General features: G+C 35.4%; 53 protein-coding genes and 1 tRNA gene (1 of these 54 running past the window's edge). 38 read left to right on the top strand and 16 right to left on the bottom strand.

What is annotated here, in order from left to right; translation table 11 throughout:
- On the top strand, nucleotides 1-1,921 hold the 3' portion of the coding sequence (locus tag FC88_RS03905) for a MucBP domain-containing protein (RefSeq protein ID WP_057812997.1). It extends 641 nt beyond the left edge of the window; 1,921 of the gene's 2,562 nt are visible here — the last part of the coding sequence; the start codon falls outside the window, past its left edge; its stop codon occupies nucleotides 1,919-1,921.
- Between the two features lie 48 nt (nucleotides 1,922-1,969).
- Here FC88_RS03905 and FC88_RS03900 read toward each other — a convergent pair whose 3' ends face one another.
- Complete coding sequence (locus FC88_RS03900; protein WP_057812995.1) at nucleotides 1,970-3,370, bottom strand: cation-translocating P-type ATPase; 1,401 nt, start codon at nucleotides 3,368-3,370, stop codon at nucleotides 1,970-1,972.
- A 168-nt stretch (nucleotides 3,371-3,538) separates the two neighbouring features.
- Between FC88_RS03900 and rbsD the strand changes: the two genes are divergently transcribed.
- The 8 genes from rbsD (at nucleotide 3,539) to purB (ending at nucleotide 10,407) form a co-directional block, all read left to right on the top strand.
- On the top strand, nucleotides 3,539-3,934 hold the full coding sequence (gene rbsD, locus FC88_RS03895; protein ID WP_057813071.1) for a D-ribose pyranase: 396 nt from the start codon (nucleotides 3,539-3,541) through the stop codon (nucleotides 3,932-3,934).
- A 12-nt stretch (nucleotides 3,935-3,946) separates the two neighbouring features.
- Nucleotides 3,947-4,855, top strand: coding sequence for a ribokinase (rbsK, locus tag FC88_RS03890; protein ID WP_057812993.1), 909 nt, complete (start codon nucleotides 3,947-3,949; stop codon nucleotides 4,853-4,855).
- A 186-nt stretch (nucleotides 4,856-5,041) separates the two neighbouring features.
- Nucleotides 5,042-5,242: a cold-shock protein gene (locus FC88_RS03885; protein WP_057812991.1), complete on the top strand. Its 201-nt coding sequence runs from the start codon at nucleotides 5,042-5,044 to the stop codon at nucleotides 5,240-5,242.
- Nucleotides 5,243-5,389: 147 nt separating this feature from the next.
- Nucleotides 5,390-6,601, top strand: coding sequence for an MFS transporter (locus tag FC88_RS03880; protein ID WP_057812989.1), 1,212 nt, complete (start codon nucleotides 5,390-5,392; stop codon nucleotides 6,599-6,601).
- A gap of 77 nt (nucleotides 6,602-6,678) precedes the next feature.
- The gene (locus FC88_RS03875) at nucleotides 6,679-7,326 is read left to right on the top strand and encodes a glycoside hydrolase family 73 protein (RefSeq protein ID WP_057812987.1); all 648 of its coding nucleotides are present in this window, start codon (nucleotides 6,679-6,681) and stop codon (nucleotides 7,324-7,326) included.
- 51 nt (nucleotides 7,327-7,377) lie between these two features.
- A complete protein-coding gene (locus tag FC88_RS03870) occupies nucleotides 7,378-7,959 on the top strand; it encodes a xanthine phosphoribosyltransferase (RefSeq protein ID WP_057812985.1) in 582 nt (193 codons plus the stop codon).
- A gap of 18 nt (nucleotides 7,960-7,977) precedes the next feature.
- Nucleotides 7,978-9,108, top strand: a complete 1,131-nt coding sequence (locus tag FC88_RS03865; protein ID WP_057812982.1) for an ATP-grasp domain-containing protein — start codon at nucleotides 7,978-7,980, stop codon at nucleotides 9,106-9,108.
- Nucleotides 9,109-9,111: 3 nt separating this feature from the next.
- Complete coding sequence (gene purB, locus FC88_RS03860) at nucleotides 9,112-10,407, top strand: adenylosuccinate lyase (RefSeq protein ID WP_057812980.1); 1,296 nt, start codon at nucleotides 9,112-9,114, stop codon at nucleotides 10,405-10,407.
- 54 nt (nucleotides 10,408-10,461) lie between these two features.
- On the opposite strand, the gene FC88_RS03855 is transcribed toward purB, so the two are convergent.
- Nucleotides 10,462-11,310, bottom strand: coding sequence for an arginase family protein (locus FC88_RS03855; RefSeq protein ID WP_057812978.1), 849 nt, complete (start codon nucleotides 11,308-11,310; stop codon nucleotides 10,462-10,464).
- A 72-nt stretch (nucleotides 11,311-11,382) separates the two neighbouring features.
- Between FC88_RS03855 and FC88_RS03850 the strand changes: the two genes are divergently transcribed.
- The 10 genes from FC88_RS03850 to FC88_RS03805 all read left to right on the top strand — a co-directional run bounded on the left by FC88_RS03850 (nucleotide 11,383) and on the right by FC88_RS03805 (nucleotide 24,093).
- Complete coding sequence (locus FC88_RS03850) at nucleotides 11,383-12,222, top strand: MerR family transcriptional regulator (RefSeq protein ID WP_057812976.1); 840 nt, start codon at nucleotides 11,383-11,385, stop codon at nucleotides 12,220-12,222.
- A 118-nt stretch (nucleotides 12,223-12,340) separates the two neighbouring features.
- Nucleotides 12,341-14,569 (top strand): DNA helicase PcrA, encoded by a 2,229-nt coding sequence (gene pcrA, locus FC88_RS03845; protein WP_057813069.1) that lies wholly within the window; start codon nucleotides 12,341-12,343, stop codon nucleotides 14,567-14,569.
- A gap of 11 nt (nucleotides 14,570-14,580) precedes the next feature.
- A complete protein-coding gene (gene ligA, locus FC88_RS03840; RefSeq protein ID WP_057812974.1) occupies nucleotides 14,581-16,596 on the top strand; it encodes an NAD-dependent DNA ligase LigA in 2,016 nt (671 codons plus the stop codon).
- Nucleotides 16,597-16,606: 10 nt separating this feature from the next.
- On the top strand, nucleotides 16,607-17,740 hold the full coding sequence (locus FC88_RS03835) for a CamS family sex pheromone protein (protein ID WP_057812972.1): 1,134 nt from the start codon (nucleotides 16,607-16,609) through the stop codon (nucleotides 17,738-17,740).
- Nucleotides 17,741-17,754: 14 nt separating this feature from the next.
- Nucleotides 17,755-18,054 (top strand): Asp-tRNA(Asn)/Glu-tRNA(Gln) amidotransferase subunit GatC, encoded by a 300-nt coding sequence (gatC, locus tag FC88_RS03830; RefSeq protein WP_057812970.1) that lies wholly within the window; start codon nucleotides 17,755-17,757, stop codon nucleotides 18,052-18,054.
- Nucleotides 18,054-19,511, top strand: a complete 1,458-nt coding sequence (gatA, locus tag FC88_RS03825) for an Asp-tRNA(Asn)/Glu-tRNA(Gln) amidotransferase subunit GatA (RefSeq protein ID WP_057812968.1) — start codon at nucleotides 18,054-18,056, stop codon at nucleotides 19,509-19,511. Before gatC ends, gatA begins: the two co-directional genes overlap by 1 nt.
- Nucleotides 19,511-20,941 carry an Asp-tRNA(Asn)/Glu-tRNA(Gln) amidotransferase subunit GatB gene (gatB, locus tag FC88_RS03820; RefSeq protein ID WP_057812966.1) on the top strand — a complete coding sequence of 477 codons (1,431 nt, stop codon included), beginning with the start codon at nucleotides 19,511-19,513 and terminating at the stop codon, nucleotides 20,939-20,941. The genes gatA and gatB overlap by 1 nt, the downstream gene beginning before the upstream one ends.
- Nucleotides 20,942-20,953: 12 nt before the next feature.
- The gene (locus tag FC88_RS03815) at nucleotides 20,954-21,961 is read left to right on the top strand and encodes a diacylglycerol kinase (RefSeq protein WP_057812959.1); all 1,008 of its coding nucleotides are present in this window, start codon (nucleotides 20,954-20,956) and stop codon (nucleotides 21,959-21,961) included.
- 373 nt (nucleotides 21,962-22,334) lie between these two features.
- Nucleotides 22,335-23,693, top strand: coding sequence for a 23S rRNA (uracil(1939)-C(5))-methyltransferase RlmD (gene rlmD, locus FC88_RS03810; RefSeq protein WP_057812957.1), 1,359 nt, complete (start codon nucleotides 22,335-22,337; stop codon nucleotides 23,691-23,693).
- 211 nt (nucleotides 23,694-23,904) lie between these two features.
- The gene (locus FC88_RS03805; RefSeq protein ID WP_057812955.1) at nucleotides 23,905-24,093 is read left to right on the top strand and encodes a hypothetical protein; all 189 of its coding nucleotides are present in this window, start codon (nucleotides 23,905-23,907) and stop codon (nucleotides 24,091-24,093) included.
- On the opposite strand, the gene FC88_RS03800 is transcribed toward FC88_RS03805, so the two are convergent.
- The 3 genes from FC88_RS03800 to FC88_RS03790 form a co-directional block, all read right to left on the bottom strand.
- The gene (locus FC88_RS03800) at nucleotides 24,094-24,963 is read right to left on the bottom strand and encodes an alpha/beta hydrolase (protein WP_057812953.1); all 870 of its coding nucleotides are present in this window, start codon (nucleotides 24,961-24,963) and stop codon (nucleotides 24,094-24,096) included.
- Complete coding sequence (locus tag FC88_RS03795) at nucleotides 24,963-26,282, bottom strand: PTS transporter subunit EIIC (RefSeq protein WP_057812951.1); 1,320 nt, start codon at nucleotides 26,280-26,282, stop codon at nucleotides 24,963-24,965. The genes FC88_RS03800 and FC88_RS03795 overlap by 1 nt, the downstream gene beginning before the upstream one ends.
- A gap of 67 nt (nucleotides 26,283-26,349) precedes the next feature.
- The gene (locus FC88_RS03790) at nucleotides 26,350-27,690 is read right to left on the bottom strand and encodes an APC family permease (RefSeq protein WP_057812949.1); all 1,341 of its coding nucleotides are present in this window, start codon (nucleotides 27,688-27,690) and stop codon (nucleotides 26,350-26,352) included.
- Nucleotides 27,691-27,814: 124 nt separating this feature from the next.
- Here FC88_RS03790 and FC88_RS03785 point away from each other — a divergent pair, with 124 nt between their 5' ends.
- From FC88_RS03785 to FC88_RS03770, 4 genes are all read left to right on the top strand, one after another.
- On the top strand, nucleotides 27,815-28,810 hold the full coding sequence (locus FC88_RS03785; RefSeq protein WP_057812947.1) for a Gfo/Idh/MocA family protein: 996 nt from the start codon (nucleotides 27,815-27,817) through the stop codon (nucleotides 28,808-28,810).
- A gap of 1 nt (nucleotide 28,811) precedes the next feature.
- Nucleotides 28,812-30,044, top strand: coding sequence for a DEAD/DEAH box helicase (locus tag FC88_RS03780; protein WP_057812946.1), 1,233 nt, complete (start codon nucleotides 28,812-28,814; stop codon nucleotides 30,042-30,044).
- Nucleotides 30,045-30,090: 46 nt separating this feature from the next.
- Nucleotides 30,091-30,164: transfer RNA gene (locus FC88_RS03775), tRNA-Arg, on the top strand.
- Between the two features lie 79 nt (nucleotides 30,165-30,243).
- A complete protein-coding gene (locus tag FC88_RS03770; protein WP_057812944.1) occupies nucleotides 30,244-30,747 on the top strand; it encodes an acyl-CoA thioesterase in 504 nt (167 codons plus the stop codon).
- A 48-nt stretch (nucleotides 30,748-30,795) separates the two neighbouring features.
- On the opposite strand, the gene FC88_RS13085 is transcribed toward FC88_RS03770, so the two are convergent.
- Nucleotides 30,796-32,358, bottom strand: a complete 1,563-nt coding sequence (locus tag FC88_RS13085; RefSeq protein ID WP_057812942.1) for an SLAP domain-containing protein — start codon at nucleotides 32,356-32,358, stop codon at nucleotides 30,796-30,798.
- 117 nt (nucleotides 32,359-32,475) lie between these two features.
- Nucleotides 32,476-32,913 carry a helix-turn-helix domain-containing protein gene (locus tag FC88_RS03760; RefSeq protein WP_149029809.1) on the bottom strand — a complete coding sequence of 146 codons (438 nt, stop codon included), beginning with the start codon at nucleotides 32,911-32,913 and terminating at the stop codon, nucleotides 32,476-32,478.
- A 120-nt stretch (nucleotides 32,914-33,033) separates the two neighbouring features.
- Here FC88_RS03760 and FC88_RS03755 point away from each other — a divergent pair, with 120 nt between their 5' ends.
- From FC88_RS03755 to FC88_RS03740, 4 genes are all read left to right on the top strand, one after another.
- The gene (locus FC88_RS03755) at nucleotides 33,034-33,483 is read left to right on the top strand and encodes a DUF3290 family protein (RefSeq protein WP_057812938.1); all 450 of its coding nucleotides are present in this window, start codon (nucleotides 33,034-33,036) and stop codon (nucleotides 33,481-33,483) included.
- A gap of 8 nt (nucleotides 33,484-33,491) precedes the next feature.
- The gene (locus FC88_RS03750) at nucleotides 33,492-34,121 is read left to right on the top strand and encodes a DUF421 domain-containing protein (protein WP_057812936.1); all 630 of its coding nucleotides are present in this window, start codon (nucleotides 33,492-33,494) and stop codon (nucleotides 34,119-34,121) included.
- Nucleotides 34,122-34,382: 261 nt separating this feature from the next.
- The gene (locus FC88_RS03745) at nucleotides 34,383-35,846 is read left to right on the top strand and encodes a multicopper oxidase family protein (protein WP_057812934.1); all 1,464 of its coding nucleotides are present in this window, start codon (nucleotides 34,383-34,385) and stop codon (nucleotides 35,844-35,846) included.
- Between the two features lie 92 nt (nucleotides 35,847-35,938).
- Nucleotides 35,939-36,604 (top strand): DUF6198 family protein, encoded by a 666-nt coding sequence (locus FC88_RS03740; protein WP_057813067.1) that lies wholly within the window; start codon nucleotides 35,939-35,941, stop codon nucleotides 36,602-36,604.
- A 214-nt stretch (nucleotides 36,605-36,818) separates the two neighbouring features.
- Here the strand turns inward: FC88_RS03740 and FC88_RS03735 are convergent, their stop codons facing one another.
- Complete coding sequence (locus FC88_RS03735) at nucleotides 36,819-37,988, bottom strand: GGDEF domain-containing protein (protein WP_157060414.1); 1,170 nt, start codon at nucleotides 37,986-37,988, stop codon at nucleotides 36,819-36,821.
- Nucleotides 37,989-38,284: 296 nt separating this feature from the next.
- Between FC88_RS03735 and FC88_RS03730 the strand changes: the two genes are divergently transcribed.
- Nucleotides 38,285-39,640, top strand: a complete 1,356-nt coding sequence (locus tag FC88_RS03730) for an FAD-dependent oxidoreductase (RefSeq protein ID WP_057812930.1) — start codon at nucleotides 38,285-38,287, stop codon at nucleotides 39,638-39,640.
- Between the two features lie 77 nt (nucleotides 39,641-39,717).
- On the opposite strand, the gene FC88_RS03725 is transcribed toward FC88_RS03730, so the two are convergent.
- Together FC88_RS03725 and FC88_RS03720 are read right to left on the bottom strand one after the other, a co-directional pair.
- Nucleotides 39,718-40,401, bottom strand: a complete 684-nt coding sequence (locus FC88_RS03725; protein ID WP_057812928.1) for an EAL domain-containing protein — start codon at nucleotides 40,399-40,401, stop codon at nucleotides 39,718-39,720.
- Between the two features lie 61 nt (nucleotides 40,402-40,462).
- Nucleotides 40,463-40,897, bottom strand: a complete 435-nt coding sequence (locus tag FC88_RS03720; protein WP_057812926.1) for a GNAT family N-acetyltransferase — start codon at nucleotides 40,895-40,897, stop codon at nucleotides 40,463-40,465.
- A gap of 205 nt (nucleotides 40,898-41,102) precedes the next feature.
- Here FC88_RS03720 and FC88_RS03715 point away from each other — a divergent pair, with 205 nt between their 5' ends.
- Nucleotides 41,103-42,455, top strand: coding sequence for an FAD-dependent oxidoreductase (locus FC88_RS03715; protein ID WP_057812924.1), 1,353 nt, complete (start codon nucleotides 41,103-41,105; stop codon nucleotides 42,453-42,455).
- A gap of 175 nt (nucleotides 42,456-42,630) precedes the next feature.
- Nucleotides 42,631-43,836: a GGDEF domain-containing protein gene (locus FC88_RS03710; protein ID WP_057812922.1), complete on the top strand. Its 1,206-nt coding sequence runs from the start codon at nucleotides 42,631-42,633 to the stop codon at nucleotides 43,834-43,836.
- Nucleotides 43,837-44,369: 533 nt separating this feature from the next.
- Here the strand turns inward: FC88_RS03710 and fba are convergent.
- Nucleotides 44,370-45,236, bottom strand: a complete 867-nt coding sequence (gene fba / locus FC88_RS03705; RefSeq protein WP_057812920.1) for a class II fructose-1,6-bisphosphate aldolase — start codon at nucleotides 45,234-45,236, stop codon at nucleotides 44,370-44,372.
- 391 nt (nucleotides 45,237-45,627) lie between these two features.
- On the opposite strand from fba, the gene wecB reads away from it, so the two are divergent.
- Nucleotides 45,628-46,770 (top strand): non-hydrolyzing UDP-N-acetylglucosamine 2-epimerase, encoded by a 1,143-nt coding sequence (gene wecB / locus FC88_RS03700; RefSeq protein ID WP_057812918.1) that lies wholly within the window; start codon nucleotides 45,628-45,630, stop codon nucleotides 46,768-46,770.
- 457 nt (nucleotides 46,771-47,227) lie between these two features.
- Here wecB and FC88_RS03695 read toward each other — a convergent pair whose 3' ends face one another.
- Complete coding sequence (locus tag FC88_RS03695; protein WP_057812916.1) at nucleotides 47,228-47,689, bottom strand: GtrA family protein; 462 nt, start codon at nucleotides 47,687-47,689, stop codon at nucleotides 47,228-47,230.
- A gap of 2 nt (nucleotides 47,690-47,691) precedes the next feature.
- Nucleotides 47,692-48,147: a flavodoxin gene (locus tag FC88_RS03690; RefSeq protein ID WP_057812914.1), complete on the bottom strand. Its 456-nt coding sequence runs from the start codon at nucleotides 48,145-48,147 to the stop codon at nucleotides 47,692-47,694.
- Nucleotides 48,148-48,277: 130 nt separating this feature from the next.
- On the opposite strand from FC88_RS03690, the gene map reads away from it, so the two are divergent.
- Genes map through galU form a run of 3 tightly spaced genes read left to right on the top strand, consistent with a single transcriptional unit; the run spans nucleotide 48,278 to nucleotide 50,959 of the window.
- Nucleotides 48,278-49,072, top strand: coding sequence for a type I methionyl aminopeptidase (gene map / locus FC88_RS03685; RefSeq protein ID WP_057812912.1), 795 nt, complete (start codon nucleotides 48,278-48,280; stop codon nucleotides 49,070-49,072).
- Between the two features lie 13 nt (nucleotides 49,073-49,085).
- Entirely contained in the window at nucleotides 49,086-50,045 is a 960-nt protein-coding gene (locus tag FC88_RS03680) for a YihY/virulence factor BrkB family protein (RefSeq protein ID WP_229239911.1), read from the top strand.
- The gene (gene galU, locus FC88_RS03675) at nucleotides 50,045-50,959 is read left to right on the top strand and encodes a UTP--glucose-1-phosphate uridylyltransferase GalU (protein ID WP_057812907.1); all 915 of its coding nucleotides are present in this window, start codon (nucleotides 50,045-50,047) and stop codon (nucleotides 50,957-50,959) included. Before FC88_RS03680 ends, galU begins: the two co-directional genes overlap by 1 nt.
- Here the strand turns inward: galU and FC88_RS03670 are convergent, their stop codons facing one another.
- Complete coding sequence (locus FC88_RS03670; RefSeq protein ID WP_057812904.1) at nucleotides 50,960-51,244, bottom strand: hypothetical protein; 285 nt, start codon at nucleotides 51,242-51,244, stop codon at nucleotides 50,960-50,962.
- A 94-nt stretch (nucleotides 51,245-51,338) separates the two neighbouring features.
- On the opposite strand from FC88_RS03670, the gene FC88_RS03665 reads away from it, so the two are divergent.
- From FC88_RS03665 to FC88_RS03650, 4 genes are all read left to right on the top strand, one after another.
- On the top strand, nucleotides 51,339-52,502 hold the full coding sequence (locus FC88_RS03665) for a thiolase family protein (RefSeq protein WP_057812903.1): 1,164 nt from the start codon (nucleotides 51,339-51,341) through the stop codon (nucleotides 52,500-52,502).
- Nucleotides 52,489-53,730 (top strand): hydroxymethylglutaryl-CoA reductase, degradative, encoded by a 1,242-nt coding sequence (locus FC88_RS03660; RefSeq protein ID WP_057812901.1) that lies wholly within the window; start codon nucleotides 52,489-52,491, stop codon nucleotides 53,728-53,730. Before FC88_RS03665 ends, FC88_RS03660 begins: the two co-directional genes overlap by 14 nt.
- Nucleotides 53,730-54,884, top strand: coding sequence for a hydroxymethylglutaryl-CoA synthase (locus FC88_RS03655; protein ID WP_057812899.1), 1,155 nt, complete (start codon nucleotides 53,730-53,732; stop codon nucleotides 54,882-54,884). Before FC88_RS03660 ends, FC88_RS03655 begins: the two co-directional genes overlap by 1 nt.
- Before the next feature lie 872 nt (nucleotides 54,885-55,756).
- Nucleotides 55,757-56,017 carry a hypothetical protein gene (locus FC88_RS03650; protein ID WP_057812896.1) on the top strand — a complete coding sequence of 87 codons (261 nt, stop codon included), beginning with the start codon at nucleotides 55,757-55,759 and terminating at the stop codon, nucleotides 56,015-56,017.
- A 41-nt stretch (nucleotides 56,018-56,058) separates the two neighbouring features.
- Here the strand turns inward: FC88_RS03650 and FC88_RS03645 are convergent, their stop codons facing one another.
- Both FC88_RS03645 and FC88_RS03640 read right to left on the bottom strand, forming a co-directional pair.
- On the bottom strand, nucleotides 56,059-56,847 hold the full coding sequence (locus FC88_RS03645) for an SLAP domain-containing protein (protein ID WP_057812894.1): 789 nt from the start codon (nucleotides 56,845-56,847) through the stop codon (nucleotides 56,059-56,061).
- 182 nt (nucleotides 56,848-57,029) lie between these two features.
- Nucleotides 57,030-57,509, bottom strand: a complete 480-nt coding sequence (locus FC88_RS03640; protein WP_083484549.1) for a nucleoside 2-deoxyribosyltransferase — start codon at nucleotides 57,507-57,509, stop codon at nucleotides 57,030-57,032.
- Nucleotides 57,510-57,671: the final 162 nt, after the last annotated feature.

The following is a 57,671-nucleotide window of genomic DNA, read 5'->3' as shown; positions in this document are numbered from 1 at the left end:
TCAAACCAATATTACTAATGATACTAATTCATATGCTTTACCTGATAACTTAACTGATACAACAGTAGTTAATTTTGCTGATCCATATTTAGCTGGTTTAGTAAAACAAGGCTTGGGTTTAAAATCCACTGATAATATTACCGTTGGTGATATCAAGAATTTTAAAGGAGCAATTTTGAATATCAATGGTTCAGAAATTGCTGACGGATATGGAAACGGTGAAGAATCTTCAAAAGATGTTACACCAATTGAAAGTTTGGATGGAATGCAATATTTACAGCTATTGCCTAATGATATTGTTAGCTTTACAGGAACTTTAGCTTCAGATGCCAAGGCTAATCCAAGTTTGACTCCACTTTATGGTTTGAAATTATCTAAATTGAATTTACTTGGTAATTATAGTGATGGAACTATGAAAGAAATAAATGTAAGTCAAATTCCAAAACTAACAATGGCAATATCTCACGATATGCTTAATGAAGTTCTAACTCCTACTAATGATATTGATAATCAACTATCACTTAGTGGGGATGAACCATTTAATGGATTGACTAACGATGAGCTAAAGACAATTGCACCATGGATTGAACAAAACTCAAAGAGAGAAACATCTCAAGGTATAAGAGGCTTCTTGGGTGATATTTATTTTCTAAATTCCACGATTGATGATTTTTCTCCCCTCAAAAATGTTTTTGCTGATAATTATACAGTAGCAATATTTCAATCACATGGTATGAAGTATGACCCAACTCCAGTATATGGTGTCAAGGGGCAACCACTTATTTTCAAAGCTGATCCAATCTATGATAATTATGGATTTGAATTTAAGAACCCTAATGACTTCGAAGCTTACAATGATCCTGATTCAGTTGTTCGTCCAGTTAAGAGCTTGGGCAATGACACATACGAAATTGATAATCCTGATATGAGTGTCAAAATGTTGATATACGGATATCCATTTCTTTCTGCCGATGAAAATAAAGTACAAGGCTTTTATAATCCACTTCTCACCGCAACCATGCATTCTCAACCCTTAATTTGGCAAGATCATCCTAACGTTACTATCGAATATGTTGATCAAAATGGTAATCCAATCATGTCAAATGGTGTTCCTCTAACTAAAACAGTCAATGGCAACTTGATTGGCGATAGTTTTGATTTAACTAAAGAAGCTAGTCTAAACGGCTATACTTTGTTGAGTCCAACGACTAGTCTACAAGGTAAATATGAACAAGCACCACAAGTTATCAAATTAAGCTTTAAGGAGAATCCAGTACCCGTTAGCGCAAATGATGATGAAGTAAATCCTACAACCGTAAATACATTAGCTACACCAATTACCATTATTCCAAAAGTTGTTGGAACAGTTTCACTACATGACTTAACTGGTGCTGAAACCGGTAAAAATCTTGTAGTAAATGGCAGTGAAATCACAATTTCAGCCACTGCAATGATCAATGGTCAAGAATATTACCAAATCGGTAATAAATGGGTTTGTGCTGATGATTTTGATATTGTAGAAACTGATAAATTAGGTTATGTCAGAATATACAATGAAGTTGCTAATTTGATTAATAGCGATGGCCAATTGTTAACTAGAGAATTGGGACCAAATACTGGGTGGAAATTCAACAGAATCGTTTCAATCGACGATAACGATTTTTATCAAGTAGCAACCAATGAATTCGTTTCAGTCGACAATGGTGTTCCATATATTCCAATTAATACTAAAACGGACGTTAGACTTATAAAGTCCGCTGAACTTTATGATTCACAAGGTCCAGACCTAGATAAAAGTTTACCAACTAAAACTAGTTGGAGAACTGATAGTTATGCCAAAATCGATAACGTCAAGATGTATCGTGTCGCCACCGATGAATGGATCCCAGCCGATACTTTAAATGTGGTACAAGTTAAATAAAGGCAACAAAATAACCTCTACAAATTGATGTAGAGGCTTTTTTTGTTATTACTTTTGTTGTTTTTGTTGAATTAATTTAACTTTCTCCAAAATACCTTTGTTGAAAGCTTTCATATAATCGTCACGATTGGCAAAATGCTTATTCTGAAGTTGATCTTGAACATCGACCCAATCGTAATAATTGATAGGGATTTTATTTCTGTTGTTATTTTTGACATATAATTCGGCAAAATTTGGATCATCTTGAATTAAAGTGGTTAGCCAAATGTAGTGAGTATCTTGGTACTGTAGGTAATACTGGTTTTTACTATCTATAGTATTTTGAAATTCTGAATATTCAATTTGCATATCAAAAGTTTGGCCGTAATTTCTAGCAATCAAGTCCATTCTGACACCTAAAACTAAGGCAATTAAAGCAAAGACTGGGAAAATGTATTTCTCATACGTATCGGTCAATAAATCAATATTGATAACTATTATAGTAGAAAAGAGTGCATAAGTTGCAAACATACATCTGGAACCAAAGGGTGAAACGACTAAAAATGGTGCGATAACAACGAAACCAGATAATAGTAGAAAGAGATTAGCAATTCTTAACCTGACGTCTTTTATCTTGTAAGAATATAAAATTACGATGATACTGAATAATAGTAGTAGAACTCCAACAGTGATCAACGTCTTTGGAGTAAATTGTGTTTTCAAATAATTAAACATCGTGTCAGCTTTGGCCGAACCGGAGACTGAACGATAGGAATCTTTTCCGAATAAGATTTTTAAATAGGCACCGTTGATGAACATGAAAAAAGCACCAATAAAGTTTCCTAGAAGGATCCAATTGAGAATCTTTTTGAATTCAGTTCCGAAGTGCTTTCTCAAGAAAAGCCAAATTAACACACTGTTGAAGCAATTCAAAAGCGTTACGTGTTCGGCAAAAAATTGAGCCATGATTGAAGCTAAGAAAATTAAAATGACGACAGTTCGATAATAATGAATTTCTTTGTCGTAATTTTTTAAAACTAAATAAAGCATGAACAAAGGGAAAACAACTGATGGAACGTAGTTAGCAAATCCTGCATGCCAGCCGAGAATTTGTTTAAAAATAACTTTTGGAGTTATTAGGATGGCGATAGTCATTAATGATGAGGAAACTAATCCTAAAGATTTAGGCGCTTTGATTTGATCTCTGATTTTTTGAACTAAAAAGACGATCAGAGTCATGAAAGTTCCATAAGCAATAAATGATAGTGGTTTGATTTTAGTGATAGAAATAACTAGTAAATCTCCTAAATAACGTCCATCGTATTTTAGGAAGATGCCTTGAGGGAAATAGTTACTACCGAAGTAGGTACCCCAATGCAAGTCATCACCAAGTAGTGGCATCCATAGACCAATCAGTCCGAAGATAATGAAAATGATGAAATAAAAACTTAGTTTAGCTGTTCTTGTCATATTGTGTCCTCTCGAAGTATCTTTTATTAGGATATATTCATTTCGATTTTCTAGCAACAAAAATCTATACTTGCTACCAGATATGTCATATTGATAAAATATTTACGTGGATAATTGTGCATGTTAAGATTGATTTTGCAAACGATTACAGAAAAAGGTGAAAATTTCATGAAAAAAACAAGAGTCATCAACTCTAATATTTCACGTGTCATTGCTCAAATGGGTCATTTTGATACGCTTGGAGTCGGCGATGCTGGGATGCCAGTTCCAGCAAATACTGAAAAAATTGATTTGGCAGTTGAAGCCGGTTTGCCAAGTTTTATGCAAGTTTTAGAAAATGTCTTGAGTGAATTGGAAGTACAAAAAATTTATTTGGCTGAAGAGATCAAGGTTCAAAATCCAGAACAATTGGCTGCTGTGAAAAAAGTTATCGGTGATACACCAATTGAGTTTATTCCTCATGAAGAAATGAAGAAGGATTTGAATAGTACTAAAGCATTTATTCGAACGGGAGAGGAAACACCATATTCAAATATCTTACTTGAAAGTGGCGTTGTCTTTTAGAGAGGTTTTAATATGAAGAAAATTGTTGTATTAGGTTCAATCAATATCGATACTATTTTAAATATTGCTCGTTTACCTTTACCTGGTGAAACAATGGCGATGCATGGTCGTTCAATTGCTGGTGGTGGAAAAGGTGCTAATCAAGCGATTGCGGCTGTTCGTGCAGGAGCAGAGACATCATTTATTGCTAAAATTGGAAAAGATCATGCGGCTGATTTCATGATTGATACTTTTAAATCAGATGGTTTAAATATCCAAAATGTTACTGAAGATACCGAGGCTGGTACTGGTAAAGCTTATATTCTGCTAGATGATAATGGTCAAAATAGTATTTTAATTTACGGTGGAGCTAACCAGACAATCACAGTCGAAGATATTAGAAATGCTTCTGAAACTATCAAATCAGCTGATTGTTTGATCACTGAATTCGAAACGCCACTAGAAGCATCAACGGAAGCTTTTAAAATTGCAAAGGAAAATAATGTGTTAACTATTTTAAATCCTGCTCCAGCTAAGCAAAATATTCCTGAAGAGTTGTTGAAACTCACTGATATCATCGTTCCTAACGAAACAGAGGCACAAGCAATTACGGGAATTGAAGTCGTTGATGAGCCATCAATGGAACAAGCTGCAAAAAAAATGCACGCAATGGGTGTAAAGAATGTTATAATAACCGTCGGTGCTAATGGATCATTTTATTCACAAAGTGAAAAGAGTGGTTTCGTTAATGCCTATAAAGTTAACACTGTTGATACAACAGCTGCCGGTGATACATTTATCGGATATCTAGCTTCTAAGTTAGATTCAGATTTAAGTAATATCGAGGAAGCGATGAAATTTGCTAGTAAAGCATCTTCTATTACAGTTCAAACTCAAGGTGCTCAGAATTCAATTCCTTATGTCAAAGATGTTGAAATTTAAGTATTTGTAAACGAAACTTTACTCTAAGTTCATTGTAATAATTGGTCAAACATGTTAATATAATAGTTGTATTTTTGAATGGTGAATGGTTCGAATGGTTTGAATGTTTCGTATTTTAGACTTTCTTCCATGATGTACCACGAAATAATGCACAAAAAATATTTAGTTATCAGGAGGAATAGTCTGATGGAACACGGAACAGTTAAATGGTTTAACGCAGAAAAAGGCTATGGTTTTATTACACGCGAAGATGGTAGTGACGTATTTGTTCACTTCTCAGCAATCCAAGGTGACGGTTACAAGACACTTGAAGAAGGTCAATCTGTAACATTCGATATCGAAGATTCAGATCGTGGCCCACAAGCTTCAAACGTTGTTAAGGACTAATTAATAAACTTTGAGCAAAAAGTCAACTCGTATGAGTTGGCTTTTTTTAATGCACTTTTTTTACTACCACAATCATAATTTACATAAATTTTACAGTAAATAAACATTAATAGTTTATGCTTAAGACTCAACATTGTGGGGGTCGATATGCAAACAGCTTGGCAGAAGAATTTTAAAATTTTATGGTTTGGTAGCTTTATTACCGATATGGGCAATGCGATGACATTGCCTTTTGTTGTCTTATTTATTGACACGTTGGGTAATTTTACACAAACACAATTGAATTTCTTGGGAGCAGCGGCATTTTCTTTAACATATTTAATGAAGGCTTTTGTTTCACCGCTTTGGGGCCGATTGGCTGATTTAAAAGGACGAAAATTGATGTGTCTGAGGGCTTCAGGCGTAATGACGATAACGATTTTTATGATTGGTCTGTCTCCAAACGTTTGGTTTTTATTATTCTTTCGTGCTTTGCAAGGAGCGTTTTCGGGATATATCAACAATGCTAATGCTTTGATGTCAGTTTCCGCACCACGAGGCATTCAGGGGCGAGTAATGAGTAAGTTAGTAACTGGTAGTATTGCTGGGACATTGATTGGTCCGTTGATTGGAAGTTTTTTAGCAACAACAGTTGGTTATCGTGGAGCATTCTTTTTGACAAGTTTTTTGATGGGATTAGTTTTTTTTACGACACTATTCGGAGTCAAAGAAGACTTTACACCAATTACTAAAGAGAAATTACGGCCAGCTTTACCTTTAATGAGAAAGATTGGTTGGTCTTTCTTTTTGGCCTTGTTTTATTCGCTATTAGCCATCCAAGCAACCACCAATGCAATTACACCAATGATCAGTTTGTTAGTTCGAGAGCTTGATTATCACAGTTCTAACTTGGTTATTATCACTGGCATCGTCTCTGCAGCCCCAGGATTAGCGACTATTTTAATGGCTGGAGTGGTTGGACATCTGATCGATAAGATTGGAGGTTTGAAGAGTATGTGGTTATTTTTGATTCTAGCCGTTGTCAGTCTGACTTTGACCAGCTTAGTCCAAAATATTTGGGAATTAGTTATCTTGAGATTTATTTTGGGGATTTCTGATGCAGCCTTGATTCCGTCGATTCAAGTTTTAACTGTACAAAATGTACCGAAACAAATCTTTGGACGAATTTTCAGTTATAATCAATCCGCACAGTCGTTTGGAAATGTCTTTGGTCCAATGCTTGCGGCTGTGATTGCTACAGGATTAGGTTATAAAAGTATCTTCTTGTTCTGTGCTATTTTAGAAGCTTTAGCCTTGATATTGTGGGTTTTGTATACAAAACGATCAGCAATAAAATTTGATAGTCTAAGACATTTTTAAAATTCTTTTTCAAATCATAAAAAATTCAAGGTTATCGGCTATAATTAGAGTTAATAAACTTAAAAGGGATAGATCAATTGCCACAAAAGAGAAGATATACAGCGCACAAGAGTTATCGGCGCAAACGAAGTAGAAAAAACAACAATACAACTCTTATTTTGTTAGCCATCGTTGCTGTTTTTGTAATCAGCTTTTTTGGATACAGGAGATATGTCCAATATCAAAACGAAACAAAGGTTGAGATGGTCCAACAAGAGCACAATGCTTTTGTCAAAAAAGTTGCACCTTATGCAGTCGAGTTAGGTGAAGAATATGGTGTTTTGCCTAGTATCACGATTGCTCAGGCAATTTTGGAAAGCGATTGGGGCACTAGTACGCTAGCTAGTCAGTACAATAATTATTTTGGCATTAAGGGAGAGGATCCTAGTAATACCAAAGTTTTGCAGACGAAAGAATACACTAACGGTCAATGGACAACCATCAACGGACGTTTTCGGGTTTATTCGGATTTTCGTGAGTCGATGAAAGATCATACAAAATTGTTAGTAGATGGTACCTCGTGGAATCCCCAGCAATATAGGCAAGTTATTCAATCAAAGAATTATATTGATGCGGCAGTTGCTTTACAAACTGATGGATATGCGACTGATCCTGGTTACACAAGTAAAATTATTCGGATTATACAAAAATATAATCTAAAAAAATACGATCAAGGTATCAAGTGAAAATCAAAGTATGATAGACTCTAATTATTCTATTAAATAGGGGAGAACGTAATGAAGGAACTAGAAGAAAGAATCAGAAAAGATGGTCGAGTTTTAGGCAAAGACGTGCTTAAAGTTGATAGTTTTTTAAACCATCAAGTTGACCCAATGTTAATGGAAAGAATGGGTGAAGAATTTTACAACCATTTTAAGGATGCTGGTATCAATAAGATTTTGACAGTGGAATCTTCAGGTATCGCACCTGCAGTTATGACTGGGTTGAAATTCCAAGTTCCAGTTGTTTTTGCCAGAAAACACAAGTCAGTCACTTTGACTGATGATTTGTACACTTCAGAAGTTTATTCATTTACTAAGAAGACTTCTAATCACATCAGTATCGACAAACGCTTTTTATCAAAGGATGATACTGTTTTGATCATTGATGACTTCTTGGCTAATGGACAAGCTGTTAATGGATTGGATACTATCATTGAAGATGCCGGCGCAACTTTGGCTGGAATTGGAATTGTCATTGAAAAATCCTTCCAAAAGGGTAGACAATTGATTGATAAATCCGGAACTCCAATTTATTCATTAGCTCGTATCAAGGCTTTTGAAAATGGCCAAGTGGTCTTCCAAGACGAAGAGGAATAGTAATAGGAAGGTGGAATTATGACTTTTATTGCGCCCGGTAAGACTTTAGGAATAATTGGCGGCGGCAGTGAAACTTATATATTTGAATTGGAAGCTAAAAGAATGGGCTTTAGAACCATGCTTTTGACGGACGAAGAAAAGGATATTGCGACACAGGCCGCGGACAGTTTTTTAGTCGGTACTTTAGAGAACCTTGAAAATCTAAGTGAATTGGGCCGTAGAAGTGACCTTCTTTTGTACATGGATGAGAATTTCGACAGTACGCTTTTAAAAAAAATGTCAGAAGACTTCAATGTGGTTCAAGGAGCTGATCTGTTAGGTATTGCCCAAGATCGATACATTGAAAGAACTTTTTTGAACGATTTGAATATTAACGTTCCACCGTTTTTTTCGATTGTTACAGTCAATGATATAAAAAAAGCTGTCGAAGAGATTGGCTTTCCATGTGCACTAAAACCGATTCAAAAGAATCAGACTATCTTAAAACGTCATATTTTGTACAACGCTGAAGATGTCGAACAAGTCCAAAAATTGCTCCAAGATGGAACTTATATTTTGGAAGCCTGGATCGATACGAAGGCTGAGTATTCAATTATGGTCAGCAAGAGTAAAGATAAAAAAATCCATACTTTTCCGATGATTCGAGAAATATACGATGGTACGCATTTGATGAGTTCTTTCATTTACAAGAAGAATAATCCCGATGTGGAAGCAGAAATGCAACGGGTTGCCTTGATGGTGGCGAAAAATGTTGATTATGTGGGAGTATTTGGCATAGGTTTCATCCTATCTCAATCCGGGGTTTTGTACGTCAAACGAATTTTCCCAGGAATCAATTATTCAGCTAATGTTTATCAAGAAGCAACCGGCATTTCTCAATTTGAATTACATATCAGAGCGATTTGTGATTGGCCCATTCCTGAAATTTTTCCAATGGTCAACGCGGCTGCCTTGAAGATTATTGAAGGCAATTTGCCACAGAGTTTGGACTTGCTTCAGGAAAAAGCACAATGGAAATTTAACTATTACACAGGTTTTAAAGCTAAGAATCAAGCCGATAGGGATGTCGGTTATATTTCAATTTTTTCTGACGATGTCGAAGAATTAAAGAATGATATCTTAACAACTAATATTTGGAGAGTAGAATAATTCATGATTGATAGATATGTAACTAAACAAATGAAACCAATTTGGACAGACCAAAATAGATTTCAAGCTTGGCTCGAAGTAGAAATTGCAGCCGTAGAAGGTTGGAGCAAACTAGGAGAAATTCCTGCTGAAGATGCAAAATTGATTGCTCAAAATGCTAAGTTTGACGTTTCTGAAATTGCTGAAATCGAAAAACAAACTAAGCACGATGTAGTTGCTTTTACTAGAGATGTTTCACGTTATTTAGGACCAGAAAGAAAATGGGTCCACTTTGGCTTAACTTCAACTGATGTTGTTGATACAGCCTATGGTTACTTGATGAAACAAGCTAATGATATTATTCGTGAAGATTTGAAAGAATTTCTCGAAGTAGTTAAACAAAAGGCTTTGAAGTACAAAGATACACCAATGATTGGTAGAACTCACGGTGTTCACGCTGAACCTACTACTTTTGGTTTGGTACTAGCTAACTGGTACTCAGAAATCAAACGTGATATCGAAAGATTCGACCATGCTGCCAAGGGTGTTGAGGCAGGTAAGATCAGCGGTGCAGTTGGTAGTTACGCTAATGTGCCAACTAGTGTTGAAAAATTTGTTTGTGATAAGTTAGGTATTCGTCCTCAAGAGATCTCAACTCAAGTTCTTCCAAGAGATCTTCACGCTGAATACATCCAAACAATGGCTTTGATTGCAACATCAATTGAACGTTTTGCTCTAGAAGTTCGTCACTTGCAAAGAACTGAAGTTAGGGAAGCTGAAGAGTTCTTTGCTGCTGGACAAAAAGGTTCAAGTGCTATGCCGCACAAACGTAATCCAATCGGTTCAGAAAATGTAACAGGTTTAGCTCGAGTAATCAGAGGACATGCTTTTACAGCCCTAGAAGATGTGCCATTGTGGCATGAACGTGATATTTCACATTCTTCAGCTGAACGTGTCATTATCCCTGATACAACTGAATTGTTAGATTACATTTTGAGAAGATTTACTAAGATCACAAAAGATCTTACAGTTTTCCCAGATAAGATGATTGAAGATATGAACATCACTCACGGTTTGATTTACTCACAACGCGTCTTGTTGAAGTTAGTTGAAGCTGGTTATTCTCGTGAACAAGCTTATGACATTGTTCAACCAATGACTGCCAAAGCTTGGGATGAAAAGAAGGACTTCAGAACGATGCTTGAAAATGATACACGTGTGACTGACAAACTTTCTGATGCTGATCTTGATGATGCCTTTGATTATCACTGGCATTTGAGAAATGTTGATGAAATCTTTAAGCGTGTTGGTTTAGAATAAAAATAATAATCCACATTAACCTTATTTTGGTTAATGTGGATTATTATTTTTTAATTAATCAAATATTTTACTGCTTTGCATTATTTCTTTAAGTTGTAAGGCGCTCCAAGGTAAATACTCTGCAATTGTTAAACCGACTGTTTTATCAGACAAATCATTTAACAATTTCATTATTTCATTGGGATTCAGTGCCCCATGTGAAACGTTATAACTAGTAACGCCAGGTTGATCAAAATATTGCTCATGGAATAATTTTGGATCTAAAGCATCTAGATCCAAATGAATTAAAACCTTTGTAAAATTATTTTCGTTAATCCAAGTTTGAATTTTATCAAAATCAATTTTTTTTTGAGTTTGATAGTTGATTCCTAAATCAGGTAAAATCTTGTTTTCATCAGCGGTGGGTTTTTGTAAGCCAACGTACATGATTTCTTTAGGAGAGAAGGGGTGTTCAACTAATTTTTCTAATTCTTTATCTCCTTGGTGAATCAAATTTCCTAAGACCATAGCATGTTCATTAGGAAAAATCTTTGGTGTTGATATGTCTGGGTGAGCATCAATCCAAAGGATACCGACATGACCTTGATATTTATTATGTAAGTAGTCAAATGGAGCTTGTGATACTAAACAATTACCACCTAAGGTAATTACTTTGTCAGGTTGTTCGTTATTTAAGATCTTCATAGTTTCTTGCAAATTTTTCTTAACAATTGATTGGGCAGTAACCCCGTTTTCCCTTGTTAAATTAGTATTATCTTCATTAGGAGCTGTGATTGGAACTGTAAAAAATTTTTGATTAGGATTATTTGGTACTAAGGCAGTTAATAATTGTGATCCTAAATAATAAAGTGGATTATTACCAGCTTGCCAATCAGGAACAGTTAGTCTAATAGTTTTGTTCATTGTATGACCTCGCTTTTTTCTTTAATGCAATCTATGATAAAGTCTATAGTTAGAATAGGGTCAAGGTGTAAAATGGAAAAATTATCAATTGGTAAGATGGCGAAGATTTGTAATGTTAGTATTCAAACTTTGAGATACTATGACAAAATAGATTTAATCAAACCAGCTATAAGAGATACAAAAAATGGCTATCGATATTATGATATTAATCAAGTTTTTAGAATTAATATCATTAAATATCTACAACATACAGGATCATCACTCAAAGAAATCAAGCAAGTTTTAACTTTAGACAGTGAGCGTTTAGTTGAATTTTGGAATCAACAAGAGTTAGAAATCGAAAATAAAATTCAAAACTTACAAAGAACTAAAGAATTAATTCGAGGTCAGCAATTACAGTTTCAACAATTAAACGAAATTCAAAAATTTTCTCAGGAAATTGTTTATCAAAGAGCTATTCCGCAAGAATTAATAATTCAAATAAAGCCGATAACTAAAATAACCCCCCTCAGCCATCCCGATGCAGAAGTGAGTCGATTAGAAAATATATTATTACAAAATAAGACGATGGCTAACTTACAATATGGTTTTTCATATCCATTAAAAGAGTATAATGATTTAACTGAAATTGAATACGATAGTATTTTTACAAGAGTTTTTTCATCAAGAATTGACGAAGCTGAAGAATTATTGACATACATGCTTTCTGGACAATATTTATGCATATCTTTTTTTTGGGATAGAACTAAATATTTGTCGTATTATCAAAAATTGTTCTCGGCGTTCCTACATAAATTTGGTACCATTCCAACAGAAGTTTATGAAGTATCAATAGTTGATGAGTATCACTATGAGAATGAACAAAATTTTTTGACAGAGTTAAGGGTTAAAATACCTAAAAACTATCATTAATGTTTAAGTATGGTTTTTAGCTCTGAAGATAAAAATTTGCTACAATATAAACAGCTATTTTAAGAACGACTAATTTTTTTACACAAAGATTTGAGGGAGTTATAAATTGGATAATACAATGCTAAAAGGTCTTAACCCAGAACAACAAAAAGCAGTTAAGGCAACAGAAGGACCACTTTTGATCATGGCAGGTGCCGGTTCAGGTAAGACACGTGTTTTGACTCATCGTGTGGCCTATTTAATTGAAGAAAAAAATGTCATGCCTTGGCACGTTTTAGCGATTACCTTTACTAACAAGGCCGCTAAGGAAATGAAAGAAAGAATCGGTAAATTACTCAATGAATCAGCCGGTGACGTTTGGGTTTCAACTTTCCACTCTCTTTGTGTAAAAATTTTAAGAAGAGATATCGATAAGATGGGCAAACCTAAGACGTTTACGATTGCTGACCCTAGTGAACAAAGAACTTTGATGAAACAAATTTTAGTAAAGATGAACCTTGATCCTAAGCGTTATGATCCTAGAGCTCTTCTGGGAACTATCAGTAATGCTAAGAATGAATTACAAACTCCAGCTGAATATGCAAAAGTTGCTGCAACTCCTTACGAACAAACAGTTGCGACAGTTTATGATGCCTATGCTAAAGAAATGGACCGTAATAATTCACTTGATTTTGATGATTTGATCATGCAAACGAGTGAATTATTCGACCAAAATCCTGACGTGTTGGAGAAGTATCAAGAAAAATTCCAATACATTCACGTTGATGAGTATCAGGATACTAATGAAGCTCAATACAAATTAGTAAAACAATTAGGCGCAAAATATCGTAATGTTTGTGTAGTTGGTGATGCTGATCAGAGTATTTATGGTTGGCGTGGTGCTAACATTCAAAATATTATGAACTTTGAAAAAGACTATCCTGAAGCTACAACGATTAAATTGGAACAAAACTATCGTTCAACTAAGGTCATTTTGAAAGCTGCTAATGAAGTTATCAACAATAATTCCAATCGTAAACCTAAGGAACTGTGGACTGATAACTCTGAAGGTGACAAAATCAAGTTTTATCGTGGTCAAAGTGATACTGATGAAGCTTTGTACGTAATTGACCAGATTAAAGATTTATTGTTACAAGGCTATAATTATGGTGATTTTGCCGTTTTGTACCGAACTAATGCTCAATCACGTAACTTTGAAGATAAGCTTATGAAGGCTAATATTCCTTACAAGATCATTGGTGGACATAAGTTTTACGACCGTAAGGAAATCAAGGATGTCTTAGCTTATTTGCGTTTGATTGCTAATCACGATGACTCAATGAGTTTTCAACGTGTTATCAACAGTCCTAAACGCGGAATTGGACCAGGTACGATTGAAAAATTGCAAACTTTCGCTGACGAGCATAACTGGTCATTGTTAGAAGCAGCTGAAAACATCGAATTGTCGCCATTAGGTGCCAAACCTCGTAAAACAATTGGTGAATTTGCTAAAGTGATCGACGATTTAACTAAGTTATCTGAAGACCAATCAATGAATATTTTGATGGACCATTTATTAGAAGATTCCGGTTACGTGGAAGAATTGAAGAAGCAAAACAATCTTGAATCTCAAGCTCGTGTTGAAAATATCGAAGAACTTTTGACAGTAACGACACAATTTGACCAAAGTTATGAACCAGATGCTGACGTTGATGAGACGCGTTTGACTACTTTCTTAACTGAATTATCATTAGTTAGTGATCAAGATGAAGTTGAAGAAGATCAACAAGAAGTAACTTTGATGACTTTGCATGCTGCTAAAGGATTGGAGTTCCCAGTGGTTTTCCTAGTTGGTATGGAAGAAGGAATTTTCCCATTAGGTCGTTCATTATTAAAAGAAGACGATTTGGAAGAAGAACGTCGTTTAGCTTATGTAGGGATTACTCGAGCTGAAAAACGTTTGTATATTACCAATGCTATCAGTCGGATGTTGTATGGTCGTATTCAAAGTAATCCTACTTCAAGATTTGTTAACGAGATTCAAGAAGATGCTATCGAACCCGTTAATCCGGTTGCTGGTAATCTTGCTGGTGCTAAGAAAGAGAAATATCCATTCAGTAAGAACCGTCGTCGTATGGCCACAACTCCAACTTATCAATCACCAACTTTGAAATCTAAAGGAGCTTCCGGTGCTGAAAAACTCACTTGGAATGTTGGCGATAAAGTCGAACATAAGAAGTGGGGTCAAGGAACGGTTGTTAAAGTTAATGGTTCTGGCAACAATGCTGAATTAGATGTAGCATTCAAGAGCGAAGGCGTTAAACGTCTGTTAGCAGAATATGCTCCAATTAAAAAAGTTACTGACTAAGAGGTGAAAGCATGGCTGATTTAACTAAAGAACAAGCTAGTCAAGAATTAGACAAAATCCGTCCCCAACTCAATAGTTGGCGTGATGCTTATTACACTAAAGATGCACCAGTCGTAGAAGATAATGTCTACGATAAGTTATACAATCGTTTATTAGAAATAGAACAAATGTATCCGGAATTAGTAACTCCCGATTCACCTTCGCAACAAGTTGGTGATGTGACTTTACCCGATTTCAATAAGGTTACTCATGATATTCCAATGCTTTCAATGGGGGATGTCTTTTCTGAAGAAGAATTGGCAGAATTTAATGACCGAATCGAAAAAAACGTTGGACATGAGGTTGATTATAATGTTGAATTAAAAATTGATGGTTTATCACTGTCATTAATTTATGAAAATGGTATCTTAGTTCAAGGTTCAACTCGTGGTAATGGGACAATCGGCGAAAATGTGACAGAAAATGTCAAAACTATCAAAGATATCCCGCAAAAACTCAGCCGTCCACTTTCAATTGAAGTTCGTGGCGAATGTTTCATGTCGAAAAAAGAATTTTTGCGTTTAAATCAAGAACGTGAAAATGAAGGTCAACAAGTCTTTGCTAACCCTAGAAATGCGGCCGCAGGTAGTTTGCGACAATTAGATCCTAAGATTACGGCTTCAAGAAAGCTCGACACGTTCATGTATACGATCGTAACTTTTGACGGTATGGACGTTACCACGCAGCATCAAGCTTTGGAAACATTAAAAGAATTAGGGTTTAACGTTAATCCAACTGCTCAAGTAACGACTGGTTTAAAAGGTGTGCAAAACTTTATCGAACATTATGGCGAAGTTCGAGATGATCTAGATTACGGTATCGATGGAGTTGTTTTGAAAGTTGATGATTTAGCTTTGCAGCAACAACTTGGAAATACAGTTAAAGTACCACGTTGGGAAATTGCTTATAAGTTTCCACCAGAACAATCAGAAACAATAGTACGAGATATTACTTGGACAATTGGTCGGACAGGAGTTTTGACACCTACAGCAGTAATGGATCCTGTGCAATTAGCAGGAACGACTGTTTCAAGGGCAACGCTACATAATGAAGATATGATTCGTCAAAAAGATGTTCGAATCGGCGATACTGTACTGTTGCACAAAGCCGGCGATATTATCCCTGAAGTTTCACAAGTAGTCTTGAAGAAACGTCCAAAAGATTCCACACCTGCTGAAATCCCAACACATTGTCCTTACTGTGGTTCAGAATTGATTCACCTAGAGGATGAAGTAGCGTTACGTTGTATCAATCCTAAATGTCCGGCTCAAGTTAAAGAACAATTAACTCACTTTGCTTCTCGAAATGCGATGAATATAGACGGTTTAGGACCTAAGATCATCGAACAACTCTATACGAAAGAATTAGTTAAAGATGTAGCTGATATTTACAAATTGACAGCAGATGATTTAGCCACTTTGGATGGTTTTAAAGAAAAATCCATCAACAATTTACTAACAGCAATTGATAATTCTAAGAGTAATTCGGTAGAACGATTGATCTTTGGTCTTGGAATCAGACATGTTGGTGCCAAAGCTGGTCGGATTTTAGCTGAGAATTTTGGTAATTTAGATAATTTGATGGCAGCTTCCAAAGAAGAAATTTTAGAAGTTAATACAATGGGTGAAATTATTGCTGACAGTATTGTGACTTATTTTGCCAATGATGATGTTAAAAAATTGATAAATGAACTAAAATCAGTAAGTATTAACATGAATTTTATCGGTAGTTCAAATTCTAATGAAACAAATAGCCATTTTACTGATAAAATAATTGTTATAACCGGAACTTTACAAAATTATAAACGCTCGCAATTGTCTGAAAAACTCGAGAATCTCGGTGCCAAGGTCACTAGCTCAGTTACCAAGAAAACTGATATTTTGATTGCTGGTGAAAAGGCCGGTAGTAAACTGACTAAAGCTCAACAATTGGGAACGCAAATTATTGATGAAACAACATTATCTGAATATTTGGATGATGAAGAGTAGGAGAACAGATTTGAAAAAATTCTTAAAAACTACAACGTTACTATTGATGTGTTCGATTTTTTTAGCTGCCTGTGGTAATCTACAAGATTCCACCCTTTCATCAGGTGGCGGTGATTCTTCAAAGAGCACGGTTCAGACAACATCTTCGTCTGATTCAAGTAGTTACGATGTTTTATTAAGTAATGGAAAGTATAAAACTAGTCCAATTTCAGGGTTAACTGCGTCTGATAATGGTAATCAATTCAACAGTAGAAGCTTTGAAAGTGGTTTAATGAAGTTGTCTAAAAAGCAATTTTCAACTAATTCATATGTTTTCCAAGAAGGCCAAGTGCTTTCTGCCAGTACCGTTAATAAGTGGTTAGCTCGTAAAAGTAAGAAGAACCCAACTGGTTTGAATCCAGATTCTAACGGTTCAACTGCTCCTACTAAGCGAACACCAATGTATTTACAACAGTTGCTTGAAGAAGATTATCTCCAAAAGCAAGATGGTAAATATAAATTGGCTGGTATTTCAATCGGGGTTGCAATGAACAAGATCGATTACTACCAAAAGAAGCAATATGGCGCTACTTACAAGACTACTATTACAGAAGCTGAACAAAAAGAACAAGGTCAACGAATTGCCAAAGAAATTGTTCAACGCTTGCGTAAAGAAGATAAAGTGGGTAATATTCCTATTGTTGTGGGATTATATTCAGTAGCCCCTGAAGATACTTTAGTTGGAGGAAATTATTTCCAATATTCCTTCAGTAAGAGTGGCGAATTAGGTAGCTTTAAAGATTTGGAATACAAGAACCAAATGTTGCCAGTTGTTAATGGCGATACTGCAATTAGCAGTAGTGATTCTGACGCCTTTTCTAACTTTAAGACGCACATCCAAGATTACTTCCCCAATCTTTCTGGTGTTACAGCTCAGGCTCATTACGATGGCACAAACCTTAAATCGATGGATATTACGATCAATACCCAATTTGACGGTTTAGCTCAAATCACTAGTTTTACTCAATTCGTTCAACAGAGTGCAACTAAATACTTACCATCTGGTGCTGATTTGGATATTAATATTCAAACAGTCGACGAACAACAAGCTGTTGTAACTAGAACTAATGGTAAGTTCTATTCACATGTTTATGATGCAGATTAAAAAAGGAGAAACTTATGATTTCAAAAGATGAAATTTTACACGTTGCCACATTGGCTAATTTGAAATTCCAACCTGACGAAGTTGATAGTTTTGTCGATCAATTAGATAAGATCGTCAACATGGAAAGTAAACTATCAAGCGTTGATACAACTGGAATTGAACCTACATACAATATGGGTGACACAAGTACAGTCTTCCGTGAAGATAAGGGGATTCATACTCAAACTAGAGAACAAATGCTTGAGAATGTTCCTGAAACTGATAATAACCTTATCAAGGTACCAACAATTGTTGACAAGGAGGACGACGAATAGTGGATTACATGAAGGAAACAATCAATTCATTGCACCAAAAACTTGCTGACAAAGAGTTGACTGCCCAAGATTTAACACAACAAACTTTAGACAATATCAATGCTAAAGAAGATAAATTAAATGCCTTTATTACAGTTAACGATAAGGCTGTTGATGATGCTAAGAAGATTGATGAAAAAGGGATCAACGGACGTTTAAGTGGTATCCCAATTGCTATCAAGGATAATATCGTCACAAATGGCATCAAGACTACTGCTGCAAGTAAGATTTTGTATAATTTTATGCCAGTTTATAGCGCTACAGTTTTAGAAAAGCTAGAAAATGCTGGTGCAATCGATATTGGTAAGACTAACCTTGATGAATTTGCTATGGGTTCATCTACTGAAACATCACACTTTGGAACAAGTAAGAATCCTTGGGACTTCAGTCGTGTTCCTGGTGGTTCTTCAGGTGGTTCCGCTGCTGCCGTTGCTAGTGGTGACGTAGTAGCTGCTTTAGGTACAGATACTGGTGGTTCAATCAGACAACCTGCTGCCTTTAATGGAATCTTTGGTATCAAACCAACATACGGTCGTGTTTCTCGTTGGGGCGTTATTGCCTTTGCTTCAAGTCTTGACCAAGTTGGTGTTATGTCAAAACGTGTTGAAGACTCAGCTGAAGTTCTTTCTGTCATTGCTGGTCATGACGATCATGATTCAACAAGTTCAGAAAAAGAAGTTCCTGACTACCGCGCTAATTTGAACAAAGACATGACTGGCGTTAAGATTGCTGTTCCTAAGGAATTCTATCATGAAGGAACACATAAAGATGTCTTGGACAATGTTAATAAAGCACTTGATGCTTACAAGAAGATGGGAGCTACTGTTGAAGAAGTTAGCTTGCCATCATTGAAGCATGCCGTTGAAGTTTATTACGTCTTAGCTTCCAGTGAAGCCTCATCTAACCTTCAAAGATACGATGGTGTTAGATATGGTTACCGTGCTAAGGACGTTAAAAACATCAAAGACTTGTTTGTAAATTCAAGATCTGAGGGATTCGGTGATGAAGTAAAACGTCGTATCATGCTTGGTACCTTTGCTTTATCTGCTGGTGCTTATGATGCTTACTTCAAGAAAGCCGCTCAAGTAAGAACTATCTTCATCAATGAAATGTCAAATGTCTTAAAGGACTATGATTTAATTATGGGACCTTCAACAACTACACCTGCTTTCAAGATTGGTGAAAAAGTTGACGATCCATTGGCAATGTACATGAACGATATTTTAACTATTCCTGCTAACTTGGCCGGATTACCAGCTGCTTCAGTTCCTGCAGGTTTAGCTGACGGTATGCCAGTTGGTCTACAAATTATCGGTAAGCCATTTGCTGAACAAGACGTCTTCAATGCGGCTTATGCTTTGCAAGAAGAAAATAAATTTTATGAACAAATACCAACTGCACTTAAGGGGGAAGACTAATGAATTTTGAAACAACTATCGGACTAGAAGTTCACGTTGAACTAAAAACTAAGTCCAAGATGTACAGTCCTTCACCAGTTGCTTATGGTGCCGACTCTAACGTTAATACCAATGTGATCGACTTTGGTTTTCCAGGGACATTACCAACTGTAAATAAAAATGGTTATCGCCTAGGTGTCATGGTAGCTTTGGCATTGAACGCCGAAATCGAACACCACACACACTTTGATCGTAAGAACTACTTCTACCCAGATAATCCAAAAGCTTACCAAATTACTCAACAAGACAAGCCGTTGGGTCATGATGGATACGTTGAAATTGAAGTTGATGGTAAAAAGAAGAAAATCGGTGTTGAAGAACTTCACGTTGAAGAAGATGCCGGTAAGAATACCCACGGTAATAACGGCTATTCATACGTTGATTTAAACCGTCAAGGTACTCCTTTGATTGAAATTGTTTCAAAGCCTGATATGCATTCTCCTGAAGAAGCCTATCAATATCTAGAAAACCTTCGTAAGATTATCCAGTTTACTGGTGCATCTGATGTTAAGATGGAAGAAGGTTCAATGCGTGTTGATACAAATATTTCAATTCGCCCAGTAGGTTCAGATACTTATGGTACAAAAGTCGAATTGAAAAACTTGAACTCATTCAACCACGTTAAGTTGGGTCTAGCTTATGAAGAAAAACGTCAAGCTAACATTTTGAAACAAGGTGGACGCATCGGTCAAGAAACTAGACGTTTTGATGAAAAGACTGGCGAAACATTCTTAATGCGTGTTAAGTCCGGTGCCGATGATTATCGTTACTTCCCAGAACCTGACTTGCCAGATTACGATATTTCACCAGAATGGGTTGCTGAAATTAAGGCTAACTTGCCAGAATCAGCTGCCAAAAGACGTGTTCGTTACATTAACGAATTAGGTATTCCTGAATATGATGCCGGCGTTTTGACAGATACTAAGGAAATGTCTGATTTCTTTGACGAAGCCGTTTCTTACAAAGCTAATCCAAAATTAGTTTCTAACTGGTTAATGGGTGAAGTTAATGGTTACTTGAACGAAAAGAAGGTTGGTTTGTTAGATACTAAGTTGACACCAGAACACTTAGCTAAGATGATCAATTTAATTTCCGATGGAACAATTTCTTCTAAGATTGCTAAGAAAGTCTTTAAAGAAACTATCAGTAACGGAACAGAACCAGAAGAATGGGTTAAGTCTAAAGGACTTGTTCAAGAATCTGATCCTGCTGTCTTGAAACCAATGATTTTGGAAATATTGGATAACAATCAACAATCAATCGATGACTTTAAGAATGGTAAAGATCGTGCTGTTGGTTACTTGGTTGGTCAAATCATGAAACAAACACACGGACAAGCTAACCCTAAAGTTGTTAACAAGATTTTGATGGCAGAGTTAAATAGTCGTTAGTGAGGGAAAGATATGCGTGCTAGACTGATATATAATCCAACTTCAGGTCATGAGACCATGAACAGTAATGTTGGAGACATTTTGAATATTATTGAAAAAGCTGGTTATGAGGCTAGTGCCTATCGAACAACACCGAAGAAAAACTCAGCTCAAGATGAAGCCAGACGAGTAGCTAAAGAGGGCTTTGAGTTAATAGTTGCTGCTGGTGGGGATGGTACGATCAATGAAGTTGTTAACGGAATTGCTGATTTGGATAAACGTCCAGAGTTAGCGATTATTCCGGTCGGAACAACTAATGATTATGCCAGAGCTTTGAAAATTCCACGTGATGATGTAGTCGAAGCAGCCAAAATTATTCTTAAAGGTCAAAAATTACCAGTCGATATTGGTCAAGCTGGTGAAAAATACTTTATCAATATTGCCGGTGGTGGGTCGATGACCGAATTGACTTATGAGGTTCCTTCAGCTTATAAATCAATTTTGGGATACTTGGCTTATCTAGTTAAAGGTGCTGAATTACTACCACGAGTTAGTCCCGTTGATATGCACATTGAATACGATGATGGCGTATTTGATGGTAAGGCAACGATGTTTTTGATTGGATTGACTAATTCAATCGGTGGAATGGAACAAATTGCCCCTGACTCAGTAATTGGCGATGGAACATTCTCATTGATCATCGTTAAAGAAACTAATTTGCGTGATTTAGTTCATTTGATTGCCTTAGTTCTTAATGGTGGTCGCCATGTTTACAATCCAAAGGTTATTTATACTAAGACAAAAAAAATCTCGGTTCATGCCAATGATGGTAATCGTCTAATGGTTAACCTTGATGGTGAATATGGTGGAGATGCGCCAATGGTATTCACTAATTTGCATAATCATTTGAATATTTATGCAAATGTGGATTCTATCCCGCTCAAAGCAATTGATTCATCAACTCTTAGTGAAAAAGATGCTGGTGAAAAAATCATCGAAGAAGAAAAAAATCTTGATGATGATGAAAAAGAAGATAAATAAAAAAGAATTTAGAAGTGGATCATATTGATTCTTTCTTAGTTAGGTTAGTATTTGAACTGCTGTCACTACCGACTAGATAATGTTTCGTTTCTTTTATATTAAATAATTAGGAAATAAAGAATAGAACAACTATCTAGTCCGGAATAGCGAAGAAAATTGGCTCAAATGTGAAATTTCTCTTGGCAATTTATTGCCTAGTGAAAGGTCGAGCTTGAAGACTTTGCTCGGTCTTGGGCTTAGCAAAGGCTCCAAGTCGTGCCCACATTGTTCCAGCCAAATTTTCTTCGCTATGGAGGACGGAATACTTCAACTAACCAAGGTTAAGAAAGAATCTCATTTTTGGACACTTCTTTTTTCTATGTATAGGTGAAAAATGGAAAAACCAAATTTAAAAAAGAACCAAGAAATAGAATTGAATATCGAAGATTTATCATATGAAGGTAAGGGCGTTGCTAAAGTTGACGACTTTACACTCTTTGTTGACAATGCTTTGCCAAATGAAACAGTTAAGGCTGTTATTACTCGTGTGAATAAGAACTTCGGTTTTGCGAGAACTTTGGAAGTCTTAAAGGAATCTCCAGACCGTGTTCATGACATCGATGCTGTTTATGCTCAAACTGGAATCGCTCCTTTAAGTCATTTGAAATATGACAAGCAACTTGAATTTAAACGCAACCAAGTCGTAACTGACTTTAATAAGATTGGTTTGAAAGATGTTGTCGTCAACAAAACTGTTGGGATGGAATCACCATTCAATTATCGTAACAAGGCTCAAGTTCCTGTTCGTCAAGTTAATGGTAAATTGACAACTGGTTTTTATCGTCGTCGTTCACATAATTTAGTACCAATGGAAAACTTCTTGATCCAAGATCCTAAGATTGATGCTGAAATTTTGCGTGTGCGTGATATTTTGCGTAAATACAACGTTCGTGGCTACGATGAAAAGAACCAAAAGGGTCAAATCAGAACTATCATGGTACGTCGTGCTTACTTTACTGGTGAAATGATGGTTGTCTTAGTTTCTCGTACACCAGATATTTCTCATTACAAGGACATCACGAAAGAAATTTTGGACAATCCAGAAGTTAAGTCATTGTTCTTAAATGTTAATTCAAAGAACACTAACGTGATTTTTGGTCAAAAGATGACTTTACTCGGTGGCAAGAAGTACATTGATGATAAGATTTTGGGACACACTTATCGAATTTCACCACGATCTTTTTACCAAGTTAACCCTGTTCAAACTCAAAACTTGTATCAAATGGCTATCGACAAAGCTGAATTGACTGGCAAAGAAAATGTTGTCGATGCTTATTCAGGTATTGGTACAATCGGTTTGTCACTAGCAGACAAGGCTAAACACGTTACTGGTATCGAAGTTATCGAAGATGCTGTTAAAGATGCTGACCAAAATGCCAAACTTAACAACATCACAAACGCTGACTTCGTTGTTGGTAAGACTGAAGATGTGTTGGACGAGTGGGCTAAGAATGATATCTCAGTTGATGTTTTGATGGTCGATCCTCCACGTAAAGGCTTGGCTAGTTCTTTGATTGATTCATTGAAGAATATCAAACCAGAAAAAATCGTTTATATCAGTTGCAATCCGGCTACATTGGCTCGTGACTTGTCATTGTTAAGCGATACTTATGAAATTGGCGATGTGACACCAGTTGATATGTTCCCAATGACGAACCATATTGAAAGTGTTACTCAACTTAAATTGAAATAATTATTAAAAAAATCCTTTGAGAATTTATTTTTCAAAGGATTTTTGATTTTACGCTACGTTATGGTGAATGGACAAAAAATGGTTATGCCGTGCAGGGATGTTTATGGGAGATTAAAAAAGGGCAAGTTCGTGTGGTTTGGCGTTTGCCTAAAGGAAAAAGAACCCATAAAATAAAAGCAAAAGACGGTATGAAGAAATAAGGTAGATATCGATGAAGATAATTTTTGCGGTTGGAGCAATCTTAATAGCAATTTGGCAAATTGTTGTTTCTAAGCAGTATTTCGATAGTATAAAAAAACAATCAAGTCCAGTAATTTTAGCCTTGATTGCTTTGATATTTAGTTTAATTTTTGCGGCAGTATTGTTGATTTGGGGTGTCAAAACTTTAATTGGTTTCTAATCAAGGTTTAGGCACTTTTTTGTTTGGTGTCTGATTCATACCATTATCGACTACATATTGGTGGAAAATGTTGATGAATTGTTCGCTGTCGATCATATCAGAGTGTTGAGCTTTTGAACCGGTCAAGGTAATTAGGGTGTAACGCTTGATGTGACCTTCGTAAATGTATTTACCAGCATCAACACTGCCTAATGGAACGATTCCGTCATCAGTGTACAATTGAGTTCCAGCGATTGAGTAATAAGTTAAATCAGTTGGGATCTTGTCACGATTCTTGATCAATTCGTGCAGCATTTGAGTCCGGTTGGCAGTGTTCTTTTCTTCAAAGTTATAAGGAGTTCCGACTGTCAGCATATGGTTAACACTGATTGAGGAGTCGTCGAAATAATCTTCAAAAAAGTAAGTCCAAATTAGACCACCATTGGAATGTCCAAAGGCATTGAAAGTGTTGAAACGGTATCTTTGTTTAAGTTTGTTAAAAGCAATGTTGAACCAAGCAGCTTGTTTTTTGATATTAGAATAGCCATCGTTATTGTTTTCAAAACCAACGACGATGAATGGCTGATTATCATTAGCACGGACTTTACCTGTATAAGTAATCTTACCATCTGTATGGACGGTCATTTTTAAAAGAGAATGATGTTCGCCATATTGATTATTGATTGTCTTGACCAAATCATCGAAACGATTGGCTGTAGCACTGGAACCAGGAATCATAATGATTGGAGACATTGGTGAGTTGTACCTGCCGGCTAAAGTAGTGACGTTTTTTCTCGTCCAAATGTAAGAAGGTACACCCAAAATGATAAAGATTAAAATTAAGAAAATTAGATATTTTACATTTTTATTTTTTCTAAATTCACGGCGCATTACTTAACACCTTCTTCAAGACCTAAATCATCCAACGTTTTAACTTTAGCAGCCATTTTGACGAAAGGTATATAAATCAACGTTGAAATAACCACTGCCAAAATTGAGAATATTAAAGCTCTCCAGCTGCCGTTTGTCCCAATGAAGGCAATTAGTGGTCCTGGTGTTCCAATTGGCACAGGATAGACGCTAGGTGGCATTAAATGCAAAGCTATGGCAACAGCGGCCATCAACATGTTAGCAATTGGGGCAAGAATAAATGGAATTAAAAAGATAACGTTGAATAAAATAGGAATCCCAGTCATAACACCGCCACTGATATTAAAGATACTGGGAATCATTGCCCAACGAGCAACCGTTTGAAAATCTTTGTTTTTGGAAATAATCAAAATAGCGATAATCAAGCCTAAGATTGAACCAGTTCCACCAAAAGTGGCAAAAGCGTGATAAAGAGTTGAACTAGTGAAGGGATTTGGAGCATTCCAAGCAGTATGTTTCTCCAAGGCATAATTTAAATTAGCTGTTGATAGCACATCCATTTTTTCAACGCCAAGAGCTGAATAAGTTCCGGACCAACCGAAGAAAGACATGATCAGAGTATAGATTGAAAAAATCAGTGTTTTAAATAATTGAGACCAATCATTATTATTCGTGTATTCAGAAGCTAGTGAATTGATGAAATTACCGGGAGCTTCGGAATAGTAGGTAATATTGATGAAAGTACTAAACAACATTGCAATCAATAATGAAAAAATGATTGGTTTCAAAGAAATAAAAGTTCTTTCCAATACATTATTATTCGATTGAGTGACCGGAATTTGCTTACTACATTTTTTGAACAGCCAACCAACAAAAATCCCCCATAGGATTGCGAAAAGTAAACCTCTCATTCCTAAAATTTGGGGATGAAAAGAAATTGGTTGGATTTTTGAATATGAGTAGTCGACAATCAAAAACGAACTGATGCCGGTGATACCCGCGAGCTGATCGTCACGATTGAAATATTTAGCACTGTACTTAGCCGCTCCAAAGACAGCAATCACTGATACCCAGCCAAGCGACAAATTGTACAAGCCGTTAGCAATATTCTCAAGTAGACGATAAATAAAATCATTGTCAATTGTAGGGAAGACATCGGTCAAAAAGCCTTCTTTCCCTAAGACGATGGTTTGAATTATTTTGATGAAACTACCGAATAAAGCAAACGGAAAAATCAATAATAAAGTCCGTTGAATTATTCGATACAATAGTAATTTTTGAATCTTTAAAGTGAGATGAATTAACTTTTCTTCGAATTTATTATTAAATTGAACTTGCATGAAAAGGCCTCATTTTTTTCATTTATGTTTCCAAGAAAAGTATAACCTCAAACAAAAAAAGCCGCCATTATAGCGACCTTTTTTTATTAAAATAGTGAATGTAATAAACTGGCAAGCCTAACAAGGTAATTCCAATTCCCATGAAAGCTAAACCTGGCTGTCTAAGCAAAGTAGAGATAATGATGTAACCTCCACCAGCCAAGGCAATCAGCGGTGGAATCGGATAGAAATTAATCTTATAAGGACGTTCTAATTCCGGTTCATTGCGACGTAAAATGAATACCCCAATGAACATCATCATTGAAAAAATCCACATGACAAAAACTAACATATCGGTAAGGTAATCAAAACTACCCATGAAAATCATTACAATAGCAATGATAGTTTGAATCAAACCGGCATTAGCTGGAACTCGAGTTTTTTTAGTTAATTTTCCGAAGAATTTTGAAAAGACGATTTCATCATCAGTTCCCAAAACGTAACTAACACGTGGACCTGTCATAGTATAGCCATTAACGGAACCAAAAACTGAGATCAATATACCAATCGTAACGATTTTCCCACCGATATCACCGAAGATTCTAATAGCAGCTTCAGAAGCCGCATTTTGATTTCCGGGGATGAGATGGAAAGGTAAAAATTTGATAAAGACAAAGCTAATCAAGACATAAATTAGAGTAATTAGGAACAAACCAACAATAATTGATCTGGATAAGTCTTTTTCTGGACGTTTCATTTCACCGGCCAAGTTACCAACGTTCATCCAACCGTCAAAAGCAAACATCGTTGCTAACAGTCCCCCACCTAATGATGACCAGAAATTAGCGTGCGTTCCTGAATTGATTGGGAAAAGTGATACTGCATGAGTTGATGGTGTGAATAATCCAACAATGATGATCAAAGCGATCGGAACTAATTTAGCAATTAAGGAAATTGACTGAATACTTCCACCAACTTTGGCACCTAACAAATTAACTAAGTATAAGAAAACTGCCAATATAATAGCAATCGGAATTTGCCAAGTACTAGGTAGGTTTAAAAGATTCATAACTTGTGTCGCAAAGATAATCGATAGTGCAGAAATCCCTGCAGGATAGTAAATAACTGATTGAGCCCAAGCTAAAAGAAATGCTGGAACTTTACCATAGATATATTCAATATATTTATAAATACCACCAGCAACGGGCAATGCGGAGGCAAGTTCTGCAACCGTCAAACCAGCGTTGATCGTAATGAAACCAGCTAATAGCCAGACTAAAATCGTCAGACTAGAAGAACCGGTAGCCGTTGTAACGCTAGAAATCTTGAAGAAAACTCCACCACCGATAACTAAGCCCATAACGGTAGATAATGCTGGAAAGAAACCGAGATCCCTCTTGAGGCTAAATTTATCTGTTTCGTCGTTCATAAAGTAAAAAGTGCTCCCCTCAAATGGTTAAAGTAAAATTATATACCATATTGTTAATACAACGAAACATTTTTTATGGTAATTACGCTTACATATAAGTAAAATTAAACTTAGAGGTGATTTTATGATTAGTTTAGGAATAATGGGAACAAATTGGATCACAGAACAATTTATTAAGGCAGTTGATGAAACCAAAACTTTTGAGTTAACTCACGTTTACTCAAGAACAATTGAGAAGGCTCAAAGTTTCGTTGCTGATTTAAAAAAACAAAACATCGATATGAGTACTGACTTGAATGACTTTTTTAAAAAGGATTTTGATACAGTTTACATTGCATCTCCAAATGCTTTGCACTTCAGTCAGGCTAAGTTGGCAATTGAAAACAACAAGAACGTGATTGTGGAAAAGCCTAGTACTTCCAACATTCAAGAATTCAGTGTTTTGGAAAAATTGGCTCAAGAAAAAGGCGTCTACATATTTGAAGCTGCTAGACATATTCACGAACCAATTTTTAAGAAGATTGAAGAAATCGTCAATAAACATCGTGCTGAACTTAGTGGAGCAACATTCTCCTATATGAAGTATTCAAGTCGTTATGACGCTTATTTGGCAGGGAAAAATCCTAATATCTTTACAACTAAGTTCTCTGGTGGAGCTTTGTATGACTTGGGAGTTTACACAGTTTATGATGCGGTTGTTTTATTCGGTCAACCAGAAAAAGTCGAATACAGCGCTGAATTTCTCAGTTCTGGTGTCGATGGCAGTGGCAGCTTGACTTTGAAGTATCCTGATTTTGATGTCAATATTATTATCGGCAAGACGAAGAATTCTTATATGTCATCTGAAATTTACTTTGGACGTGATACCTTAGTCTTGGATAATGGTGGGGATATTCATCATCTTGACTGGGCTGACGACAATAAGAACGTTACAGATGTTCCAACAGTTAAGAGTCAAAATCCGATGGATTCTGAAGCTAGAGAATTTGCCAGAATTATGTTGGAAAAAGATACGGCCACTTATGATAAACTATTAGGATATGCCAGAATAGTAAATAGAGTTCTGGAACAAGCAAGAACAAGCGCTGGACTTGTTTTTGAAGCAGATGAGGAAAAATAAATTGGAAATACCAAAATTATATCAAGCTTATTTTAAGCAAAATCATTTTGAAACTTTGACTAAGATTCAAGATGCAGTCTACATGCCTTTTAAAGAAGGTAAGGATTTAGTCGCTATGGCACCAACGGGATCTGGTAAAACGTTAGGATTCGTTATGCCAATGATTGAAACGCTTGTGCCTAAAGACGGATTACAAGTGTTGATCCTAGAACCTTCACAAGAGCTAGCTATGCAAGTTAGGGATGTCATTCAACCACTAGCAAAGTTAGTTGACTGCAAGGTTCAAGCATTGACTGGTGGGGCTAATCCAACTCGCCAATTGAAGAAATTAAAAGAAAAACCAGAAATCATCGTCGCTACTTTGGGTCGTTTGAATGAATTAACTGAAGCTAGAAAAGTTAAACTTGGCAATTTAAATACAGTCATTGTTGATGAAGCTGATGAAATGTTGAATGAAAGCAAGTTAGAGAGCGTTAGAAAGACTATTTCACAAATGCCAGCTGATGTCCAAATGACTTTCTTCTCAGCTACTGGCAATGATATTTTCAAAGACATGCACAAGTGGTTTGGTCAAGATTTCTTAGTTATCGATCAAAGAAACGATACTAGCTATACAGCTGGTATTAAACATTATTTCGTCGATGCTAATAGTGAATTTATCAAGAATGCAATGTTACGTGAATTAGCTCATGACAAGAAATTCTTAGGAATCGTCTTCTTCAACAATTCTCGTTCGTTGCACAAAGCTATCAGTGATATGAATCATGACAAGACTAACTTTGTAACGTTAGATAGCAAGATGTCTTCGCAACAAAGAAAGACGGCTATTCAACTATTCTCTAACAAGCGTGTTAATTTGTTGTTGACGACTGACGTAGCTGCTCGTGGAATGGATATCGATGACGTTAATACGATCGTTAATTATATGATTCCTCGTGACAATAGCGAATATGTTCACCGTGCTGGTCGTACCGGAAGAATGGGTAAGAGCGGTAATGTGATTACTTTTGGTAATAGCCATGATATGAGAAAATTGCAAGACATCGTTGATGTAACGATTAAAAAAGTCTACATTGACCATGATGGTAAGCTTACTAAGAAGCCAACCTTCGATAAGAAGAAGCGCTATAACGACAGAAATAAATCAAAGGCTGTTTCAAAACCTAAGAAACGTTTGCGTGATCAAAAGAATAAGGGTAAACGTAAATTTCATAAAAACGAAGAATCAAACTAAGTTAGAATCTACACACTTTTTGCGTTAAAATAAAAAGTGTGTTTATGGTCCCTTGGCCCAGTTGGATAGAGCAACTGCCTCCTAAGCAGTAGGTCCCCGGTTCGATCCCGGGAGGGATCATTATCAAGTGATAAATGAATAGAAGTAGAGTCATAAATGTCAAAGGACATTGTGGCTCTATTTTTATAAGGAGGAAACTATGCAAAACCTAAAATGTAGCGATACTTTATCAATCAGCAATCATCGTGTCTTTTCATCTGATTTGAATGAACACAATACGGTCTTTGGTGGTAAAACTTTGATGACGATTGACGATAATTCTTCCATAGCGGCGTCACGAATTGCTCGAATCGAGACAGTAACAGCATCAATTGATCAAGTTAATTTTATTTTGCCATTTGGCTTGCAAGATTCGATGTGTACGGAATCTTATGTATCTGGTGTTGGTAGTCGTTCAATTGAAGTTTTTACTAAAATAATTGGTGAACATCTAAAAACCGGGAAGAGATTTCTCGGTCTGACTTGTTTTTCCACTTTTGTAGTAACAGACAAGAATATCGTTTTGCCAAATATCGTGCCTGATAGCGATGAAGCAGAGTACGTCTGCAGTGGATATCACAAACGCCAATCGGAACGGTTGGAGAAGTTGATGGAACAAGAGAAGTTTAATCAAAATATTAGTTTGCACTTTCCTTGGCAATGAAAAAAAGACCAGAAATCATATGACCTCTGGTCTTTTTGATATAAGAAATTAGATTAGATCGTTAGCACTGACCCATTCGTTAGTAGCTACACGGTACATTGTTTGACCGTTGATAGTTGCTGATTTGTCAGTTCTCCAAGTTGTGTTCTTGGCTAAAGCACGGTTAGTAACTTTTTGACCATTAGCTTGATATAATCTAGCATTATTTTTCGTGAAGACGTTTTGGTTGAGTGGTGTAACTTCTAGTCCATCGGCTAACTTAGCCCATTCGTTAGTAGCCACACGCAAGTAGTTTACGCCATCGAGTTTCATTAATTTATCGGCGTGCCATGATGAGTCTCCACCTAAAGCACGGTTCTTTAATGCATTACCATTTTCATCGAATAAGGTTGCAATTGTATTTGGTAGTGCGTAGAAAGTAGTTTGGTGGTTAGAGATTGATTTGGTGTGAGTTGGTTTTGTCGTTGGTTTTTCTGTTTCTGGTTTACTTGAGGATGAATTGTGATTAGTTTTTGGTTTTACTTCATTATCCAATGTAACGGGGTCGGTTTGAGTCTGATTTTCCAAAGTTCCTAAACTGACTTGATATTTACTATCTACTTTTACAGGATTTCCTTTTTCATCAACAACTTGTGCTGCAGCCACTTTAGTAGCATCTTTGTTAAATGTTACATTCAAGAAAGAACTTCCAGTAATTCTGGCTGCAATCGAATGACCCTTTAATAAAGGAACGTTCAAAATCATTCTGTCGGCGCCGTAGTGAATTACAGTAGTACTCTTAGAGATTTCATTATTTAAATTGTTTTTTGCAGTCAAAATATCAGTATAAGTAGAATCATCATTTAAGTCATCTAGATTTTTTGTGAGAGTGTCATAGAAATTATCCAAAGCGACCTTATCGTCGTCATCAAATGTGGTAAAACGATCTTTGAGATTTTGTATAGTATTATTTAAATCTTCTTTAGTTAGACTCGAATCTAAGTTTAATTTTCCATCAGCATCTAAGTAATCTGAGCCAATTGAAAGTTCACCGTTCTCATCTAGACTTAATGGAATTGTATCAGTCGTTTTACCTTCCTTATTTGAAAATGATAAATATTCTGCATCATCACTACTCATTGTTAACTTGGCATTCTCAGGATCGTCAAAACGTATTGTTCTTGAATCCAAAGTATCAGCTTTTCCATTTATTGTAACGTCTTTAGGTGTTGTATAAGTATATGGAATTTTTTTAGCATCTTCAGTAAGATATCCATTTGTCTGGTCAATTAATGTTCCCAATTCATCAATATTTAAATCCTTTTCTGCTTTAGCAGATAGGTCGTTATAAGCATCAGATAGTGTAGTTTTTTGAGCTGCAACTAATGAATCTGAGGAACTTTTTTCCTTAAGTTTTTCTAGGTTTTCTTCTAAGTTACTTTTTAGAGTGCTAATGATCTCTTCATCAGTTGGTTGGTCAGTTTCTTCTTGTGAATCTTGGCCTTGATTTTCTTCAGTAGTATTTTCTGATTCAGCCGCTTCTCCAGCCAAAACCGTAGTAGCGTTACTTACTGGTGCAGCGAGTGTTAGTGCAATAATCCCTAAAACAATTGGTCCATAATGTTTCTTCATATCTAATCCCTCCATGTAATTGTTTACAAGAAAAATATATCAAATCAAGACGACAGCTATTGTCGTTTTATTACATTGAGGAAAATTTATTAAAAAAAACAGGCTTATTATGCCTGTTTAATGAATATTAGTGGCTAAAATCATGTCGCGTAACGCTTCAAAATCCTTACTAGCAAAGGATTCTTTTAAAGCTTCGTCGACGATTTTAGCAGTTTCTTTAAAATGATTGATCCCTGATTGGGTAATTTGTAAGCAGACTTCTTTTTGATTGTCGTTACTGTGATAGCGAATAATCGGCTTACAGGGCTTATTTTCCAGTCTGACCGCCATTCGTGAAACAGCAGCTGAACTGAGGTGTAAGGAGTCTTTAATCTCTAATAAACTAGCTTTTGAATCGTATTGATCATAAAGATAGTGTAAGAAACTAAATTCTGCAGGTGATAAATCATATTTAATCAAGATTTTTTCGAGCTTGGTTTGAATGTCATTTTCAAAATGTTTCAAACTCAACCAAGTGCAAACATTTGATGGTTGATTGATGATAATCACCTCCAATAAAAAATATTAACGATTTAGTATTATGCAACAATTTTATTGCTTGTGCAAGCAAAGATTATTCGCCATGTTTTGCCAATTTGCTATACTAATCGTATAAAAGTAGACGAGGGGATAAAGATGAATTTTTATTCGTATCAATATTTGGTTGATCACAACAATGAACCGAATTTTCTTTTTATTATAGGAATTATTATTTTGGCTGTAGCAATTTTTGTAACTGCTTTTTTGTATTTTAGAAACCGCTCTGATAATAAATATCGTGATTTATTAATTATTTTTGCGTTTGGAATTTTCCTATTCATTGGTATTAACTACAACAATTATGAGCAGCAACTCGATATTAGTAATAAGACTAGTCAGACGTTAGATTTAATGGCATCAGTTGCTAAAGAAAAGAAAGTTTCTAAAAAGAAGCTTTATTCAAATAATTCTAGTTTGACAGAGGGTATGTTGATTAAAGCTGGTAAAGATATTTATCGAGTCAGTTTTGACAATAATTTAAGTAGTTATACACTAACGAAAGCTAGTATCATCAGTTCGCAAAAAATTAATCTGATTAAGAAATAGGTGAAATAATGGTCTTACAATATGGAGATTTAACTTTAAAGTTTATTATCGGCTTCCTATTCATGGTTTTACAGATCAATTTATTTGGTCGTGGCAATATTGCACCAACTAGTGCTATCGATCAATTGCAAAACTACGTTTTAGGTGGAATCGTTGGTGGGATGATTTACAATTCTAGCATTACGATCTTGCAATTTGCCTTAGTCTTATTGATTTGGACTTTGGTAGTTTTCGTGGCTAAATTCTTAACTAATCACAATAATTTATTCAGAAAGGTCATTCAAGGTGATCCCAAAGTTATTGTGAAAAACGGCAAGATCGATGTTAACTTAGCTTTGAAAAATGGCTTGTCAGCTAATGACTTGTCATTTAAGTTACGTCAAGCCGGGATCATGGACATTAGAAATGTTAAACGGGCTGTCTTTGAACGCAATGGTCAATTAACAATCATTATGAAAAATGAAGATAATCTCAAATATCCAGTGATTTTAGATGGACAAATTGATCATGACGAATTAGAGGCTATCGGCAAAGATAGTGACTGGATCGAAGAAGAATTAAAAAAACGTGATTTAGAAGCTTCAGATATTTATATGGCTAATTACATTGGTGGCCAATTAGTTGTTTATAAATATTAAGTTAGGTATCCCGAAACGGTTTTTATTACAAGTACAACTGTATTAAAATAGAAAGGTAACAAACTTTGGTGGTGATAACATGACAAATTCTAAGGCGTTTTCCGTTTTCATGCTGATTTTTTATGCAATTTTGTTATATTTCGTTTTCGCTGATAAAAATATGATTGCAATGTATATGATGGCAATAGGCATGTTCATAGAAGCTTTAGTAAATTGTATTTGCACGTTTCGATCAAAAACTAAATAGGGTGGCGATTATAAATGTCAGATTCAAAAGTTTACAATGATTACTTTTTTGATGAACCAATTTTTGACTTACACGACGGTGGTTATATTCCACTAGAGAGGGCTGATGTAAAAGATCAACCATTGAATATTCCTTCAGTCATCAAGCCAGATAAAGTAGATGGAAATGACGTCTACTACACAATTACAGCTCAGGAGGGAGAAACTCAAATCCTTCCTGGTAAGAAAACTAAAACATGGGGTTACAATGCCTCATTGCTTGGTCAAACAATTATCTTTAAACAAGGTGTACACTATCACATTCATCTCGTTAATAAGTTGCCAGAAGTTACTACTTTCCATTGGCATGGTTTAAACGTCACTGGACCAGTTGTTGATGGGGGTCCACACGCTCCAGTTTATTCAAATGGCAGTCGTGATATTGACTTTACTTTGGATCAACCAGCTCAAACAGATTGGCTTCATCCACATCCATGTCCAAATACAGCTCGCCAAGTTTGGAATGGCTTGGCAGCTGCTGTTGTCGTAACAGATGATGAAGAAGCTAAACTTCCATTCCCAAGAAATTATGGTGTCGATGATATTCCTGTGATTTTACAAGATAGAAGTTATCACGATAACCAATTGGATTACAAAGCTGATTACGATGTTGATGGTACTTTAGGGAAGTATGCCTTAGTTAACGGTACGATCAATGGTGTTTTCAACGTAACAACTCAAAGAGTTCGCTTGAGAATGTTGAATGGTTCTGATCGTCGTGAATGGAGATTGCATTTTGACGATAACCATGAATTTACTCAAATTGCTTCTGATGGTGGTACGTTGCCAGAACCAGTTAAATTTACTAAATTGATGTTGACTTGTGCCGAACGTGCTGAAGTTATCGTTGATTTTGGTGACAAGAAGCCAGGAGACGTCGTCACATTGATGACAGATGATATGCCAATTATGAAATTTAAGATTGGTGAATTTGCCAAGGATGATACGAAGTTACCAGAACACTTAACAACTATCGATGCACCAAAAGTAACTCCAGGACTTCCTGTAACTAGAACCGTTATGTCAGGTATGGATGACCAAGTACGTTTGGATGGCAAGCTCTTTGATATGCAAAGAATTGACCGTAAGCAAAAAGTTGGCGACACTGTTCTTTGGGACGTCGTTAATACTAATGATATGGATGGTGGTATGATTCACCCATTTCACATGCATGGTTGTCAATTCTTAGTTCTTAGCCGTAATGGTAAAGAACCTTATCCTAATGAACATGGTTGGAAGGATACTGTTGGTGTTAACGCCGGTGAAACAGTTAGAATCGCTGTTCAATTCACAAAATTTGGTGTTTACATGTATCACTGCCATATCCTCGAACACGAAGATACTGGTATGATGGCTCAAATTGAAGCTTATGATCCAAATCATGAACATAAATATCATTTGATTAGTATGGATGAAATGAATCACCCAAAAAATAAATAAAATTGACAAATATTTTGACTAGTTTTAAACTCGTTTTGTAAAGTTTGTCAATAAGAAAGGCAATACTAACGTTGGTTGGTATTGCTTTTTTAATGAAGAAGGATATTGATTTGGGTAAATTTAAGATTCGGTTAGGATATTTGATTTTTGCAATCATTTTGGATGCATTCTCGAATGCAGTGATGATCGACAGCAATATGGGGAGTGCGGTTTGGATGTCTTCAGCGGTCAATATTTCAGCATTTTTGCATTCACCATATGGAACGACCTTGTTCGTTTATGCGGTTTTGGTCACGATTGCTAATCAAATACTTTTGAGAAAATTCGATGGTCATATTTTTATTTCTAATTTATTATTTTCATTTCCATTTAGTTATTTGGTCGGTATCTTTTCAAATGTTTTAAATCCACTTGGACTGAATCAATTACCTTTATTAATGAGATTGATGGTTAATATTTTAGGATTGATTGGTGTTTCGATTGGAACTTCAATTTATCAAAGATGCAATTTGATCCAACACCCTAATGATGAACTGGCTTACTTACTACGTTTCAAATATTTGCATGGTTCTGCCGGTTGGGGACAGTTATTAAGCTATACGCCACCAGTAGTAATTATGATCATTTGTTTTGTTTTGACGGGGAATATTTTGTCAGTTGGAATTGGTACTATTTTGGCGATGTTTTTCCAAGGAGTTATTATTGGTATTTCCGACAAAATTGTTGTTCCTTCATTAAAGCATCATTATTCGTTTTAAAAAAAAGAGTTAGAATAATTGCTCAATTGTCTTGCGATAGTAGCCCACATGGTTTACTATGACTAGTAGGGACTACCAGATTTAAAAACAACTGATTCCTTCCCGACGGTGAGATTAATTTCTCACTATTTTTTTGTCGAAAAAAGGAATCTAAAAGAATATTTGTATCAAAAAAACCTCGTTGAAATGTATAACTCAGCGAGGTTTTATTTTATTATTTTTCATCAAAATCGACAGTTTCATCTTCAACGGTTAGACGATTTCGACCTGAGTTTTTGGACTCGTATAAGTATTTATCAACACGATTGAAAAGATCATCAAAGTCTAAGTCAGATTTTCTTAACTGTGAAACACCAAATGAGATGGTGACGTTTAACTTTTGGCCTTTCAAAAATAGAGGTGTATTAACTAAGGAATTACGCAAATCAGTAATGATTGGAACACACTGTTTAGGAGTTTTGCCACGAAAAATAATTATGAATTCTTCGCCACCAAAACGGAATAATTGTCCCTTAGTATCAGTTAAAAACATTTCACGTTCCATGGTATGAGCAACGTGCTTGAGTACTTCGTCACCTGTAGAATGGCCATATTGATCGTTGAATTCTTTGAAGTGGTCAATATCAAACATTGTTACCGTCAAAGGTACATTTTCGTTATGATAAGTTTGATAAATCTCTTGAGCCGTTTTATCTAAATTAGCACGGTTTCTAATACCAGTCAGTTCATCATAATTGACTTGGACTTGTAAATCGTTGTAGGTTAGCATTGTTTCTTGAACCTTTTTGGCACAAAATCGGATAATCGACATGTAAATTAAAAAGACAATCAACATATTAATAATTTCATAGACTGGAAAACTATGATCGACCCACAATAAGATCCACCATGATAAACCGAAGAGCGTTTGTAGAATCAAGTATTTCCATTCTGAATTTTGTAGCTTTTCTGTTTGTAGATAAATAAAAATCACTATGGCTACTAAGAAAAGATATGACACGATAAAATATGGTAAATCGGTATTTTCCAAACGTTCAATATTCATTGAATTGTAATAAACAAAGGGCATCAGGATATTTATCCACAAAGTGATTTGGTTTCTGATTAAATACATACAATACAATAAAATTGTCAATTGAGCATTAGCATACAACCAACCATGGTTAATTGAGCCACTATTCAAAATGTGAAAAATTTGCTGCAACATTATCATGCTAGCTGCCAAGACTAATCCTTCAATTAAATGGGCGAATAGTCTTTGATAAAGTGGAGAAGAGTTACTGATTCTTCGTTCGAGTGAGTAAGCTACAATTGTGATTATTGTAATTAATCCAATCGTAACAAGCGTGATAATTGCTGAATTAGTATTCAGGTAATTATTCATAATACGTTCTAAGATAATGTTTGACACGATTACTCCTCAATTTAATTTTTTTAGCATGACTAATTTAAAACATTTAGCATGTTTTTTTTATCACATACTTTACATTATACGAGATAATTCATGATATGTATAACGTAAATTTGAATTCTTATTTTACCAAAAAAATAATCCACAAAAAAGAATATTTAAACATTTATAATCAAAATGAGTTATTATAATATAAATAGGTAATTACAAAATTATGTTTTAAAATCAAATTTTTAAATGAATATTTCTTATAAAATGAGGGATTAGCAATGAAAGTAGTAGTTATAGGTTGTACACATGCGGGGACTGCTGCCGTGGAACAAATTTTGGAAGAACATCCAGGCACAGAAGTTACAGTTTATGAAAGAGACGATAATATTTCGTTCTTATCATGTGGAATTGCACTTTATTTGGGACATAAAGTAAAACGTCTTGAAGATATGTTTTATGCAGATCCTAAGGACTTGGAAAAACTTGGTGCTAAAGTTTACATGAAACATGATGTTTTAAAAATTGATTCTAAGAACAAGACCATCATGTGTGAGAATATGAAAACAAATCAAATTATTAATGATACTTATGATAAATTGATTATGACCACTGGTTCAACCGTAGCAGTACCACCAATAATGGGAATTTCTGATACTAGAATTTTGATGTGTAAGAGTTATGCACAAGCAGAAGCAATTTACGAAACTGCCAAAGAATATAAACATATCACGATTGTTGGCGGTGGCTATATCGGAGTAGAGTTGGCTGAGAGTTATGCTAATACTGATCATGAAGTTTCTTTGATTCAGTCACGTGATCAAGTTTTAAACAATTACTTGGACAAAGATATGTCCCAAAATGTTATCGATTTATTGGCAGAACATGGCGTCAACGTTTACTTGAATGAAAGAGTAACCGGATTTACTAGAGATGATAACGATAACGTTTTAATTGAAACGACTAAAGATGATCATAAAGCAGATCTTGTCATCGTCTGCACCGGATTTGTTGCTAATACGGAATTGCTGCGTGGCCAAGTTGATATGGACCGTCATGGAGCTATTATTATTAATGAATACACACAGACCTCTAATCCAGATATTTATGCGGCTGGGGATGCCTGTACGGTGATTTTTAATCCAACTGGAAAACATGCTTATATGCCATTAGCAACTAATGCAATTCGTCAAGGTGCTCTGGCAGGGACAAATGTCTTTGGCAATATCAAAAAGTATATGGGTACGCAAGCTACCTCTGCCATGGAGTTGTTCGGTTATACAATAGCTTCGACTGGATTAACATTAAAACATGCTTTAAACAGTGGCATTAATGCGGATATGGTCATTTATCATGATTATTATCGGCCTAAATATATGCCAACGACTGAAATGTTGACGGTCAAATTAGTTTATAACAAGGATAACCGTTTAATTTTGGGTGCACAATTTTTCAGTAAGCACGAAGTAGCTCAATCAGCCAATACTTTGTCAGTTTGTATTCAGAACAAAAATACGATTGATGATTTAGCATATATGGATATGCTGTTCCAACCAAATTATGATAATCCATTTAATTATTTGAATTTGGTAGCTCAAGAAGCAGTAGCCAAAGAAAGAGAAATTAAAGCAAAGTAAAAAATAAAAAGCATCTATATGTCGGAAGAATCCCAATTTGTGCGGGTATTCCAATAATATAGATGCTATTTTTATTTTTAAAATTTATCATCATCTGGTTCCAATTTGAGTAGACGTGGTTTGCCATAATAATAACCTTGGCGTAAATCAATTTCTAAGGAATCAGCTAATTGGTCGTCATTGTCATCTTCGATACCTTCAAGAATAAAACGCAAATTGTGCTCTTTACTAAAATTACGCCAAAAGATGACTTTCTTTTCAATATCAGGATCTCTTAGCTTTTCTCCAAAGTTTTGAATGGCAAATTTAATTTCAGAAGCTAAGGGGACTAAATCTTTGATATTTTCAAGTTGATTAACACCGGTTCCGCAGTCATCTAAAGAAAAATCCATTCCATAATCAATGAAATCTTTTATTAAGGGAATTAATTGGGAATTGGGCCAATTTTGATCAGGAGTATCCTCTGTCAGTTCAACAACCAAACGTAAAGGGCGCAAAATCCTCTGAGCTTCAATAATGGCAGCCCTAACTTCTTGGTCCATCAATTGATTACGATTGATATTGACTGAAACTGAACCAATTTTAAGCGATAATAATTTGGTTGTCGCTATTAAGACTGAAGCCATAGTATGAGAGGGGACATCCGAAAAGTTATGAGGCGGTCTCCATCCTTGCTCAGTCTTTTTTTTCATTAATAATTCATAACCTATTAAAGAGTTATTAAACTTGTCAAGCTGAGGCTGAATAAAAAATCTATACATAACAAACTCCTTTTGACAATCTTCCAATTCTCAAAGTCAAATTAAATCTAGGGTAATAATACTACAAGTCAAGTTTCATGTCATGATGCAAGATACCGGCTTCTTTGTATTGTTTACCGACAACTTTAAAACCTAGTTTAGTATAAAACATTTGGGCATGATCTTGTGCACCTAGGATAACATATTGGTAGTGGTGTTTTTTTGCAAAATCAAAAATATATTTTAATAATTCTGAACCAAGGTGTTTTTGACGATATTCTTTTAAAACTGCTACACGTTGAACGTGAATTCCATTGTCCTTTGTTACAAAGAATCTAGCAGTTGCCATCGATGTTTGATCACCGTACAAGACAAAATGAGTACAGTGATTTTCCAATTTATCGATTTCGATATTTTCGGGAACATTTTGCTCTTTAACAAAGACCGTCGTTCTTATCTTTAGACTGTCTTGATAAATTTCAGATTCTATATCATTTGTATATTTTATTTGATGCATCTTATTTCAGCTCCCCTAATAAAAAAGTCAACACAAAACAATTATATAACAAATAATGCTCGATTCTTGTTCTATTTTTGATATAAAAAAATACATTTTTTAAAAAACGATTAATTTTGTGCTTGATATAATTTACATATATATTGTGTTATGCTTAAAAGAATAAGAGTTGTATACAAATGTACTGTAGAGGAGGAACCGACGAATGAAAGTTATTGTTGTCGGATGTACACATGCTGGAACAGCTGCAGTTGAACAAATATTGACGAAGCATCCAGAGACTGAAGTAACGGTTTATGAACGCGACGATAATATTGCTTTTTTATCTTGCGGAATTGCTTTGTATTTGGGGAGAATCGTTAATCGTCTTGAAGATATGTTTTACGCGGATCCTACCACACTTGAAGGCTACGGTGCTAAAGTTCATATGAAGCACAATGTCTTGAAAATTGATTCAAAAAATAAAAAAGTTGTCGTTCAAGATTTACAAACTCAAGAAATTTTTGAAGATACTTATGATAAATTGATCATGACAACTGGTTCTGAAGTTGGGGTACCTCCGATTAAAGGAATGGATAATCAAAGAGTTTTGTTGTGCAAGAGTTACGCTCAAGCTAAAAAAATCTATGAATCGGCATTGAATTATCCAAGTATTGCAATCGTTGGTGCTGGATATGTTGGAGTTGAATTGGCCGAAAGTTATGCTAATACGGTCCATGAAGTTTCTTTGATTCAATCACGTGACCAAATTTTAAATAATTATGTTGATGATGGCTTATCAGAAGAGATTATTGATAAGTTAAAAGAACATGATGTGAAAGTTCACCTTGGCGAAAGAGTGGCTGAGATTGAAGATGGTGAACAATTAACTATTAAGACAAAAACAGGTCATGCTTATAAGGCTGATTTAGTAATTGTTTGTACTGGGTTCTTTGCCAATACTGACTTGTTGCGTGGACAAGTTCAAATGGATGGTTATGGTGCTATTATCATTAACGATTACATGCAAACATCAAATCCTGATATTTATGCAGGTGGTGATTCATGCGTTGTTAAATTCAATCCAACTGGTGAATATCGCTACATTCCACTAGCATCTAGTGCTGTACGTCAAGGTACTTTGGCCGGGATTAATATCTTTGGCAATATTCGTAAGTACATGGGCACACAAGCTACAACTGCGATGGAGATTTTTGGTTATACTTTGGCCGAAACTGGTTTGACTTATAAAAAAGCCATCGCCAATGGTATCAATGCTGACTATGTAATTTATAAAGATTATTATCGTCCTAATTACATGCCAACGACTGATATGCTAACGATTTACTTAGTTTATGATAAGGATACTCGTAAGGTTTTAGGAGCACAGCTATTTAGTAAGCATGAAGTAGCTCAATCAGCTAATGCTGTTTCAATTTGTATTCAAAATAATAATACGATTGATGATTTGGCTTACGTCGATATGTTGTTCCAACCAAACTATGATAATCCTTTGAATTATTTGAATCTGGTTGCCCAAATGGCTATAGATAAAGAAGATAAAGTCGTTAGAAAATAATTTACGAAAATAACTGTAATCTAATTATAATTGGATTACAGTTATTTTTGTATATAAAATTAAAAAATAAATTTACTTTTTTGAATAGCTTTTTCCCTTGTCAAAATGTATATTAAGAAAGGCGTTTCGAATGCTAGAATTTTTGTAGTTAATAGAATACTTTGAGGGTGATCATATGGGTTTAGGTGAAGTCATTCGGATTTGCTTGAGCACTAATGCCTTAGTTACCGGAATCATGACGGTCGGGCTAATAACCATTATCACCTATATTGCACTTACTTTTGAAAAAGATATTGAACTGTCATCAGATTGGGCAAACAAATTGGTTTCTGGATTATCAGAAGTTATTTTGCTTTTTACAGCGAGCTTTGTCATCATTAAAGTTTTTGAAAGCTTGACAGTAGGTAGTCGGATCGAATTAGGGAGTTTATTCATTAATGCCGAGTTGACGTTGTTTTTTTACTTTATGTTTATTTTTAGTAATCGATTGATAGTTATTTTAAATATTGCCTTACCTTTGTTGTATCATTTAGTTTCTGATTCTCAACAACATCACCAAATGGTCTGGCCGTTATTTATCACCGCATATGTATCATTGGCAATTGTTACTGAATATTTATACAGTCATAAAGATGAATTGTATATTTTTGATTACAAGTATATTCTCGGACAAATATTATTTGGAATTTGTTGGTGGTGTCTATTATGGATCGATTTTCGGTGGCCGCTTGCCAATATTATTGGTGTGTTGATCTTATTCGAAGTTTATATGTTTATAGCTCGAATTATTGAAATAAAAATGGAAAATTACTTCTATGCATTCAATCGATTGAAACAAAAAGTCAACTATGATGCTTTAACAGGAGTTAGAAATCGAGCTAATTTAAATAAATTTTCAAAAGTAGTTTATGAAGAGCACCGCAAAGATCTTTGGAGACCATTAACAGTCATCATGTTTGATATTGATGGTTTCAAGAGTTTTAATGATCGTTACGGACACGATATAGGGGATCAAGTGCTTCGGTACGTATCACATTTAGTTGAAAGGGAGCTCCACCTAGACGATGATGGGGGAAAATTATTTCGCTATGGTGGAGAAGAATTTCTCATTATCATTGAAGGAATCAATAGCATTAAAAGCGTCAAATTAGTTAAAGCTATTAATCGGACCTTGAGAAATGTGCCACTTTTTACGCAAGATATGAGTTTGAGCATTACTTTATCTTTTGGAGTGACTACTTTGAGGTCTACAGACAAATCTTTCAGTGATGTCTTCAAACGTGCTGATCGTTATCTGTATCAGTCTAAGAATAATGGACGAAATTCTTTTACTGTCGAAGGACAGACACAGTCGAATGAAGACAAACAAAAAAACCAGTAGGTGGGGAACCTGACTGGTTTTTTAGGTTGATCGATAGGAGCAAGAAATTAATTTACGTCATTGAATGATGGGGTATTCAATGAATCGGGGAGATTATTATGATCCGTTGTATTTTTGGGCAAATTTAAGAAATGAGTTTTTTTCTCCTATCGCGTTGTAATTGGGAGTTACAACTTATCAACTGGATATCTAGAATAAGCATCTATGCATAGATAATTTATTCTATATGGGAGGCAAAAAATAAACTTTGAAAAGCTTATTCTAGACTTGGCAAAGTATATATTTTAGCCCCTCCTTCCTCTATGTTGGCGCTTTCTCTCATTGGTACATAGTCATTATAGCAAGATTCTTTTTATTTCACAATTCAAAAGCTCATGATATTTAATCGGAAAACTTCAAAGAATTAAGTAATATCAAGGAATTTACTCGCTTTTTTTGATAAAAAAGATTTTTTTAATAATTAGTTATTTTTTCACAAAGTTTTTGGAATATAAAAAAAGACGAAGATCAAAATCTTCGTCTTAATAAAGTCATTAGATTGATGGTGTACCGAACCACTTGATACGTTCGATAGTTGTATCAGTAATAGCTTTTGTACCAGGTGCAAGCAACTTACGAGGGTCATAACCCTTAGCATCTACATCTTGGTCGTGTCCAGCTTCGATATATTCACGAGTAGCTTTAGCAAAGGCTAATTGTAATTCAGTATTAACGTTAACCTTTGAGATACCCATTGAGATAGCCTTGATGATTTGTTCCTTAGGAATACCTGAACCACCGTGCAATACAAGTGGTGTGTCAATAACGTCAGCTAATTCCTTAAGACGGTCAAAGCTTAGTCCTTGCCAGTTTTCTGGGTAAACACCGTGGATGTTACCAATACCAACAGCTAGGTAGTCAACGCCTGTAGCAGCAAGTGTCTTTGCTTCTTCAACGTCAGCTAATTCACCGGCACCAGTAATACCATCTTCAGTACCACCAATTGAACCAACTTCAGCTTCAACAGAAATACCCTTAGCGTGAGCTAATTTAACGATTTCCTTTGTCTTTTCAAGGTTTTCGTCAAATGGTAGGTCATGTCCATCGAACATAACTGAGTTGTAACCAACTTCGATACATTCTTTGGCAGCTTCGTAGTTACCATGATCCAAGTGCATTACAACTGGAACTGTAATACCCATTGATTTGATTGTGTCTTGTACAAGGTGTAGACATAGTTCGTAACCACCCATGTACTTAGCAGCACCCATTGATGTTTGAACCAAGATAGGTGTTTGTGTTTCTTGGGCAGCAGCTAAAATACCACGTGTCCATTCCAAGTCGTTGATGTTAAAAGCACCAACAGCATATTTGCCTTTACGGGCATTGTTGAAAATTTCGTTACCGTTTGTTAAAACCATCGATAATCCTCCAAAAATTCCATTCATTATTTGAATACATTAATAATTCTAACTCAAAAGCCGAAAAATTCCTACAATTTTTATCAAACTATTTCAGTAAACGCTTACTTGAAATGAAAATAGCAGTAAAAGGCTATTAAGTAGAGGATAATTAAAAAAATTAAAATATACCACCAATATTTTTTGCCTTTTGACTTGATGAGGGTACTGTAAATTGCGATGACGACGAAAAATGCAATTAAGGTGGTGAGAATGCTTAAAATTATTAAAACTGGTAAATTTATCATGTTGGGATAACCGACCTTTTTTCAGAAAATAAGAGAAAACCTAACTACCTATATTAATACAGATATCTTTGATATACTGGAACTAATTTATTGAGGTGATAATTTTGAAGAAAATTAAAGTTATGACTGTTTTTGGTACAAGACCAGAGGCAATTAAAATGGCACCACTCGTTTTGAAATTAAAGCAAAATAGTGACCGTTTTGAAACTGTAACCGTCGTTACGGCACAACACCGTGAAATGCTCGATTCAGTCTTGGAGATTTTTAAAATCAAACCAGACTATGATTTGAACATTATGAAGGAGCGCCAAACTCTAAGTGGAATCACAGGATTAGTTTTGAAGGAACTAGATAGTATCATTGAAAAAGAAACTCCTGATATTATTTTAGTTCATGGTGATACAACAACGACTTTCAGTGCAGCTCTTTCAGCATTTTACCACCAAACAGCAATTGGACACGTTGAAGCTGGTTTGAGAACTTGGAATAAATATTCACCATGGCCTGAAGAAATGAATCGTCAAATGACTGATGATTTAACTGACCTTTATTTTGCTCCAACTAATGAAAGCAAGGCCAACTTGTTGAAGGAAAATCATCATGGTGAAAATATCTTTGTGACTGGTAATACAGCCATTGATGCTTTGAGAAGTACCGTTCATAAAGACTATCACCACGACATTTTGGACGTTATCGACCCTGACAAGAAGATGATTTTGATCACAATGCACCGTCGTGAAAATCAGGGTGAACCAATGAAACAAGTCTTCAAAGCAATGAAGAAAGTTGTTGCTAAACATGATGACATTGAATTAGTTTATCCAGTGCATTTGAATCCAGTTGTTCAACAAACTGCTAAAGATATCCTAGGTGGCGTTGATCGAATTCACTTGATTGAACCATTGGATGTTGTTGATTTTCATAATCTAGCATCTAGAAGTTACTTTATCATGACTGATTCTGGTGGTGTTCAAGAAGAGGCACCTTCATTAGGAAAACCTGTTTTAGTATTGCGTGATACGACAGAACGTCCTGAAGGTGTTGAAGCTGGTACCTTGAAGTTAGTCGGAACTGATGCTGATGTGGTTGAAAAAGAAATGACGAATTTGATTACTAATAAGGATGAGTATGATCGTATGGCTAATGCTAAGAATCCTTATGGTGATGGTAAAGCATCTGAAAGAATCCTTGATTCAATCAGCTATTATTTCAAACAAATCGATAAAAAGCCTGACGAATTTAAGTAATATTTTTGTAAAAGAACGGATCTCATCAGAGTGTAATGTATTTATATTCTAGGTGAGATTTTAGTTCTTTCTTAGGTTAGTAATAGTATACCGTCCTACATATCAAAGAAAATTTGGCTGGAACGTAGTGGGCACGACTTGGAGCCTTTGCTAAGCCCAAGTTCGGGCTCGGTATTATTCTAAGCAACAAGTTGCTAAGAATAATTTCACTACTGAGCCAATTTTCTTTGCTATTCCGGACTAGATAGAATTTTCTATTTTTATAGAATCAAACAAATAAGCATCTATTCAGATAATGACAGCCGTTAGTCGACTATATCTGAATAGATGCTATTTTTGACTTTGAATTATTTGAAATAAACAATAAATGACGTTATCTAGTCGGCAGCGTTCCAGCCAATCACAGGATTTGTGTGGAAGACGGAAATTTACATTGACCTAACTTATAGTGGATTTTTTAAATTTCATTGCGACTTTTTCGTTTTTCTTTGAGATTTTTAAGTCGTTCAATTAAGTGACGATTTTGATAATTAAAAATTAGTTTTGAAGAGAAGTAATTGAATAATCCCACTATTAGTTGGTCAATAGCTTTGATGATCAAATTGTTCCATGGGAAGATCCAAACTGCAACGATCATGAAGACATCATCGAAAATCAATGAGAAGATTCTTGAAACTAAGAAGTAAAAGCCTTCTTTTATTAGTTTTTTTGGGTTTTCGATTTCTGATTTGAAAACATATAACTTGGTTACAAAAAATGAAAAGAAGTTGGAAATAAACCAGGCAATAGTATTGGCTATCCACAATGTAATGTGGAAATAGTTGTGTGATAGATCAAAGATACCGATATTGATCAGTGATGCTAAGAAACCAAAGAAGCAATACACCAAAAAATTACGATATTTTTTAATTAATCCCATGACTAAAGATCCATTTCTTGAGCCTTTTTGTAAATTGATTCAGCAAAATGATCCAGATTGTCAATGTCATCTTGTTCGGGATCTAGTTCAACTTTGACAGATTGAGCACCTCTTATGGCACCAACTTGTTCAAAAATCTTGCCGAATTCGTCAACGGCACGACAGAAGTCCTCATAGAAAGTATCACCGGAACCACAGACTCCATAGACTTTGCCAGATAAATCTAAATCTTGCATATCATCATAGAAGTCTAAAGCCTCATCAGGAACGATACCTTGATCATAAGTATAACTAGCTACCACACAAATATCGCTATCTTCAAAGTCAGCTGCATCAGTTTGAGAAACTTCACTCATATCAACTTCGCAACCTAATTCCTCAAATTTTTCTGTCAGAACATATGCGATATCTTCATCATTACCAGTGATACTGGCAAATACGATTTTTACTTTTGTCATAATTAATTGTCGCCTCATTTATTTATATCTTGGGATATTATAGCAAATATTGAAATTAACAGCCATCCAATAAAAAAAACTATGACAATGTTATAATGAAAATAACATTTTTGAAGGGACATGTTAAAACGTGATTACATTAAAATCCGCAAGAGAAATCGAAGGAATGCAAAAGTCCGGAGAATTGCTTGCTAACACACATATTGGTTTGCGCGATATTATCAAACCGGGAATTTCCTCAATGGAAATCGAAAATTTTGCAAATGATTATATCGAATCTCACGGTGGTCGTCCATCAGAAAAGGGATTTGAAGGTTATAAATATGCTACTTGTGTCTGTGTCAACGATGAAGTTGCTCATGGAATTCCTCGTAAGAACTTGATTTTAAAGAGTGGGGACGTCTTAAAAGTCGACATGACCGTCAATTTAAATGGTTATGAAAGTGATTCTTGTTGGACTTATGCTGTTGGGGATATTTCAGCTGAGGACCAAAAGTTGATGGATGTAACTCACAAAGCTTTGTACTTAGGGATTGACCAAGCGGTTGTTGGCAATCGTTTAGGTGACATTGGTTATGCCATTCAACACTATGTTGAAGATGAAAACCACATGGGAGACGTCAGAGATTTGATTGGACATGGGATCCAGCCTACAATGCACGAAGCTCCTAATGTTCCTCACTATGGGGAACCAGGCCAAGGTTTAAGGTTACGTGAAGGTATGACGATTACAATTGAACCAATGGTTAATTTAGGTACATGGGAAATCAAAGATAAATTTGTCAAAGCCGACGGTTGGGAATATTTTGTTTCTGCCGATGGTACTGATTCTGCTCAATATGAACATACTATTGCCATTACTAAAGATGGTCCTAAGATTTTGACATCACAAGATCCAGAATACGATGCTAAATATTTACTATAATGTTGGTGAAATAATGGATGATAATAAACAGCAGGTGCCACTATTTAAGCAATCGGTAAAAAAGAAAGAGAAATTTATCGGTTTCGTTAAATATGTTACCCAAGCAATGAGCGACTCGAATGTACCCATGGCTTCAAAGGCAATCACATACTATATCCTGTTGTCATTGTTTCCGGCAGTTATTATTGTTGGAAATTTGATTCCACTATTACGATTAGATAAACCAACCGTGATCAGCTACATTGAATTCATTTTGCCAGACGATCTTCATCATTATTTTTTGCCGACAATCGTAAAGGTTTTGTCTAATTCTAATAGAGGTATCTTGTCAGTTGGTATTATTGTGGCTCTTTGGGCTATTTCTCGAGGTTTGAATATTGTACAAATGACCATGAATGAAGCTTATGGTTTGGATGTAAACAGTCTTTTTGTTGAAAAAACTTTCCTCAATTACATCATTCGTCGTGGTGTAGCATTTTTGATGACCTTAATGTTATTAGTTGTTGGGGTAGCAGCAATTGTAACGTTTACATTCGGACAACTTTTTTTGAATTGGCTAATTCCGGTGCTACATGTGAATTCGCGCTGGATTGATGAATTTGCGCGTTGGAAATGGCCGTTCGCTATTGTTATAATGATTTTGATCGTTTTTGCTTTGTTTTATTTTTTACCTAATATTCGTCTAAAATTTTATTACATAATAACTGGAACCATCATTACCAGTATTGGTCTTTTAGGTTTGTCCCAACTGTTCTCGTACTATCTGAAGTACTTCGGGGCAGCTTGGGATAATTACGGTACGATTGGTGCCATTATTGTGTTTTTGTTGTGGGTGAATATGTCAGTGACAATCTTTTTATTTGGAAATGCAATTAACGTTGCTTTTGCCGAATCACTCGGTGGTCCATATTTAAGGAAAAGTACTGGTCGATTAACTAGTTATTTGCAGTCGCATGAAAAGGAGAATAATTAATGAAAGTCAGAAAAGCAATTATCCCAGCTGCGGGATTAGGAACAAGATTCTTGCCAGCAACTAAGGCTCTAGCTAAGGAAATGTTACCAATCGTTGATAAGCCAACTATTCAATTTATCGTTGAAGAGGCTAAGGCATCAGGTATTGAAGATATTTTGATTATTACTGGTAAAAACAAGCGTTCTATTGAAGACCACTTTGATTCAGTACCAGAGTTGGAACAAAACCTTGAATCTAAAAACAAGACAGAACTATTGAAAGTCGTACAAGATACAACTAGCCTTGGGGTTAACTTGTATTACAGTCGTCAAGCTCATCCAAATGGGTTGGGAGACGCTGTTGCTCAAGCTAGATCATTTATCGCCGATGAACCTTTCGTAGTTATGTTAGGTGACGATTTGATGAAGGATAAGGTTCCTTTGACAAAACAATTGATTGAAGACTATGAAAAGACTCATGCTTCAACAATTGCCGTTATGAGAGTCCCAGAAAAGGATGTTTCAAAATACGGTGTTATTGACCCTGAAGGTGAAAATGAACCAGGCTTGTTCAATGTTAAACAATTCGTTGAAAAACCAAAAGTCGAGGAAGCTCCAAGTAATTTAGCTATTATTGGTCGTTATTTGTTAACTCCAGAAATTTTTGACTTATTAGCAACTCAAAAACCAGGTGCTGGTAACGAAATTCAATTAACAGATGCTATTGACCGTATGAACAAGACTCAACGTGTCTTTGCTCACGAATTTAAAGGCCAAAGATACGATGTCGGTAACAAGTTTGGTTACGTTAAGACTAATATTGAATATGGAATGACTCACCCTGAAGTTAAGGATGAATTAAAACCTTATATTCTTGATTTGGCTAAAAAAATTCAAGCCGAAGAAAAACCCGCAACTAAAAAATCATCAAAATAATTAACCGAGTAACAAACAGTCATTAGCGACTCTGAAACCAAAGAGTTGTTGGTGGCTTTTTTTATTATTGAAAAAAATTGGCATTTCGTAATATTTTCTTTTGTTGAGTAGAACTAAAAATTCCCAGTTTTTTAGGCCGTGTAAATTATTGGCCGTTTTGAGAATTACCTCGTCATCAACTATTTCAATATCAACGACTGGTAAATTCTTATCGGCAGTTTCTACGAAGATTCGATTATTTTTTTTAAAATCATTTAACAATAAGATTAAATCAATAGTACGCATAAGAAATTTCCAACACTTTTATTTGTTTTTCTTGCTTAATTAAATTATTATTAAGGCTTAAGGATATTTTACCAAGTTTGAAGGGACATGAAATATGGATCCAATAGTAATTATAGACGCAAAGAGAACTGCCATCGGCAAATTCAGAGGTCAATTCGCTGATTTGACAGCAGTTCAATTAGGAACACAATTAGTTTCTAAATTGTTAAAAAAGAACCATCTCGACCCCAAATTAGTCGATCAATTTATTTTTGGAAATGTTTATCAGACTGGTATGGGACAAAACACTGCTAGACAGATTGAACTAAATGCTGGTGGGCGTGTCGATGCTACAGCTATGACTGTCAATCAAGTTTGCGGTTCAGGAATGAAAGCTGTTTATGAAGGAATCTCAGCCATTACGATGGGTAATGCTGATATCGTTGTCAGTGGTGGAGTTGAAAGCATGTCAAACGCTCCGTTTTACGCACCAAGAACTGGCAAGATGGAAGTTTCTCCAAAGTTGTCTGACGCTTTGTTCAATGACGGTTTAAACGATGCTTTCAGTCACTTGCCAATGGGGTTAACGGCTGAAAATGTTGCTAAAAAATTCCATATCACTAGAGAGCAACAGGATGAATTTGCCTTGCAGTCACATCAAAGAGCTCATAAAGCAGAATCTAAACTAGCACGAGAAATTATTCCTATCGAAGTTAACGGCGAAGAAATCACAACGGATCAATCAATTCGTCCAACTACAACTTTGGAACAGATGGGCAAGTTGAGAACAGTTTTTGACAAAAAGGGAACTGTTACAGCTGGTAACTCCTCACCAATCAACGATGGAGCAGCTGCTTTGATTTTGATGAGAGCTAGTCGTGCTAAAGAATTAGGTTTAGATTATGTAGCCCAAATTACTGGTTACACAGAAGTTGGGATTGACCCTAACTATATGGGCTATGCACCTTATTATGCAATCAAAAAGTATTTCAAACGTTATCAAACTGACTTAGCAGATTACGACTTATTTGAAGTTAATGAAGCTTTTGCAGCCCAGGCAGTTGCCGTCGGTCGTGACTTAGAGATTCCTAATGATAAATTAAATATTTACGGAGGGGCAATTGCCTTAGGTCATCCCCTTGGAGCAACCGGTACGAGAATGATTGCTACTTTGATCAACTCATTGCAACAAGAACATAAGACGACTGGTTTAGCATCACTGTGCATTGGTGGCGGTATGGGCATGGCTATGGGTGTCGAACTTAATGAAAATCTATGAGTTAACTTTAGAACAAAGAATCGATTATTTATTAAATAATAATTATCTTAATAAAAGACAAGCTGATTTATTGTTAAAACGTCAGACTATCTCAAAAGATTTGGCTGATAGTTTGAGTGAAAATCAAATCGGTAGTTTTAGTTTGCCCTACGGATTTGCTACCGATTTCTTTGTTAATGGCAAGGATTATTTAGTACCAATGGTAATTGAAGAACCATCAGTTATCGCTGCAGCTTCAAATGGTGCTAAACGGATCAAGAATAGTGGTGGTTTCAAAACTTTCCCTTCTAAACGGATTGTTTATGGTCAAATCGTTTTAGAAAAAATTACTGATGATCATTTTATGCAATTAGAGCAAAATAGTTCTGAGATCTTTAACTTTGCCCAAAATGCTCATCCTAGCTTAATAAAGCGTGGCGGTGGCGTCGTGTCTTTGAAATTCAATCATTGTGATGAATTTACTGAAGTCGAACTAGGAATCGATACCGTTGATGCGATGGGTGCCAATATGGTCAATTCTATTCTAGAAAAGACAGCTCATAAAATCGTGGAATTAACTAATGATGATGTTTTATGTAGCATTTTATCCAATAGTGGACAAGGCCAAGTTATTACTGTTGAAGCACGAGTCGATTTTGCCCAATTAGGGACTAAAAAAATGACTGGTAAGCAAGTTGCTGACAGAATCGTCCAATTGTCCAGCTTTGCTCAAAAGTCCGTTAAACGAGCAATTACGCACAATAAAGGTATCATGAATGGCATTGATGCAGTTTTGTTAGCCACGGGAAATGATTTTAGAGCTCAAGAAGCAGCCGCCCACAGTTTTGCCTTTGAATCGGGACAATACCAACCATTCAGTGAGTGGCACCTAGAAAATAATCAATTAGTTGGAACTTTAAAGATGCCGATTGAATTAGGTAGTGTCGGTGGTGCTATCAGGGCGTTACCAATGGCTCAATTGAGTTTGGCAATTATGAAAATTAAAAACAGTCAGGAATTGCAATCAGTCGTTGGTGCGGTTGGTTTAGCAAATAATTTGTCAGCTATTAGAGCTTTAGTCACAACAGGTATTCAGGCTGGTCACATGGGCTTACAGAGTAAATCATTAGCAATTTCTGCCGGTGCGATTGGTCCAGAGATTCATGCAGTCGCTGATAAATTGAATCGATCTAAAGATTATACAATCAAGAATGCTGAAAATATTTTGAAAGAATTGAGAGAAAAATAATGGATATAGGTATTGATAAGATAGGTTTTTATGTACCAAAAGATTATATTGATATTGTTGAATTAGCTAAAAGAAGAGATGTCGATCCTAATAAATTTACGATCGGTATCGGCCAAGATAAACAAGCCGTTCCATTGCCCCATCAAGATGCTGTAACGATGGCTGCTAGTTCAGCTGATAGTATTTTGACAGATGATGATAAAAAAGCTTTAGGGATGATGATTGTCGGAACTGAAAGTAGTGTCGACGAATCTAAATCGACAGCTGCCTTTTTAATGGATTTGTTGGATCTACCAGAAGACATTCGTTCTTATGAAATCAAACAAGCTTGTTACGGAGCTACGGCTGGTTTACAAGCTGCTTATGATTTTGTCAGTTTGAATCCCGATAAAAAGGTCCTAGTCATCGCAACTGATATTGCTCGCTACGGAATCAAGACTCCAGGCGAAGTTACTCAAGGTGCAGGTTCAGTTGCCATGTTGATCAGCCAAAATCCACGAGTTTTGAAATTAAATCATGAATCAGTCTATATGACGAAAAATGTCGGTGATTTCTGGCGCCCAACTTTTTCTAAAACAGCCTTTGCAAGAGGAAAGTTTTCAAATGAAGTTTACGTTAACTTCTTCCAAACATTGTGGACTAAATTCCAAAATAAATATTCTGTGACAGCTGATAATTTTTCAACGATGCTTTTCCACATCCCTTACACAAAGATGGGAACAAAAGCTTTACGTACCATAGAAGGAAAAGTTTCCGATGAAAAATATGCTGAATTGACGAAACACTATCAAAACAGTATCAAATTCAGCCGAGATGTGGGTAATCTTTATACAGGTTCGCTTTATTTAGGCTTGTTGTCATACTTGGTTAATGGTGCTCAAGCTAATGAAAATGTCTTGATGTTCAGTTATGGATCAGGTGCAGTAGGTGAATTGTTCAGCGCTGAGATTCAACCAGATTTTGAACAAGTTATCAACAAACAAGCTCTAATAGATATGCTAAATAATCGTCAAAAAATCAGTATTGACGAGTACGAAAAAATTTATCAAATCGAGTATAAAAACGATACGATCGTTGATCCAACAACGATTAATGACAAGTTCTATTTGAGTGAAATCAAAGAAAATGAACGAATTTATAAAAAACTAAAGTAAAATGTTGTAAACGCTTTCTCAAGGTGTTATATTAAAGACGTGGTAAAGATGAAGTGTCAAGAACTGTAGCCCTAAAAAGATTTTGATTCAGAAAATGTTATCGTTTTCCAGGAGATGGTAGGATTAGTCTAGAACAAATAAAAATTAAGGTAGTACAGTTCAACGGCATTTTAGGAACTAGCGAAAAAAGTTAACATAAAATCGACCTAATTAACTAGTAGTCGCGCAAGCTCAATACATAGTTCGCTAGGATCCTATAGTTGGACTAACATAAAAGTGCATATTCATATATAGTAAGATATGTTTCAGGTAGTAAGATTCATTTAAAGTTTAGATTCATTTAACGTTGATGAAACTGCAGTAAATTTCATCTTACCACTTATATCTAACTAGGGACTCTCGATGATTGTAGAGGGTCCTTTTTTAGTATCAAAAAAATCCATACTGTCTACAGCATCAAAGTTGTAAACGGTTACGGAAGGTGCTATATTATAGATGTGGTAAAGATGAAGTGTCAGGAACTGTAGCCCTGAATGATTTTGATTAAGAAAGTTTTATCTCTGAAGTTTGGTAAGATTAGTAAAAAGCAAATGAAAGTTAGAGTCAGTACAGTTCAACGACATTTTTGGGACTAGTGCCAAAAGTTAACATAAGATCGACTTAAATTAAGTAGTCGCGCAAACTCAATACATGTTGCATTAGGATCCATTAGTTGAACAAGATACATGTGTTAGTAAAGTAAGATATGTTGCAAGTAGTAAGATTTAGAATTTAGATTCAATGTTTAAGTTTTAAAGTTGATGAAACTACAGTAAATTTCATCTTGCCACTTATATCTAACTGAGGACTCCCAGAGTGTGGGAGTTCTTTTTTTGTCTTTATATACAAATCAGCAATCTCAAGCAATAATCATTGGGTCAAAGCTAGAACTCGCTTTAGAATATGGTAAATATCAAAAGAGGCGAGTGGCCATGAAAAAGCTATTACAATTGATCTTGATTATTGTTGATCTCTGTATAATGATTACTGCGCCATTAGTCATTGCAATAATTGCCTTTGTGATTGGGATGTTATTCTTATTCCATTACATTTTTGATTTTGAAGAAAAAGCTGAACATACCAAAAAAGATTGAACCCCCTCACAGATTCAATCTTTTGTTTTGTCTATTTAATTTTAGCCAATTACTTGAACAGTAACGTTTTGACGACCAAATTGTAATGCTTGTGAATTAGGCATAGCGATGTCTAATTGGTTAGGATTGCTGTAAGCAAATAGTCCTGTATCATTAACAACACGGTCATAAGTATTACCACTACCGTCAGTAATTCTTAAATGTGTGCCCTTAGGGAATTTTGAAAGGTTAGCAGCAACACCGCTGTAGCCCATATTTGAACCTAAAACAGCAGGATCATAAGCTGTAGCTGACATTGTCAAAGTTTGCTTAACGTTATCGTTTGAAAGATATTCACCATTGATCCAGCGACTTTTACCAACATCGTACCAAGTAGTACCATTGGCATCAGTTTTGCTTTCATAAACGTGAACAGTAGAGCCACCGTTTACTGAACCAACATAACTTCCATTTGGTGCATCATAAAGGTTTACGCCACCATTACCTTTAACGTACATATCTTTATCTAAAGCAACTGCTGGAGCTTCAGTAGAAAGGTCAGTAGCAGCAACCCATGAGTTTGTGGCTACTTGATAATAAGTTACGCCACTAACATTAGTGATTTTATTAGTAATCCAAGCTGATTTGTTAGCTAGACTACGACTTGTTGTGGACATTGTATCATTTGACAATGAGTAAAGTTGTGCCCCATTGTTATTTGTAATATAGATAACACTACTAGTATCGATTGATGAAACTGCGGCATTAGCAGTTTGTACTTGTGTAGTAATTCCTACGAGTGCAAGTGTTGTAACTGTTAGTATGGATGCTGCAATTTTTTTGATCTTCATTATAAAACGATTCCCCCGAATTATAAAAACTTGTATTTGTTTTTATTAATTTTCTCAACGGAAATAATCATATAACGTCTAGACCAAGAAATGTTGAATATAACCCAACTGTAAATTAGTTATAACTGAACTGTAAAAGGTACGTAATAGTATTGAAATACAAAATAGTCAAAAAACATTAATTATTTTTCTGAATATTTTTTAATTCCTTCAAGCATGTCGTCAATGTTGTTGACCATCATGCCATTCATTTTGATCAAACCAATCGTATAATTGTTAATATATGCGAATGGATTTTCCCCGATAGTCTTAACGGCCTCAAGCTTTTCAGGGTTTTCAAAACCATGTTGACGTAGGTCAGTATAAACACCGATGACAGGTATTTCTTTACCGAAAGCCAGACCAATTTCTGAGGCCACGCCGTCGTCCATTGTGTCACCATCTAAGATAGCTACTACTAAGTCAGAAGAAAGAAGTTCTTTATTGTCTTCTTGAGCAATTTTAATTGAATCAGCGTAATTCATTTTGTCATTAATGTCGCCATTTTCTTGGGGAAGATAGACTTCGATGTTATTGTCCATCTTTCTGATCTTCTCAACTACATATTCGTTAAACATACGGTCAGCCAAAGCAAACAATCCGTTGGCAAAATAGATTTTCATTATTATTAAATCCTTCTTTCTTTTATCTGTTCTGTAATAGTTTAGCATGGATAAATATATAAAAATACCGAATAGCGAAACATACGCAATATACCATTTTTTATAAAAGGCAGATTGCAAGAAATAACCGAACATTTTTTAAAACTTAATATTTTCCATAAA

It is taken from the genome of Companilactobacillus futsaii JCM 17355, from assembly GCF_001435505.1.
Classification (GTDB): Bacteria; Bacillota; Bacilli; order Lactobacillales; family Lactobacillaceae; genus Companilactobacillus; species Companilactobacillus futsaii.
The sequence above is the reverse complement of the archived record's forward strand: the minus strand, read 5'-3'. Positions and strand labels throughout refer to the sequence as shown.

Bases quoted from the DNA above. Each gene is read 5' to 3' on its own strand.
- FC88_RS03865 (WP_057812982.1), top strand. From the start codon at position 7,978: ATGACTTTTATTGCGCCCGGTAAGACTTTAGGAATAATTGGCGGCGGC.
- FC88_RS03695 (WP_057812916.1), bottom strand. From the start codon at position 47,689: ATGGGATTAATTAAAAAATATCGTAATTTTTTGGTGTATTGCTTCTTT.
- FC88_RS03790 (WP_057812949.1), bottom strand. From the start codon at position 27,690: ATGAACGACGAAACAGATAAATTTAGCCTCAAGAGGGATCTCGGTTTC.
- FC88_RS03815 (WP_057812959.1), top strand. From the start codon at position 20,954: ATGCGTGCTAGACTGATATATAATCCAACTTCAGGTCATGAGACCATG.
- gatB (WP_057812966.1), top strand. From the start codon at position 19,511: ATGAATTTTGAAACAACTATCGGACTAGAAGTTCACGTTGAACTAAAA.
- FC88_RS03800 (WP_057812953.1), bottom strand. From the start codon at position 24,963: ATGCGCCGTGAATTTAGAAAAAATAAAAATGTAAAATATCTAATTTTC.
- FC88_RS03795 (WP_057812951.1), bottom strand. From the start codon at position 26,282: ATGCAAGTTCAATTTAATAATAAATTCGAAGAAAAGTTAATTCATCTC.
- FC88_RS13085 (WP_057812942.1), bottom strand. From the start codon at position 32,358: ATGAAGAAACATTATGGACCAATTGTTTTAGGGATTATTGCACTAACA.
- fba (WP_057812920.1), bottom strand. From the start codon at position 45,236: ATGGTTTTAACAAACGGTAACGAAATTTTCAACAATGCCCGTAAAGGC.
- FC88_RS03640 (WP_083484549.1), bottom strand. From the start codon at position 57,509: ATGAAAATCTATTTTGCCAACGGATTGTTTGCTTTGGCTGACCGTATG.
- FC88_RS03805 (WP_057812955.1), top strand. From the start codon at position 23,905: ATGAAGATAATTTTTGCGGTTGGAGCAATCTTAATAGCAATTTGGCAA.
- FC88_RS03690 (WP_057812914.1), bottom strand. From the start codon at position 48,147: ATGACAAAAGTAAAAATCGTATTTGCCAGTATCACTGGTAATGATGAA.
- FC88_RS03655 (WP_057812899.1), top strand. From the start codon at position 53,730: ATGGATATAGGTATTGATAAGATAGGTTTTTATGTACCAAAAGATTAT.
- FC88_RS03730 (WP_057812930.1), top strand. From the start codon at position 38,285: ATGAAAGTAGTAGTTATAGGTTGTACACATGCGGGGACTGCTGCCGTG.
- FC88_RS03720 (WP_057812926.1), bottom strand. From the start codon at position 40,897: ATGCATCAAATAAAATATACAAATGATATAGAATCTGAAATTTATCAA.
- FC88_RS03735 (WP_157060414.1), bottom strand. From the start codon at position 37,988: ATGAATAATTACCTGAATACTAATTCAGCAATTATCACGCTTGTTACG.
- FC88_RS03855 (WP_057812978.1), bottom strand. From the start codon at position 11,310: ATGAACAAAACTATTAGACTAACTGTTCCTGATTGGCAAGCTGGTAAT.
- FC88_RS03745 (WP_057812934.1), top strand. From the start codon at position 34,383: ATGTCAGATTCAAAAGTTTACAATGATTACTTTTTTGATGAACCAATT.
- rlmD (WP_057812957.1), top strand. From the start codon at position 22,335: ATGGAAAAACCAAATTTAAAAAAGAACCAAGAAATAGAATTGAATATC.
- FC88_RS03715 (WP_057812924.1), top strand. From the start codon at position 41,103: ATGAAAGTTATTGTTGTCGGATGTACACATGCTGGAACAGCTGCAGTT.
- FC88_RS03900 (WP_057812995.1), bottom strand. From the start codon at position 3,370: ATGACAAGAACAGCTAAACTAAGTTTTTATTTCATCATTTTCATTATC.
- FC88_RS03680 (WP_229239911.1), top strand. From the start codon at position 49,086: ATGGATGATAATAAACAGCAGGTGCCACTATTTAAGCAATCGGTAAAA.
- FC88_RS03660 (WP_057812901.1), top strand. From the start codon at position 52,489: ATGAAAATCTATGAGTTAACTTTAGAACAAAGAATCGATTATTTATTA.
- FC88_RS03750 (WP_057812936.1), top strand. From the start codon at position 33,492: ATGGTCTTACAATATGGAGATTTAACTTTAAAGTTTATTATCGGCTTC.
- gatC (WP_057812970.1), top strand. From the start codon at position 17,755: ATGATTTCAAAAGATGAAATTTTACACGTTGCCACATTGGCTAATTTG.
- FC88_RS03880 (WP_057812989.1), top strand. From the start codon at position 5,390: ATGCAAACAGCTTGGCAGAAGAATTTTAAAATTTTATGGTTTGGTAGC.
- FC88_RS03725 (WP_057812928.1), bottom strand. From the start codon at position 40,401: ATGTATAGATTTTTTATTCAGCCTCAGCTTGACAAGTTTAATAACTCT.
- FC88_RS03670 (WP_057812904.1), bottom strand. From the start codon at position 51,244: ATGCGTACTATTGATTTAATCTTATTGTTAAATGATTTTAAAAAAAAT.
- rbsK (WP_057812993.1), top strand. From the start codon at position 3,947: ATGAAGAAAATTGTTGTATTAGGTTCAATCAATATCGATACTATTTTA.
- galU (WP_057812907.1), top strand. From the start codon at position 50,045: ATGAAAGTCAGAAAAGCAATTATCCCAGCTGCGGGATTAGGAACAAGA.
- FC88_RS03665 (WP_057812903.1), top strand. From the start codon at position 51,339: ATGGATCCAATAGTAATTATAGACGCAAAGAGAACTGCCATCGGCAAA.
- FC88_RS03755 (WP_057812938.1), top strand. From the start codon at position 33,034: ATGAATTTTTATTCGTATCAATATTTGGTTGATCACAACAATGAACCG.
- FC88_RS03885 (WP_057812991.1), top strand. From the start codon at position 5,042: ATGGAACACGGAACAGTTAAATGGTTTAACGCAGAAAAAGGCTATGGT.
- ligA (WP_057812974.1), top strand. From the start codon at position 14,581: ATGGCTGATTTAACTAAAGAACAAGCTAGTCAAGAATTAGACAAAATC.
- FC88_RS03850 (WP_057812976.1), top strand. From the start codon at position 11,383: ATGGAAAAATTATCAATTGGTAAGATGGCGAAGATTTGTAATGTTAGT.
- pcrA (WP_057813069.1), top strand. From the start codon at position 12,341: ATGCTAAAAGGTCTTAACCCAGAACAACAAAAAGCAGTTAAGGCAACA.
- FC88_RS03645 (WP_057812894.1), bottom strand. From the start codon at position 56,847: ATGAAGATCAAAAAAATTGCAGCATCCATACTAACAGTTACAACACTT.
- FC88_RS03785 (WP_057812947.1), top strand. From the start codon at position 27,815: ATGATTAGTTTAGGAATAATGGGAACAAATTGGATCACAGAACAATTT.
- rbsD (WP_057813071.1), top strand. From the start codon at position 3,539: ATGAAAAAAACAAGAGTCATCAACTCTAATATTTCACGTGTCATTGCT.
- FC88_RS03740 (WP_057813067.1), top strand. From the start codon at position 35,939: ATGAAGAAGGATATTGATTTGGGTAAATTTAAGATTCGGTTAGGATAT.
- FC88_RS03710 (WP_057812922.1), top strand. From the start codon at position 42,631: ATGGGTTTAGGTGAAGTCATTCGGATTTGCTTGAGCACTAATGCCTTA.
- FC88_RS03770 (WP_057812944.1), top strand. From the start codon at position 30,244: ATGCAAAACCTAAAATGTAGCGATACTTTATCAATCAGCAATCATCGT.
- FC88_RS03870 (WP_057812985.1), top strand. From the start codon at position 7,378: ATGAAGGAACTAGAAGAAAGAATCAGAAAAGATGGTCGAGTTTTAGGC.
- purB (WP_057812980.1), top strand. From the start codon at position 9,112: ATGATTGATAGATATGTAACTAAACAAATGAAACCAATTTGGACAGAC.